This is a genomic window from Candidatus Cloacimonadota bacterium, assembly GCA_016932035.1.
Lineage (GTDB): Bacteria > Cloacimonadota > Cloacimonadia > JGIOTU-2 > JGIOTU-2 > Celaenobacter.
On record JAFGDR010000009.1, the window covers coordinates 1 to 57,671 of the forward strand.

Sequence of the window (57,671 nt, forward strand, 5' to 3'; positions counted from 1 at the left end):
AGAGATGATATGGGAAATGAAGTGAAACCAGGCATTTATTTCTATACATTAAGCATAAATGGAAAAACAGAAGCAGTGGAAAAATGTCTTTTAGTGAAATGAGAAAATTAAGAAAATCCTTGTTATTTGCTTGTTTATTTATCGTGATAGCTGGATTTCAGGGAAGTGTTTTTAGTGACAATCATATTGATTTTTTTATTGGAATGGGTTTTCCAGAATTCATTAATATTGGAATGCGATACCATGCTTCACAGATGCAGTTCGGCTTGAGTTATGGATTCTTACCACTTGATGATGAACCCTGCACTTCGATTACGGGTGATATATACTTCCACTTTGCAGGAAAACCGAAACACACTTCGAGAAAACCGTGGTATTCAAAGTTTGGTCTTAGTTATGTGAAAGACAAACAAGTAAGCGGTACTTCATCATATATCTACTCAAATTTTCGAATTGGGAGAGAGTTTTTTATTTCTAAAAAAATCGGTGTCGGAGCAGATGTCGGCTTTGGTATTGAACTTTCTAAAGAAATAACAGAAACCCAAGAAACATCTAGCTGGTTCAATTTTGATTTAGATTTCCCGATCATGCCCTGCATCAGTATAAATATATTCTATCATATAGATGTTTGATCGGATCTAAAAGGAATAGTACAATGAAGAAAAAAGATTGTTACTGGCTTAGTCCCTGCGGACTTTCGTGTGATACATGTAGCATCCATCTGCGCACACCGGAGGAGCTTGCATATTGGGAGAGTCAGAATGTCGATGCGGATAAGATCAGGTGTGATGGATGCAGATCAAATCTTGAAGGAAATCATTGGTCACCTTCCTGTAAAATATTGGCATGCTGTGTATATAAGAAACAACTCTCCTATTGTGCACAATGCGATGAATTTCCCTGCAGGATATTATTGGATTGGGCTGCACAATATTCACATCATGAAAATGCGGTTGACCGATTAAGAGAGATGAAAGCGCAAGGTGTTGTGAAGTGGCTGGAAGCACATGGATATGAGTAAATTCTAGATCATAAAAGAAGAATTAATCTACTTCAATACTTTCCTCTGCGAGAAGTATTAATTTATAATCTGTCTTTGATGTACCTGTGACAGGATCAAATCTATATAACATAACAACATCGAGTTCTGACCCGCTCCATTCACCGGGAGTGATCACCAAGAATGTCCTAACATCGTGTGTGCAATATTCGGCATCAACCCAGGAGCCGGAATTTGCATAAATGCTCGTGTAGTTACTTTGTGTGGGATACACCATGATATGTGGTTTGTGTGAATGCCCGAAAGCTATTATTTTATAAGGTTTTGTAGATGGATTGATTATATATTCATAGATAGGAGCACCCGAAAGTTCAACACCATCAAAAATTCCCATAGCAGTACTCATGGGAACCGGAACCTCGTTGACTGCCTGGGTTTCCTGCCATAGACTTTCGATGCTATCTGCATACATTTCATAGGCACCGTTAAAGGAAAACGGTTCAAAATAACTATCAATCCCATTCATCTTGATTATCTCATCGTACAGTGGGGGACACGCCATGTCGAAATCTGATAATACTGTCAGGAACGCAAGTGTCCAGCCTGTAAAGAACTCAAATGAACCTTTTTGGTTCGCGGATTCCATCAAATTGTTAGGGGGTTGTATTGTCATGCCTTGAGCATATAGACGTGAAATAAAATATCCCGGTGGGAGTTTGTGAGAAGGATTAACAAGCGATTGAGGACAATTGAAAAGATCATATCGATGACCATGTTCCATAATAATCTCATTAGCGGGGGCATATTTCCCAAGTCCGGGTACATCACCCATCCACGTAATATTTGGAATGATCCCATCAAGTATTTCTTGAGTAAGTAGCATATCATGGTTGCCTGGCACATAGATAAGCTCGATTTCACCATTATTAACGATTGTTCTGAACTTATTAAAGATCTCGACGTTAGTCGGGCAGTTTGCGATCGCCTGGAAGTAGTCTTTAGAATTGTGGATATTTATTGATGAATCAAAAGGTGCAACTTCATAAGGTACAAGCCATTCATCAAAAAGGTCACCAAGGATAACGAGTTGCTTAACATCAGGACTGTTCATTACATAATCAAGGAAATTTTCGAGTGCATCCGCATTTTCATCAAACCAGCAATAACCTCCGTCAATTGCTCTTTCATCACCCATATGCACATCACTTATACATACAATGGAAGTTCGTTGAAGACTATCTGCATTTGCAACTAAATCGATTGTTTCACCTGTTGTTCTAAATTGAATATCTTGAGTTTTTTCAAAAGATTCACCTTTGCTTGAGTGTAGCCCTGTTTTAAGGGTAAGTATATATTTCCAACCAGCCCTGAGGTAAAATTCAGGGTGAAACTGCAATGTTACAATCTTACCGAAAACATCTATATCGTAATGTGCATTTAAAGAGCCGGTTACATCTGAAAAATCTACATTCCCCTGGATTGTTGACTCATCGATTTCTTCAGAGAAAAGCATTTCGATAGATCGCACCATATGGTTCAGTTCATAATATAGGTCATGTTTATTATGTAGAGTTGGAAATGAAACAGTCAGTAATCCATCTGGTTTAGTCGTTTCAGAACATGAAAAAAATAAGATTATTAAGAGGAGTGTCGAGAAAAACGTGATAATATTAGCTTTATTGTATCTATGTTTCATGTTTACCTCTATTCACTAAATTATTCACAATAAATGAAAATAGAGAAATCAAATTGTCAATCAATATTTACTAATACTTGACATCTTCATACATGTATAAAAATTAATTTGTTAATGGATTATATAATGAAGAAGATATTATTAAGCATGATTTTTTTACTACTCGGGGTGAACGCTCTTTATGCACAAACAATAGAGGATTGGACCAAAGATTTCAAAGTCGAGTCCCATCATTTTGCGTCAACCGGAACAAATACATATTTTATTCTCGAACCCAATTATTATCTCATCCTCGAGCACCATGATGCAGATGAATATGAACGTCTTGTAATAACGGTCCTCGATGAAACGAAAATAATCGATGGGCTTGAAACCCGCATCGTTGAAGAACGAGAAAGTGTGAATAATGAACTGGTAGAGATTTCGCGGAATTATTATGCTTTTGATACAAATACGAGCAGTATTTACTATTTCGGTGAAGAAGTAGATATATATGAAGATGGAGAGATCGTCGATCATCATGGTGAGTGGATTTCAGGCAAAGACGGTGCGACTTTTGGGTTGATGATGCCGGGTATTACTTTGATAGGGTCGAAATATTACCAGGAAATTGCTCCAGACGTAGCAATGGATAGGGCTGAGATCATATCCGTTTCAGAATCCTTGACCACACCATTTTCTACTTTTGAAGGATGTCTTCGCGTTAAGGAAACCACACCGCTCGAACCTGGAATTCATGATTATAAAATCTATACCCCCGGAATCGGGTTGATCAGAGATGGGAATCTGCTTCTAGCTGATTGGAGATATCATGATAAATAATAGGGAATTTGAAATATTAAACTTTTTTGAAATTTTCCAATCTAACACAATGTTAACCAAATTATAGGTGGTTAAAATGAAAAAAAGAAAGACACGAAATTACGGCATTTTTTTTGTGACGCTCACTGCAGTTATCTTTATTGCATCACATGTAATAGCAGGACCTAACTCAAGATTACCCTCAGTACACAAAAACGCATCTGAAAAGAAAGAAGTAATCACTCAAACTGATAAGAATGAGACTGATGATACGAAATCCTCATCGCAGAAAAATGATACGAATAAGACTGCTGTTAAAGACATTGAAATTAAGAATAACAAGACAACCAGCGACGACAAGGTTAAAGACGCTGAAAAAAAGGTCATTGTTAAGCCAGTATTAAAAAACAAGACCGAAGACATTCAACCCTATACCCCGAAGGAAAAAGTAAATATCAATCCTTCGAATGAAAAAGAGATCATTACTTCTCCTAACAAGGATTACCAATCTCAACAAAAATTCATCCCAAAGGAGAAAAATTTCAGTTCAGAATCAGAATCGATACTATCTTCAAAGTCTGTCATTCCATCTCATTCATCTTCTGATAATGAGATGATACGAAATTATCTCAAAGATCATCCACATGGAGGTCAATCAAATTACATCTCACCAAGGCAGAAACTTGATCCAGAAGAGATTCAAATAGAAATAGAAAATGATAATGTTGATATCATCATCTATAATAATATTGAATACACATATTATTATGGTTACTATTACCGTCCCTGGGATGACTATTACTGGAGAGTGTGGCCTCCTTTCGGATTCAGAGTCAGTTGGCTTCCGCCTTATTATTATTCTTTCTGGTGGCGTGATATCGAGTATTACTATAGCTGCAATGTGTATTATGTATATATCCAGGAGCAGGATGAGTATGTTGTTGTTCGCCCTCCGATTGGTGCAATTGTTGAATCTATTCCAGATTACAGCGAAAAACTTATTGTTGATGGGGAGACGTATTTCATTGCGGACGGCTTGCAGTATAAAGCTGTTCTTGTAAATAAAGAGATATGGTTTAAGGTGATCAAAGTCGTTGATGATAGCCAGTATGCTGAAGTTGAATATCCGGTTGGATCTCTCGTTGAATTTCTGCCAGATGAGCGTGAAGTGATCTATATCGATGATGAAACCTATTATATTTCTGAAAATGTTCAATTTAAAGCTGTGATCGTTAATGATGAAATCTGGTTCCAGGTCCTCAAAGTAGGATAATAATTTAATGTAATTATACTTTGTGAAAGAGTATTGGAGGTTTGAGTGGGACGACTAACAGGATAATTTTGCCTGCATTTTTGAATTATTTGACAAATAATCTAAACACTAACCTATTATCCAAATTACAAAAAATAAGAAATATTGTTGATTAGATATTGATCTATTGGTTATATTTTGCCAATGCAACCCTTAGAGAGGAGTTCATGTGAGTAGATTAGTAGATTATTTCATTTCTTTGGTCACAATAGATAGTGAGTCAAAGGATGAAAAGAAGGTCTCTGAGAAGATTGCTGATGATCTTGTTGAGATGGGAGCAGAGGTTATTTTTGATAAGGCGCATCATGCAACACAGGGAAATGTGGGAAATCTGATTGGTAATTTTAAAGGTAAAGTAAATAAACTTCCGCTTCTTTTATGTGCCCACACCGATACTGTAAAACCAGGTGTTGGTGTTAAACCGGTAATCAAAGAAGGTCTTATTCGATCTGACGGCTCAACCATTCTTGGTAGCGATGATAAAGCCGGAGTAGCACAAATTATCGAAGCTATCAGACGTCTTGATGATGAGGGATTTGAATACGCACCGATACAGGTTCTATTCACAATTTCGGAGGAGATCGGATTACTCGGTGCAAAGAATCTTGACTATTCGCTGATCGACGCTAACGTCGGTTTTGCGCTTGACTGGCATGGAGTTGGAGCAATTGTCACTCATGCTCCATCATTGAATGTTTTTGAGATTGTAATAACAGGCAAGGAAGCTCATGCTGGTGGTTCTCCCGAAAAGGGAATCAATGCAATCCAGGTTGCCGGAGAAGCAATTGGGAAACTCAAGCTTGGAAGGATCGATTTTGAAACCACAGCGAATATTGGTAACATAAAGGGTGGACTGGCTCATAACATTGTTCCAAAACAGTGTTTTGTCAGCGGAGAAGTCCGCAGTCATGACGAAGCTAAATTAGAAAAAATCACACAAGAAATTATTGATACATTCAAAGAAGTTGCATCCAAGTATGAATTAACACTTGATAGTGAAGTGATTAAAGCACAGTCACATGCTCACGTTCTCAAAGATTTTGCAGCGCTGAAAATTTCTGAAGAAGAAGAAATTGTGAAAATCGCAGAAAGAGCTGCACGAAATATCGGCATCGAACCTTCTATCGTAACTGGCGGTGGCGGTAGTGATGCGAATGTATTTTTCGAACATGGTTTGGTCGTTCCTATCATTGGTACAGGTATGAATGATGTCCATTCTACGCATGAGAATATTAAAATTCAGGATCTCGAAGATGTTACCCGCTGGGTCATGGAGATCATCAAAGAATATAGCAGACAATAAAAAACAGACATATAAGAGGTACTTATGAAAAAATATTTGTTGGCACCCGGACCTACACCGGTCCCTGAAGCCATTCTTCAGACAATGGCTGAACCAATGGTTCACCACAGGACTCCTGCATTCAAGGAAAAAGTAGGAAAAGCAATCGAAGGATTGAAATACGTTTTTCAAACAAAAAATGATGTATTGATCTTCACTGCAAGTGGAACTGGCGCAATGGAAGGGGCAGTCTCAAACGTGCTCAATCCCGGAGATAAAGCGATAATAATTCGTGGTGGGAAATTCGGTGAGCGCTGGGGACAGATCGCAGAGAAATTCCATGCAATTCCCTTATACATCGATATCGAGTGGGGAACTGCTGTGGATCCTGCAATTGTGGAAAAACTCCTAAAAGAAAATCCTGATGTAAAAGCCGTTTACACACAACTGACCGAAACATCAACATGCAGTCTCCAGCCCGTTCAAAAACTCGGTGAGATCGTAAGTAAAACAAATGCACTCCTTGTTATCGATGCAATTTCAGGACTCGGTGGACAGGAATTCTATATGGATGACTGGAAGGTCGACATCTGCGTTGCTGGTTCTCAAAAAGGCCTGATGCTTCCTCCGGGACATGCCTATGCAGCCGTCAGTGAAAAAGCATGGAAAATGATCGATGATTGTAAGCAATCAAATTACTATTTCGATTGGAAGAAATATCGAAAAAAATTAGCAACCAATACAGATCCCTATACCGGTTCTGTTCTGCATATTAATGGACTCATCGTTGCACTCGATATGATTAAAGAACGCGGTCTTGAAAACATGTTCTATCAGTATCAGGTTCTTGCAAAAGCTGTTCGTGCAGCAATCAAAGCACTTGGTCTTGAACTGTATGCGCATCCTTCATGTGATGTTGCAACAGCGATCAAAGTGCCAGAATCCCTCGATGGACAAGCTCTTGTAAAAAATCTCAGGGACAAATATGGATTTACTATAGCTGGCGGACAGGAACCGATCAAAGGTAAGATTTTCCGTATAGCACACATGGGCTATATCGAGATCTTTGATATAATAGCTGTTATCTCTGCCCTTGAAATCGCTCTGAACGAACTCGGATGGAAATTTACCTGGGGAGCAGGGCTTACTGCTGCGCAGGAAGTTCTTGCAACAGAATATAAATTCTAACGAAAAAATAACCATACAAGGCGGGTGTATTCCCGCCTTTCTTATTATATCATGCCGGTAAAAATACAAGCAATCCAACCTGATTCAATAGCTGAAGAGTTGGGAATCTTACCAGAAGATACACTCGTTTCTATTAATGGTCATGAAATCCAGGATGAACTGGACTACTTATTTTATCAGGCAGATGAGAAAATATCTCTGGTTGTTACAGATCAGGAGAAGACAGTTACGCATATTTTCGGGAAAGATATCGACAAAGATATTGGGTTGATCCTGTATCCAATAAAGGTAAGAAAGTGTTCATGCAACTGCATTTTTTGTTTTGTTGATCAGATTCATCCTGATGCTCGAACTTCTCTCAAAATAAAAGATGACGATTACCGACTTTCTTTTTTTCACGGGAATTTTATAACACTCTCAAACCTCACTAATAAAGATTATAAACGTATCATTGAACAGCATCTTTCACCTCTCTATATATCGGTTCATTCAACAAACGATGAACTGCGGCAAAAGATCATGAGGTATAAGAACAAGATTTCTATCCTGAAAAAACTCAAGTTATTTGCAGAGAATGGGATCACGATGCATACACAGATCGTACTGATCCCTGGTTGGAATGACGGAGAAAAACTCAAGAGATCCGTGCATGACTTAGCGCTACTGTATCCTGAAGTTCAATCGATTGGGATCGTGCCTGTGGGTTTAACAAAATTCAGGCAAAATCTTACCTCTCTATTAAAGGTTACTCCTTTGCAAGCAAAAGAAATTATAGAGAATACGAATCTTTGGAGGGAGGATTTTTTAGAAAGCTGTGGTTCAGGAATTGTAACCCTTGCAGATGAATTTTATCTTCTTGCAGGGGAATCCATACCTGAAACAGACTATTATGAAGGTTTTCCGCAAATCGAGAACGGCATTGGCATGGTGAGGGATTTCCTGAATACATGGGAATCTTATTCAGCTGAGTTACTGGAAAAATATGAGAGTAAGAAGGTTCTCTTTGTTACAGGTATTGCATTTTATCCGATATTGAATGAATTGATCGATCGACTGAACTCAAATAACAACCAGCAATGGAAAGTGCTTCGAGTAGAAAATCAATTTCTTGGAAATGAAATAACAGTTGCGGGACTCCTTGCAGGATGTGATGTGAGATCAGCCCTCAAAAAAGAGCATTATGATGTAGTACTCCTTCCGGATGAGATGTTCAATGTGGACGGGATTACCTTAGATGGTCTTACAAAACAACACATATTGTCAGTCTGAGGTTCTCGAAGACTGACATCAATTCCATTACCTACAGAGTTTCTATCAATCTAGCATTATTGTTAATTGGTGAATTCACCTCTTGCGAAACTTCATGAAATTCAATCTGTTCAGACGAATAGGGAACAAGCATTTGCTTCAATTGCTTCATATCACTGTTCTTAAACCACATTGAAAATTCCTTTTCAGACAGAATCACCGGCATTCGGGGATGTATCGATTTGATCTCTTTTGCTGCATCGGTTGTGATAATACTACAAGTGGTAATCCTATTTCCATCCGGTGAGTTCCATTTGTCATAGATACCGGCAAAGCAGATTGGTTTATTATCCTTCAAGTGAATGAAGTATGGATATTTCTTTGCACCTCTCTGCTGCCATTCATAAAATCCATTGGCAACGACCAGGCATCGCCTTTTCTGAAATGAGTATTTAAAACTCGGTTTTTCATCCACTGTTTCACTTCGTGCATTGATGAGTTTAAAGCCAATCTTTTCATCTTTTGCCCAATAGGGAATCAAACCCCAGCGCATAGCAGTGAGTTTTGACTGCCCATTCTCGATGATAACTGCTACATCCTGAGTTGGAGCAATATTGTAACTTGGTTGCAGTTCGATCTCGATCTGATCAAGATTGAATGCTTGCTTTATCTCTTTCGCTGTATTTATTCGGGCAAATCGTCCACACATCGTTACTCCTTGTTGTCATCTGCTTTAACCACCCGAATTTGATCCCATTGCGTGGTAAAATGCGGTGATTTATGAGCGCGCTTCATCATCCATGGTTTCTGTATGCCAGTTGCTGCATAGTGTAGTGTATCGCTGCCCCATTTCTTGTTTACATTATCGATGATTTCGGTAAGCAGTTTATTTCTGCTATGGAAGTATGATTCGGTAAAGAGATTCAACTGATATTTATCCTGCTCGACAATACCGCTGAGCATCACGCCTGCCTTCTTATAACGGTATCCATCCCGAAAAATTTTTTTGAGATTTTCGTGTGCATGTTTGATAAAATCAACTGTACAATCCGTCGCTTCCGGCAACTCATACATATAACTGTTTGAATACTGTGGTTCTTCCGGTTTGAATCGATTCGTCGCCACAAAGACCTGGATGAATGATGCAAGACATTTCTGCCTTCTTAATTTTTCAGTAGCGGTTGTTACATATGTCGCCACAGCTTCTTCCATCTCTTCAAGCGTTTCAACCGGTCGCCCAAAGGAACGAGAACTGACGATCTCTTTTTTGTGAGGAATCACTTCTTCAAGATCGATCGACGGGATACCCCGAAGTTCGAAAACAGTAGCAAGCCCCATAACGGTCATATTTTTCTTCACCCATTTATCCGGAGCATATTTTAGATCGTAAGCGGTGTTGAAATTATTACGTTTCAGGAGTTTTTCGTATTGCCAGCCCACTCCCCAGATGTCTGACACATCCATCTTTTTCAGGAATTTATCGATCTCGTGCTCTGAAAGGTCAGTTATATCTAGTACGCCTTTGTAGTCTTTGCTTTTCTTGGCGAATCTGTTTGCAACTTTAGCCAAGGTTTTGGTTTCAGCAATACCGATTGAGATTGGTATGCCGGTCCAGTTTTCAACAGTTGTCTTGATCTTTTTTCCATATTCAGTAAGATCTCGATCAGCAAATCCATTGAGTCCAAGGAACGCTTCATCAATCGAGTAGATTTCAAGGTCTGGGCTGAATTGCTCGAGGGTTTGCATTACTCTGTGGGACATGTCGCCATACAAAGCATAGTTGGAGGAGAATACATAAATGTTGTGTTTTTTAATAAGGTACTCAGCTTTAAAAACTGGTTTTCCAAAAGGCATACCAATTGCTTTTGCTTCGTTAGAACGAGCTACAACACAGCCATCATTATTTGAGAGAACAATAATTGGTTTACCCTCAAGGTCAGGTCGAAAAACCCGCTCACATGATGCGTAGAAATTATTACAATCAACAAGTGCAACGATGTTTTTCATGATTTAATAGAACGCAGATTAATACTGATTATGCAGTTCATCGCAGATGAAGATTTTATATTAGTAATATTTTTCACAATACTTGTTACTAATCAGAGTCTATCGGTTGCATCAGCGACCACCTGTGTTAATATTCTTTACATCCATAGTACACAGATTCACCTTACTGCGTTTGCAGATTGTGCGGATGCTCACGGATAGGGCTTCAAGGTAAAAAATCTTTTCCAAAATATTATTCTTTATCAGTTTTTATCAGTAAGATCAGCGTCATCTGTGTTCTATTCTTAAATTGGTTTATGGATAACATACGTGACAACACCCCAAACATGGAAATCCATATCAGCAGTGATCTCGATCGGTTCGAAATGCACATTGCTGGACTGCAAATAGAGTTTATCATTCTGATGCCAGATTCTCTTCACGGTGAGTTCACCATTCACCGCAGCAATTACTATTTTCTGTTTTTCCGGTTGAATAGCTCTATCCACAATAAGAATATCACCGGAGTGAATTGCAGCATCGATCATAGAATCTCCTTCTACTCGGACGAAAAATGTCGCTGCAGGATGTTTGACTAAATGCTTGTTCAAATCAAGGGTTGATTCGATATAATCACTGGCAGGGGAGGGGAAACCTGCCTTGATCTCAGATTTATACATTGGAAGTTCAAGTTCGATACCTTCTTCATAGCTCAATATCTGCGCGATGTTCTTACCCTTTTTTAAAGGTCGTATATTATTTTCTTTTTTATTCATACTTACACGCTCGTGGTCCAAATAATTTTGTGCCGATCCTAATAATATTAGCCCCTTCTTCGATGGCAATTTCATAGGAATTACTCATACCCATCGAAAGGTATTTCATTTCAATATGTGGGATATTAAGTGCTTTGATATGTTCAAAAATACGCTTTGTTTCCACGAAATAGGGACGTGCATCTTCAGGATCACCGGTAAAAGGTCCCATGGTCATAAGTCCCATGACTTTTATGTTTGGTAATTGTTCGATTTCTCGAATGAGCTGCTCAACATCTTCCGGCATAACACCGTTCTTCTGAGATTCCCGTCCACTGTTCACCTCGATAAGTATCGGCATGATCTTGCTGATCAATCTTGCATACTTATCGATTTTTCGTGCGAGTTTCACAGAATCGACGGTTTCTATCATATCACATATCGGGATAACCTGTACAACTTTGTTACTTTGCAGATGTCCAATAAAATGCCATTGTGCTTTATTCCCGACTTTTTCATGAACCGCAGCAGCTTCCTGCACATAATTTTCCCCGATCTTTGTTATCCCTGCTTCAACTGCTTCGAGGATTTCTTCAGCATTCCGCGTTTTTGCGGCAGCAACCACCTCGACACCTTCTGGGATTTCTCCGAGTATTTTTTTTACATTTTCACTAATAAAACTCATTATGTCCTTTCATGTGTGTTCACACATTATGAACAACATTCATTGTAATATACCTTCCTTTGTCAACTCCTATTTCGTTGCCGCATTGGCAGAGTACTTTATCGCTTGTATAAACTGCATTATCATCAAGAATTCGAGATTTGTAACATTTCAAAATGTGTCCCCGTCCTACCTTTTTGTATTTGAAAATTTTGCTTTTGCATTTATCACATCTGATAGTAATAATGCGCGATCGGTCCGCCATATCAAAAAAGCTCTTGTTGAGATTTCGAAGGTTCTGATTTCTTCTTTTTCTTATACGTTACTCTTTTCTCATCAAGGAGTTTCTGCTCGATCGCTGATATGAAAGGGGATCGGGGAAGTGTGTACGATTTTCCAAAGAGAAATCGACTTTGTGCACATGTCAGGTACAGCAATTCCCGTGCGCGGGTCATGCCCACATAAAAGAGCCTTCTTTCTTCATCGAGATCGCATTTCTTATCTTCAAATAATGAATAGGGAAGTATGCTATCTTCGCATCCTGCAATAAAAACACAATCGAATTCCAATCCTTTTGCAGCATGAAGCGTGAGAATGTTCACCCGTTCGAGTGTGAAATCGCTTGTATCCACGCCTGCGCCGAGGATCGTGAATTTAAGAAAGGTATCGAAATCATCATCGAAATTTTCTACATAGTTCATCATTTTCCGTACCGATTCTTCCAGCCGCACCTTCTCTTTAAAGAATTTCTTGATGATCATATCGAGTGCCTGCTGCACATTATGTTCGATTAGGCATGTTTTGAGTTCATTCAGATCGGGCATGGTGAGTACATTCCGTTTAAGAAGTTCATCGATAAGGAACAGATTGCTGGGATTGAGTGCAAGCCGAAGCACATCGAGGATGGATTTGACCGGTTCCTCAAAAAATAAGGAAATCTCCGTTACTTTCTGATAGGGAATGGAGTGGTCGTTCAGCGCTTTTTCCAATGCAGATATCTGTGCTTTCAGTCTGCAGAGAATTGCAACATCAGCAAGACTTTTTACTTGCGAACCTTCGCTCCCATCGGTAATGGAACTGTCCATCGAGAAAAATCGAACGCCGCCAATTAATTGTTCGATCTCACGAGCAATGAACTCGGCTTCGCTTTTATCTGTTCCATGGGAGGAGATGTTCACCTTCACACCTTCATGCAATCCCGAAAGCATGTCCTGATTCTGTATAACCTGGTTCGATGCTCGTAAAATAGTATCAGAACAGCGATAGCTTGTGAGTAGGGAAATGGTCACTGTCTGGCTGTAATCTTTTTTGAATTTATCAATGTATCCAACATCCGCACCACGAAATCCATATATTGCCTGGTTTGGATCGCCGATCGCTGTGAGATTTGCATTCCTGTCCGGTTTTATAAGCCGTATGAGTTGATATTGTGCAGCATCGATGTCCTGGAATTCATCGATGAGAATGAATTGCAATTTCCTCTGGTAAAAATCCCTAAGGGATTCTTCATTTTGCAGAAGTATGACCGGTTTATAGATCATATCTTCGATATCAAACAAGTTAAATTGACGCAGCGCTTTTTCATATTTTTCAAAACAGCTTTTTGTGACTTGTTTTCTAATTTTGGATGGAGGTGTTGCTGTCAGTTTTATTTTTGAAATTTCTTCTGAGAGTTTCTTAACATCTTTCTTATTGCATTCGGTTTTTTCTAAGAGAAAACGTTGTTTGTCATGTTCATCGAGGATACCAAAATGAGAATTTCTCTTAAAATATCCGGCATGTTCTCTGAGAATTGAATAACCAAAGGAGTGGAAAGTCGAAACGTGTAATTCCTCTTTTGATGTGGTATCGAGGAGCAGATCGAGACGTTCTTTCATCTCTTCTGCTGCCTTATTGGTAAAGGTTACAGCGAGAATATTTTGCGGTTTGATGCCCCGTTCTTTGATACAATAGGCAATGCGCGCAGTGAGTGTTCTCGTTTTACCAGTTCCTGGTCCTGCAAGGATCAACAGCGGTCCCGGGTAATATTGAACTGCTCGTTTCTGTTCGTCGTTCAACTGGCTGAGAAAATCAGATGGCGAAGGTATGTCAGGTTTCTTTTTCTCGATGAAAAGAGCAGGTTCTTCGACTCGTTCATGAAGTTTTTGAAACGCTGCAATGTCAAAATTGATGAGTGGTTTTTTTGAGGGTGGTTTTACTTCTTCTGCGAGGTCAGAAAAGAGTGCTTCCTGGTTTTGCAGGTCTTTTAACTCCTCTTTTGTAAATGCCTGAATAATGCCATATTCACCGTCATATCCTTCCTGAATATGCACCTGTCCGTTTCGCATTCTTCGTATTGCTTCTGCGAGAATTTCATTGGTTTTATGTTCGATTTCTTCTAAAGGAGCATGCAAAAGTATATCGAATTCAGAACCGAATTTTTGAATCAGAGTATCATATGCCTGCGCAACTTTTTTTGAGGTTTTACCCACTTCGAGAATCTCAGCAAGCAATTCATCGAGAGTTATCAATGAATGGAAATCATGCCTGTGATATCGTTTTTCAGGATCGGACCTGTCTGCAAGCTGGGCAACACGATTGAGCACGCCAACGGTCACTTTCCTTCCACATTGCGGGCAAATCCCATTATGCTTCAGTGTTTCAACAGGATCCCAGCACACGCCGCATTTCCTGTGACCATCAAAGTGATATTTGCCTTCCTGGGGAAAGAATTCGACTGTTCCTAAAAATTGTTCATTATCACCGGATTTCATGGCATGATGAATAGAATCATAGCTGAGTTCCGTTTCAAAAAGATTTGCTTCCCTGCCGAGTTTTGAGGGTGAATGAGCATCGGAATTTGATATGAGTGTATATTTATCGAGGAAAGAGCAAATCCAATTCATAGGAGGATCGGAGGACAAACCAGTTTCAACCGCAAATATATGATCGGCAAGGTCGTCATAACATTCGTCGATAGTATCGAAACCGGATTTTGAACCGAGAGCAGAGAACCAGGGTGTCCAGATATGTGCAGGAATGAGAAAAGCATCATCCGATGTTTCGAGTACGATTTCAAGAAGATCACGGGAATCTAAACCGAGAATAGGTCTACCATCCGACGTTATGTTTCCAATCTGAGATAGCTTATTCTGAATTTTCTCAACTGTAACAAAATTTGGGGCAAAGAGGACATTATGTACTTTTCTTACTTTCCCATGTTTTTTATAGATATTACTTATCTCAGCTGTAAGAATAAAACGAGTTGGGTTTTCATAGATTACTTTTTGAAAATCTTTTCTGAGTGTAAAAAGTCCTTGTTCTGCAGGTTCAAGTTTTTGTTCGAGTTCTTTAAGCCAACCCGGATGGGAAAAATCACCGGTACCAACGACAGCGATGCCTTTCTTCTGTGCCCAACTATCTAGTTCTTCCGGTATCAGGTCTTTGCTTGTTGCAATGGAAAAATGAGAATGAATGTGAAAATCGGCTATGAATTTCATTGTATACTTATTTTCTTTCCTTCATCATTGGATATTCAGTGTTGGATACCTGTCACGGCGGAGCGCAGCAAAGACGGATTGGATATTGATTCCATTCTTACGTCGATGTTTTAAAAAGTCCGATCAAACCAATTGTACCGAAAATGATATTTGCAAACCACGCAGCCATTACTGGTGAGAGCAATTCATTGTAACCGAGGCTTTGTCCGAATCGTACAACCGAAATGTAAATAAAACAGATCGCAATTGCCACCACAAAACCGATTCCCCGTGACTTTCCTCTCTTTGATAGCGATGCTAAGGGAATACAGAATAATATCATAATTACATTAACAAATGGGTAGGCAAGCTTCAGGTTCAATTCAACAAGTTCTTTCTGATGTTTTTCCCCAATCCGTTTCAGGCGCTCGACATAGTCACTCAGTTCAAAAACAGTCATCTCATCTGGTTTTTTCGTGCTTTTTACCAGGTCCATCGGCTGAATGGTGATATCTTCAAAATACTGATCTTCGAAAGGAATATAGGATACTAACCGGTTGTCATCAAACTCACGAATATACCCTCGATAAAAGGTAAGGATCATTGCGTTTGATTGTGTGGAATCGACACTCCACAAACCATGTTCAGCATGTATCTTTTTCACGATCTCGTTCTCATCATTGAAAACAGATATATCGATGTCTTTGATCTTATTCTTATAACCATCGAGGAATCCGATATAATACAACCGGTTTTTATCATCTTTATACTGAATATTAGATCGGACGCGAATATCGGTCTTTTGTTGTTTTTTGATCTTTACCTTTTCGATATAGATCCTCGTATCTTCAGCCCACGGCATGACCGTATCGCCAAAGACAAATAATAGAATGGTTACAATAAATCCGAATGCAAAGAGAGGAACAGACATCCTTTTTATGCTGATGCCGGCACTGCGGATCGCTACAGTTTCATTGTGTTTTCCCATATATTGCATTAGAAAAAGCCCGGCTAGCAGGATCGCTACCGGTGATGAAAGTACAACAATATAGGGAATTCGTAAAGCAAAATAGGATACCACATCCCAGAAAGCAGGTTCTTCACTCAGGAATCTGCTCCACTTCTCGAAAAATTCGATCACAAGAAAGATCGCCGCAAAAGAACTGAGAATGATCAGGTATAAACGCGAAAAACTTTTAAAGAGATATTTATCAATAATTTTCATGGACTGGTTCTTTTTTCTTCTTGCGTTTTAAGATGTCTTTAATGCGTTCGAGGTGTATTACTTTTCGTTCACGCATCGAGTAGATCACCAGATAAACGCCAACAATTGTAAAAAGGATATTTGAGATCCACATGCCGATAAATGGTGAGATGATCATCTTATCTGCCAGTTCCTCTCCTGCGAAAAGAGATACGTAATACACCACAAAAACAAGTGAGCTGACGACAAATCCCATGCCGACCGAATTCGTTCTGGTCATCATACCGATGGGAGCGCCAATAAGAATGAAAACAAGGCATGCGAAAGCGATCGAGTATTTCTTATCGACCTCGACCTGGTATTTGCTCATCTCCCTGCTGAGACTGTAAATCCGCTGATCTCGGATATTGATAAGGTGTTTGAGCTTGTCTATTTCCTGTTTATTACCCTCTTCAGGATCTTCTTCTAATGCAAGAAGCTGTTTCTCATACTTCTCTTTATCTTTGATCTTCTCCTGTCGCTGTACATCGAGGTCCTCAATGTGCTTTTTCATATCAGAAGAACTCATTTCCCTGTCACCACGCTGTGCCAGATGTGCTTCGCTGACGCCGATCCCTAGATCGGGTATCATGATTTTATATTGTTTAAAGACCATGGTGGTGTAATCCTGGGGGTCGTCTTTGGAGATTTCATGAATAAGTCCATTATACAATGTTGCATCGAGTGAGTTCCCGCCGTTGTACAGCTCGATATAGCCATATTCTGCTGTGATCGTTCGCGGATATTTTCCATTACTCTTATCATAAATGACAATGTCGTTGTAGGTTCCAGTTTCTTCAGATTTATCATGGTAGTAAAAATTATAATCTTTGAGTTCTGTAAAAAGTCCGGGCTTGAGTTCTGAGGTTGGTCTTCGTGCGCTTATCTTTATCAGAAGATTTTTCAATGTATAATTACTTTCCGGCAGGATGTGGTCATTGAAATATATCATGAAAAGAGATACAAGGATCGCTGCGATGACAACCGGTTTCATCATACTGTAAATATTGATCCCACTCGCTTTGAACGCAGTGATTTCATTATCCGATGCAAGCCGACCAAATGCCATGATCGTTGCCACCAGAACTGACATTGGAATAGCGAGCGCAAGCATGAAGGGTAGGCTGAGAACAAAGACCTGTGTGGTCGTCCAGAGGTCGAGATGTTTGGTTATGATGAGATTCAAAAGGTCGAGTACTCTGTCCAGCAGCATGATGAAGGTGATCACCATAACAGAGAGGACAAAGGGACCTGCATGTTCACGGAGAATGTATCTTGATAATATTTTCATCACACGACCTTTCGCAGTGCAGTTTTTGAGATGAGGGAAATTTGTCAATTTTTGGGAAAAAATAACATAGAGTATTAACCACGAAAAACACGAAAATGTACGAAAGAAAGAAAAGAAAAAAGTATAAACCACAGAGTACACAGAGATATTTATGGTAAAGGAGAAATAGAAAGAATTATTCATTCAAAATAAAGGCATTCAGGATTAATTCTTCTCCCCTCTAATAAGAGGGATGATCCCGATGCAGCGGGATCGGGGTGTGTTACGTTTGAAAATTTGTCTTGACAGTTTTCAGCGATATACATCAATTCATCATGAAGTTTAAGAGGCTTCGTAATGAGAGGAAAAATGGAAAAAAAAGTATTTTTGCTGGTTTTTTCTTTGTTCTGTGCGGGAATAGTCAATGCAGCTATCCTCAATGTACCATCGGAATACCCTACGATCCAAACTAGTATCGATTCTTCATCAACAGGAGACACCGTTTTAGTACAGCCGGGAACGTATGTGGAGAATATTAACTATAACGGGAAAAATATTACAGTTGCTTCATTGTTCTTAACTACACAGGATACTTCATTTATTTCACAAACGATTATAGATGGAAATAATGTAGATACAGTTGTGAAGTTTCAAAATGGGGAAGATTCAACAGCGATGTTATGTGGATTTAAAATAACACATGGCTGGACAAATCTTTGGGGAGGAGGAATTTATACGGGGGATTCAAGCCCTAAAATAGCATATAATTATATCTGTGATAATCGCGTAGATTATTGGTTGGGTATTAGTGAGGGCGGGGGAGGTATTTATTGTACTGGTGGTAGTCCTTTGATATATAATAACAAAATATTTAATAATATCGTAGAAAATGGGTACGGCGGCGGTATTCAATGTTGGTCATCATCGCCCGAGATAAAAAATACAGAAATATATAATAACTACAGTGATGAAGAAGAGTTGTTCGGAGGTGGAATATCTTATCTTGATAGTTCGGAGGTGAACATTGTAAACTGTAATATTCATGATAATATTGCCATAGATGGAGGAGGTGTATATTGTAATAACACTGGGGGTAAGATAAAAAATTCGGTAATTGATAATAATGATATGGTTAGCCAATATACAGGTTGCGGTGGAGGAGTGTACTGCAAGTCAAATTCTGAACTAATATTTTCAGGGGTTAAAATCTCTAATCATAGCTATAATGATCAGGGTGAGTATGGAGGGGGTGTTTATTGTAGTAATTCAAATATGACATTTAATAATTGTGAATTTATTAATAATTTATCAAATTTCGGAGGGGGAATATATTGTGTGAGCAATTCTCATATAGAATGTGATAACACTAATTTTTATACTAATGAAGGAGGAAATAGCGGAGGATGTTTTTTTTGCGATAATTCTACTATGATTCTTTCAAATTCTATCATCGATGGTTCGGATGCATTTAGTTATGGTGGTGCAATGTATGTACTGAATAATTCCTATGTGTGTATGGATAGTGTTTCTCTGATCAGTAATGTATCAAGCGTTGGGGGTGGTATAAGAATTGATAATTCAGATATTGATATATACAGTAGCTGTTTCTATAACAATTCTGCTTGCGATGGGGGAGCAATAATCAGTTTTAATTCTGATTTGAATATCTTCAATAGTCTTTTTGTTGAAAATGGAACGTATGAAGGAGGAAGTGCTATTGATGCAAGAAGTGGTTCAGATGTGTATTGCTGTAATGTAACGATAACGGATAATTATGCGCAGACAAGTTGTGGTGGAATCAAATGTAGTTCAAACTCAAATTTGGAAATGTATAATTCTATTTTATGGAATGACACACAACCGGAAATTATTGGCAATAATGTATCAATAATGTACTCTGATATTCAAGGAGATTGGATAGGTGTGGGAAATATTGATATTGATCCCATGTTTGCAGACACCTTGAATGAAGATTATCGTTTGACTGAGAATTCTCTATGTATAGACGCAGGCATATCGGACACAACTGGATTGAATATCCCACCGTCGGATATGGATGGTAACAAACGTGTGTGGGATGGAAATGGAGATGGAATAGCGGTCATCGATATGGGAGCATATGAATATGCTGCTCCTCCTTTTTCAATTGATCCACAAATTATTCCAAATAAGTTACTAATGTATAACTTTCCAAATCCTGTTCAAAATTCATCCACAATTCAATACTCTCTCAAACAAAATTCCCATGTAAAAATCACTATATACAACATAAAGGGACAACTGATCTCAACGCTTATGAATGAATATAAGCCAAAGGGAGAACATTCAGTAAACTTCAATACCCGAAAATTGAAATCAGGAGTGTATTTTTATAAAATCGAAACAGATTACATAACAGAAATTAAGAAGATAGTTGTGATAAAATGATGGAAAATATAAAAAGGAGAAATACAATGAGAAAGATAGTTTTCTTGCTGACGATTGCATTCCTTTTTATGGGAATGCTTAATGCAGCTATCATTAATATACCTGATGATTATGCAACGATACAGGAGGGTATTAATAGTGCTGAAGATGGGGACACTGTTTTGGTAGCAGATGGAGTTTATACAGGAATGAATAACAAGAATTTGACCTGGGATGGGGATGAAAAGCACATAATTGTCAAATCCCAAAATGGTCCAGAAAATTGCATCATTGATTGTGAAGATGATGGAAGGGCATTTTATTTTGATTCCACAAATCAAGATACGACTGATGTTATTGATGGATTTACAATGAAGAATGGATTCTCAAACTGTGGTTCGGGTTTTTATTGTCGATATTCTTCACCCAAAATAATGAACAATATTATTAAAGAAAATTTAATAAGTCCTTTGATGGGTGGTGGGTCTGGCGCTGGAATATATTGTTATCACTCTTCATCAATAATAAGAGATAATCTTATAACTTCTAATAATATATTTTGCAGTGGAATGCCAGGATTTGGTGAGGGAGCTGGTTTATGTATTCTTTATGGAGCACCTATTATTGAAAATAACGATATTATTAACAATGAAATAACTGCTTCTGATCTTGAGTGTTTTGCATCAGGTGCAGGACTGAATGTCTTAAATTCATCTTCACAAATTAAAAATAATTTAATTAAGGGAAACAGTACTATACATCAATTTGAGATGAGTAATTCAGGGGGAGGAATGTACTGTATTAATTATCAGGATAGCTCAATGATAATACTAAATAATACTATTGTAAGTAATCATTCGGCAAAAGGTGGGGGAGTTTTAATCAATGGATATATAATATTCGATAATAATATTTGTTGTAATAATTCAGATGACGGTATTTATTGGTCAGGAATAGGGAACGTGCCCAAAATAGAATATAATGAAGTGTATGATAATACTCAGAATTTCATTGATTGTCCCCCAGGGATAGGTGATACAACCTGGGGAAATAACATAAATGGAACTTCCTGCGATAGTTGTCATAATATTATTGAAGATCCCCTGTTTGTTAACCCATATGATGGAAATTTTCATCTTACTGAAGGTTCTCCCTGTATTGATGCTGGTGATCCAAACTCACCCTTAGACCCAGACGGGACAATTGCTGATATGGGAGCTTATCACTATCATCAACCAGCTTCGATAGATGAACCGGAATATAACTCGAATATTATTTGGAATTCCCCCAATCCAACAAAAAATGCAACTACAATACAATATTTCCTCAAACAGAATTCCCATGTGAAAATCAGCATTTACAATATCAAAGGACAGCTGATCTCAACATTTATTAATGAATATCAAATCAAAGGTAAACATTCGGTCATTTATCATACTGACACCTTAAAATCAGGTGTGTATTTTTATAAAGTTGAAGCCGGAGAATTAATCAAAGTAAAAAAGTTGGTCGTAATACAGTAAGAAAGTTTAACATATTTATCAGCGTTAATCTGCATAATCCGTGTTAATCCGTGTGCGATTCTCTAAGAAAAAATCATAAACTTGACAACCGGACTGAGATAATATCTACAAACAGGTAATGAAAAAAGAACAGGTCGATCGAAAAGAAGTTGTCATTTACTGCGACGGTTCATGCAAAGGAAATCCCGGTCCGGGCGGATGGGCTGCAATACTTCTGTATAAAGGCAAAAGAAAAGTATTGACCGGTTTTTCTCTAGAAACCACAAACAATATCATGGAGCTTACCTGTGCGATCAGGGCGCTTGAACAATTAAAAGAGCCCTGTATCGTTGCATTGTATTCGGATTCCAGTTATCTTGTAAAAGGCATGTCCGAGTGGCTTCCTAGCTGGAAAGAGAAGAACTGGAAAAATTCGCAGAAAAAAGCAGTCAAGAACCAGGAACTGTGGCGGAAACTGGATATGATCAACCAGAAGCACACCATTTACTGGCAATGGGTAAAAGGTCATGATGGTCATCCTGAAAATGAGGAATGCGACCGTTTGGCAAAATTAGAAATAAAAAAACGTATACAATAAATGTATTAACAAGGAGTATGTATGAAGAAAGTATATATTCTTAACCTTCTTATGATCGTTCTGGTATCTTGCAGCATGTTTAAAACCTCGTCCCCAGAGCGCTTCCAGACAAATCTTCTTCCTGAATACGTGCAGAATGTTTATCTTGGCATGCCGCTTGAGGATTTCGAAGAGGTAAGAGATATCGATAAGATGATCGTTGAGCAAGGCATATCTTTTCGAATTCAGTATGAAGAGATCGTTGATAATGAACTTTTCCAATCTATCATCTATTATTTTGATGCAAACATTTCTTCGCAGCCTTTATATGAGATGATCTTTATATTCCAGGATGATGTCGATGTTGAATCTTATACTGAATCTTTGTATGGCGAACCCTCGATCACCTACCATCTACCATTTGATGAATGGTGCTGGCAAAGTGGAGAAGGATTCCAGATTTTAGCATGGACATTTGAGAATAAACTCGTCATTGTTGGAGCGATCAAAAATACCGAATGGGGTGATCTGGACATTTGTGGTAAAAAATGATCTTTGAAACAGAACGTCTTAATATCCGAAAGCCTACGACTAAGGATGAGGATGTAAATTTTTACTTCCAGCTTTGGAATGATCCTCGCGTAATGACCAATGTAGGTTTTCCAAAGGGATTGATGATCCGCAGAGAGGATATCATTGCACAAATTGCTCGAGCTGATGACAATGAGTATGATAAAACGCTTTTGATTATCGACAAAGAATCTGATAAGCCGATTGGTGAATGCAAACTTGGTCTGGCTGATGAAGAAGGAGAAGCTCATACTGATGTGAAATTACGGCCGGAATTTTGGGATAAAGGATTTGGTGTAGAAGTCAAGCAGGCGCTTGTTGATTATCTCTTTACACATACAGATTGTATCGCGTTGCAAGCATCACCGAACAAGGAAAATATTGCTTCACAGAAAATGCAGGAAAAGGTGGGGGCAAAAAGAATCAGGGAAGAGACCTATCATTTTCCTGAGCATATGAAGCACTATACAAAAGATGTCCATCTATACATTTACAGATTGACACGATCTGATTGGGAAAAGAAAAGAAAGAAAAAAATATAGGAGTTTTTCATGATTGAAAATATCATTGCATACCTTAATGCGAATCCGATCTTATGGTTGATCCTTGGTATTCTTGGGATAATAATCATCTTTGCTATCATCAAGAAGATGTTCAAATTGCTCATTGTTCTGGTCGTGATTGCGCTTATTTATGTCGGTTATCTTTTCTTCACCGGCAAAGATATCCCCACCAATAAAGAGGGTTGGATCGAGCACGGAAAGGAACTACTCGAAAAAGGTAAGGAAGCAGGTAAAGATCTTCTTGAAAAAGGAAAAGAAGCAGGCGAAGATATTATAGAAAAAGGCAAGGAGGAGTTAAAGAAAAAGGGGAATTGATTATATTTCTTTTGTATATTATAATTCCTTTCTCTGTTAACTCTGCGGTAAAGCTATAAATCACTGATGATATATACTATGCCCTTATCACCCCGAAACTAACCGCAGAATTTATCATTGCCTGCAGCTCATTAATTGCTTTGGAAACTGATTGCCCGATCAAATCCATCTTTGATATCTGATATATTCTTTCTGAAGCTTGCTTGATTTCTTTTGAAGAAAATATCTGATCGGTCAATCCGCATGACTTTATCAACGAGATAATAACAATATCCTTTGGTTCGGGAATTTCATCAGATAGAACGATCTGGCGAATGCGCTGCCTGATCGAAATCTCTTCTGAATCATTTAAAACAGGATAACGTTTTTGAGGGAAGAGTCCGAGAATTTTCCTCTTTTTTTCTTCGAGAAATCCTTTATCAACAAGACGCTGCGTGAGAACTTCTCGCAAATTGCTGTATCTATTTCGGATTTCTTTTACCCAATACAATGCATTTTTATCATCAGGATGTTCCTTGATCATATGAAGGATATCATCATAGATCGGGTCGCCAGTTGGGGTATCATCGATGAGGATAAGGTGTTCAAGGTCTGTATCAATCTTATTAGAAAGAGCAAGTTCCATCAAAATGGATCCTGCAAGCGCACTCTCAAAAGACATGAGTGACATAGGAAGAAACGTACCCTTCCTGTCATCAAGGGAAAGTAAAATCAATTCTTCTGCAAAACTTAACATCCTCAAATCTCCATATTTTATTTACTTACGATTCATATAATCTAAAAAATTCTCGTCAATTAAATTTTTTCTCTATGAATTTTTGAGTATTTTGTACAATCAAAAAAACAAATACTTTGACATAAATTGGTACTGTCCATCATATATTGCCGATATGGAAATAGAAATGTCTTTGTGTTGGAGGAACGATGATTAATCCGCAAATATTCAGAGAGTATGACATACGTGGTATTGTAGATAAAGATCTGACAGATACTGCAGTAGAAAATATCGGATTAAGTTTTGGAAGCTATTTGCATGAAATGAACCTGAAAACCGTAGCACTCGGTGGTGACTGCAGATTGAGTTCGAACAGATTCAGAGCGATACTGAGTAATGCTTTGATGGAGACCGGTTGCAAAGTGATCGATGTTGGCACTGTGCCAACACCTGTTCTGTATTATGCAATCGAAAAATTACAGACTGATGCAGGGATCATGGTAACCGGAAGTCATAATCCTCCTGATTTCAACGGATTCAAACTTTGTGTCGGCACCTTCTCTATTTATGGGAAGGAAATTCAAAAGATCAGAGAGATAATTGATGAGAGTGTCTATATTTCAGGAGAAGGATCTGTCGAACATTACGATAGGATCATCCAGGATTACCAAGATTATGTTGTGGAACACCTTATCGTTGATAAACCTATCAAAGTCATTGTGGATTCAGGTAATGGAACTGCTGGTCCTGTTGCACCGGATATTTATCGACGTTTAGGATGCAAGGTCATTTCACTTTTTGAAGAAATGGACGGTACGTTTCCGAATCATCACCCAGATCCAACCGTGAAAGCAAATATTGAAGAGCTTATCCATAAGGTTATTGAGGAAAAAGCCGATCTTGGTATTGGGTTCGATGGTGATTCTGACCGCATCGGTGCTGTCGATGAAAATGGAGAAATTGTTTTTGGAGATCAACTTCTGATGATATTCTCCAGATCACTTCTTAAAGAACATCCAGGTGCAACGATCATTTCCGAGGTTAAGTCGTCTAAAAACTTATATGATGACATTAAGAACAACGGCGGCAATCCAATCATGTGGAAAACCGGGCACTCGCTGATAAAAGAAAAAATGCGCGAAGAACAAGCACTTCTCGGTGGCGAGATGAGCGGACATATGTTCTTTGCTGATAAATATTTTGGTTTTGATGACGCGATTTATGCTGGTGGACGATTGCTCGAGATCCTGTCTCAAACAGATAAGCATCTCAGCCAGCTTTTGTCTGATGTTCCGCCCGTATTCAATACTCCTGAGATAAGGATCGACTGCCCTGATGAGAAGAAATTTAAGATCGTTGAAGATGTAAAGCATTACTTTGAAAAGAAGCGATGCGATATAAACGATATCGATGGTATGCGTATTACTTTTGAGGATGGATGGGCACTCGTTCGGGCATCGAATACGCAACCGGTTCTCGTCCTCAGATTTGAGAGCACATCGGAAGAGCGCCTTGCTGAGATCAAGGATATGATCATGAGAAAAGTCAAGGAGTTCATCAAAGCTGCTTCCTGATACCATGACCGCGTTACATGAAATCTTGGTTTCAGACCTGCTTGATCCCCGAGCAATAATTCTGAATATTGATATTACAGATAAAAAAATACTTCTTAAATTCCTTTGCAATCGTATGGCGGAAGTGTATGATGATGTTAATAGAGAAGAATTTTATCATCATATATTAAAAAGGGAACAGGACCTTTCAACCGGTATCGGCAAACACATCGCAATCCCACATGCAATTGCTCAGAATGCTTGTTCTCTTCACCTGATCTTTGCAACGCATCAAGGAATAGATTATGACTCACTCGATGGTAAGCTTGTGAATATTATTTTTATGCTTGCGATACCTGCTGATCAGAAACAAATCTACTCAACATTTCTTATGAAAATATCACAAATGATGAGCGCTGGAAATTTCAGCAATGAACTCATGAATGCAGTAAAACCAAAAGACATAATTACACTTTTTAAACAACATGAGGAGGTCTCATGAAAAAAATAATGTTATTTGTTACGATCGTTTTATTCTCAACGTACCTGTTTGCGGAAAAGATTACTCTCACATTCTCAATCGATGATTTTTCCTTTGAAAAACAAGGTGCGTATGACATTGTAAATCCACCTCTTAACAATGATTATATCTTTACAAACATTCCGGGTCATCCTCAACTTCCTTTGAAGATAATTACACTCTCACTGCCCCAAAACCAACAGATTGGTGATGTAAAGATCATGAATGCCGAGTCTCAAAAAGTTAACGGGAAATTCACTATTTATCCAGTGCAAAAACCAAAAGTACTTTCAGATGATTCACCTGTGGAATTTGTTCAAACCGATCCTTTAATTTATGGAAAAAGCAGTTCATATCCTGCTGAAATAGTTCGGCAGACAAAATCAGGATTTCTATCCGGATTTCATCTGGGCTCATTACTCGTTAGTCCTTTCCAATATAATCCAATAACGAAGGAGCTTGTATTCATACAAGAAATAGAGATAGAATATGAATTGACAGAAATGAAAAATAAAGGTATCGAGATCAATAAGAGAAGTGATGCAAGCCAGCAATATCTAAACAACGAGATCAGCAAACTTGTGTTCAATCCAAAAGATGTATGTGAACCAGAGATTGTGCACAAAGGATTAAGAGATGAAGTGTATGAATATGTGATCATAACCAATGATGATTTCGTCGATCAATTCCAACCATTAGCTGACTGGAAAACCCAAAAGGGAATGCGAACCTTGCTTGTGAACACCACGTACATTTTTAGCAACTATGATGGAGTTGATACTGCTGAAAAGGTGAGAAATTTTATAAAAGATTATTATCAAAATCATGGCACGATATGGGTGTTGCTTGGTGGAGATACGAATTACGTGCCGTATCGGGTTGCCTTTGCCTTTGACTGCGAGTACAGCTCTTACTCGGATAACTTTCTTCCCTGTGATCTCTATTTTTCCGACCTTGATGGCACATGGAATGATAATGGAAACGATATATGGGGAGAGCTTGAGGATAATGTCGATATGTATCCTGATGTGTTCGTAGGTCGGGCATCGGTTGAAACAACGATAGAAGCAACAGCATTTGTAGATAAAATATTGACCTATGAAAAAAATCCTCCTGTTGGATATCAGACCGACATGATGTTCCTTGCCCAAGTATTATGGAACGATCCATATACCGATTCCGGAGTCAGCAAAAATTTTATTGATAATGCCTATGTACCGGATCAGTTCGATTCTATAACAAAATTATATCAATCACTTGGGAATACATCACATGATATTGTCGTAGATAGTCTTAATGCAGGTCAGCATATTGTAAATCATTGTGGTCATGCATGGTATGGATCGATGTCTCTCGGAAATGGTTCACTAAGTAATAGTACTATGGACAATCTTATAAATTCACCTGCCTTCTCGATCTGGTACACGATAGGGTGCTGGCCTGCTGCGTTTGATTATAATTGTATAGCAGAACATTGGATAAATAATCCAAATGGTGGTGGAGTTGCTTTTATTGGTAATTCGAGGTATGGATGGGGAAGCCCGGGAAATCCCCTTTATGGTTATTCTGATACCTTCGATCAGGAGTTCTTTAAACAACTTTTCCAGGAAGGGATCCAGAATATTGGTATGACCATGGGACTTGCAAAGTCTGTTTATGTACCATTTTCGAGGAATGAGAATGTGTTCCGCTGGTGTGAGTATGAGATTAATCTCCTCGGTGAACCGGAGATGAATATCTGGACTGATGTGCCTGAGATACTGACAGTAACCTATCCTGATAGTGTTACGATTGGCACCTGCGATGTACAGGTTAGTGTGTATGACGGAGTTCAACCTATGCACAATGCGCTTGTGTGTTTCATGCAGGGCGATGATGTCTATCAGACCGGTTACACAAATCTGCAAGGAAGTGTAAATCTTACAATTACAACCGGTACTATTCTTGATGACCTTCTATTGACAGTAACTGCACAGAATTTCTTGCCCTATCAGGATACAATAAAAATTATTTCAGACCAGCCGTATGTTCTGATAGATTCCTATACTACCAACAATTCTATTGACGGTTATGTTGTACCTGGTGCAACAATCTCGGTGGATGCAGGTTTTCATAACTTCGGGCAGATGCCTGCTGATAACCTTGAATGTATTTTGCAATCGAATAGTGATCTTATTACTTTTATAGATAATACCCATTCGATCGCGCATATCGATCCTAAAACAGCACTATTCCAGGAAAATATTTTTTCCTTTACTGTATCATCAGATATTGAGAATGAAGAGGTTGTAGAACTTTCATATACTATCTCTGACAACTCTAAAGCACTATGGGTTGGTACGTTACCAATAACAGGTGCAATGCCGATATTTGAATATATTTATCATCAGGTTGATGATTCAGTTAATGGAAATGGAAACAATATTCCAGAACCGAGTGAGCAGATTGATATCGAGCTTATCGTAAAAAACACAGGACTTTCTCAATCATTCGATACACAACTTTCTCTTTCCTCGAATAGCCCGTGTGTGAATATACCCTATTGCATCTGGGATGTTGGCGATGTGCCTGCAGGACAGTGTACAGAAAGCACAGTTACATTAATGATAAACAGTTCTTGCATTCCACCTGAATTTGCAGATATAGAACTCGCGTTTATAGATAGTCTGGGATTTACATGTGTCGATTCATTTACCCTCACAATTGGGGAAACAGGATTCTCCGATGATGTGGAATCCGGAGATGATAAATGGACACATTGGGGGATCGAAGACCTCTGGCATCTTACAGAACGGAAATCAGTTTCAGGCACCTATAGCTGGTATTGCGGGATCGAAGATTCTGTCTATTATCCCGATGATGTCGACGAAACACTCGAATCCATACCTTTTACGATCGGAACCAGTCCTGCACTATCATTCTGGAGCTGGAATGAATTTACAAATTACGGTGTGGATGGATTTTACGTTGAGATATTTAACGGCACAGATTGGATTATTCTTGATTTCATTGGAAGCGGGGGAGCGCTGCCTGTGCTCACGACAAAAAATGGATGGCTCGAATATATCTATGATCTTTCAAATATTCCTCCAGGAACCGAATCTAAAATCCGTTTTAAGTTCATAAGCGATGATGAAGATGTTGCTGAGGGTGTGTATGTCGATGATGTTATTGTATATACGGATGACTGTCCTATACATGTTGATTTCATTGCAGATAAATTCTATGGTAAAGAGCCGGTAACAGTTAATTTCTACGATCATACTTATACAGAAACCGGTCCAATAACTTCGTGGAATTGGGATTTCGGTGATGGTGAGTTTTCGAATGAAATGAACCCTCAACATGTCTTCAACGAAGATGGACTTTTTGCGATAACATTACAGGTTTCCGATCAGTTTGGAATATATTCCTCGACAATGAAAGCAGATTTTATTCACGTTCGACCGGATACGACAAAGACAGTATATGTTAATCAAGATGGGACCGGTGATTTCACAAACCTTTCAGAAGCATTTGATGCACTTAATGCTGGTGATAGTATTATTGTAGCAGATGGAATATATGGCGGTGTACTGAATACAGATCTGGTCATTCCAAACAATAATATCACAATTTGTTCAGAAAACGGATATGAAAACTGTATCATCGATGGGGGAGATGCTCAGACGGCATTCATGTGCGGTTTTAAAGAAGGTATCACGATTGCAGGTTTGACCTTCTCTTCATGCTCACACAGCAGCTACGGTGGAGCGCTCAGCACGAACGGTTCAGTAACAATTTTGGATTGTTATTTTGATGAATGCTCTTCAGATTTGGATGGAGGTGCGATGTGGTCTGTGGGCGGGACATCACTGCAGATTGAAAATTGTATATTTGAAAATTGCAATGCTGACAATGGGGGCGCAGTATATATTGAACTTCTCGAACAAGTTGCATTGCATAATAATGAGTTCTCATCGTGTCAGAGTAATGACGATTCAGGAGGAGCACTCTATATGAATGTCATCAATACCCTTGATATCAATTCTTGTGATTTTAATCAATGCAGTGCTCTAACTCCGGGTGAAGGTGGTGCAATCCTCACAAAAGACGTATATGCAATGCAGATAAAAAAATCCCATTTCAGCGAATGCGAATCTGTTATTAGCGGAGGAGCTTTGCAAACCGAAGATTGCCAAGACGTTTTGATCGATTCATGCTCTTTCATGTATAATGAATCGGCAAGCGGTGGTGCGATCAAATTCGAGGATTCTTCTGTAGATATTACGCATTGTGAATTTGGTTTTAATGATGCGACCATCGGTGCAGGATGTTACATTGTAGGCGGTTGCTTGGTCATGATAGATAACAGTCTCTTTTATGAAAATTCGAGTACAAACATTCAGTCAAAAGGTGGCGCATTGTATGTAAATGATTGTATTGTTGCAGTAATAAATTCTACGATTGCGAATAATAGCGTGAATACTCAGGCTGGTGGGATCAGTCATCTCGGTACTCGCGGGATGTCGATATACAATACGATATTATGGGACAATCATCCACTCAATATATGGGCTGTTGACTCAACAAAGATAAATATAGCATTTTCAGATATGACGACTCCATGGACCGGGACAGGCAATATATCACAAGATCCATTATTTCAAAACATTTCATCACAGAATTATCATCTTAATGAACTCTCTCCTTGTATCGATACGGGTAATAATAGTTTTGTGCAAGCAGAAACCGATCTTGATGCACATATGAGGATTTGGGATGGCTCTGGCATTGGTGAAGCAATCGTCGATATGGGATGCTATGAATATGGGTCACCAATTTATGATATCGATCCTCAAATCCCTGACCAGACAACAGCATTCCTGTTAAAAAGTTTCCCAAATCCGTTTAAGGCTCAAACTCAGATAAGCTTTTACGTACCTCAGTTGGAGCAATGTTCAATTGAAATCTATAATATCAAAGGACAGAAGGTTGCCACTGTACTCGATGAAGAAAAAGCAGCTGGACTTCACACGACAAGCTGGGATGGTAAAAATTATCAAAACAGAGAAGTAGCAAACGGAATATATTTCTATGTATTAAATGCAGGGAACAAAAGAGAAGTAAAAAAACTCATTTTGATGAGATAAAGAATAGCAACAATTATATTTATAGGGGCTGAATATATTCAGCCCCTATTATATCAAAAGAATATGTTTAATCCAAATACACACCCACACCAACGATAAGAGTTTCACCATCAACTTCTACCTGTTTTATATATGATGATTTTTCTGATACCTTGTCTTCACCGGGTTTATTCCAAAAATAATCTACCCATCCGCATCCCTTTTCATTTCCAACTTCAATCATTTCTCGTATGAAATATTTACCTTCTTCATCCTGAGTATCATAAAGATTTGTTCCATCAAGTTCAGGATGCACGAGCAATGTTCCTTCATTATCGAGGACAAAAACATAATTATCGTTGAAAATAAATTCGGAAGTTGGATCTCTTAATTCATCAAAAGCTGCTATACCTTCTCCTTCAATCATATCAGCTGCTTCGTTCACTTGATCCACAACAAATGCTCGTTCCATTTTCATGTTGTAAAGACCGCATCCGACAATGTATTTTATTCCAGAAGGTGCGACTGCTGAACAAACATAGGTTGTTTTCCAGGTTGGATCGTATTGATCTTCATCCTGACCGGGAACCTTCCATAAATAATACGACCATCCTGCGCTGTCACCGTTTGCTACTTCGCGAATAAACCATTTGATAAAAGGTTTTCCATTTACGTCAGTTAGTTCCATTACATTGGTGCCGACTAACGCAGCATTCGCATGAGCATATACCATTCCTTCAGGATCGATAGTGAAGATGTACTTATCATCGTGACGCCATTTGGAATCCTGTACTGCAAAATCGGTAAATGCATCTTCGCCTTTTTCTTCGATCAATGCAGCGGCATCATTCACGAGCTGTACTAACTGTTGTGTTTCTTCATACTGATATTCTGCATCTTGAGCATACAACGCAACACTAAAAATGAGAATACTTATTAAAATACAAAATGATCGTATAAACTGTATGAAGTTCTTTTGTTTTTTCATTTTTGCTCCTAGCTTTATATTTTGATAATTCTCAGAAATTAGGGAATTCAAGATATTATCCGTCAATATTTATATATCTTACTATTTTCGATTGGCTAAAATGATATTTATGTTATGACAGATTCAATGGAAAACTTGTGACTCAAAAAATAATATTTTGTGATGGCTGAACATGTTCAGCCACTTCTTCATTGGTCATTGGATATTGAGTATTGGATATTGTTTTTCCTTGACGCAAAATTGAAGCATTTGCTCCTTTACAATAAATGAATATTATCCAACAGGAGGTCTGATGATCATTATTCATGACCTGAAAAAGGTCTTTGAAAACAAAAAGAAGGGATCAGTCTCGTACAAGGAAGCTCTTAAGGGTATCAGCTTTGTATGCAAACCGGGTGAGATCTATGGTTTACTCGGTCCAAACGGTGCCGGTAAGACAACCACACTACGGTGTATATCGACACTCATTAAGCCAACGTCAGGTACAATTACAGTGAATGATTATGACGTACAGAAGGACGATAAGAGAGTCCGATCGATCATTGGTTTTTTGACGAGTGATATGAAACTCGACGGCTTCTTTACACCGGATTATATGATGGATTATTTTGGTCGCTTGAACAAGATGACTCCCGAAGCAATAGCAGAACGGAAAGAAGTTCTTGTAAAAGAGCTGCACATGGAGGAGTTCAGGTATAAGAAGATCGATAAGCTCTCTACCGGCATGAAACAGAAAACATCGATTGCAATCAGTCTTATTCATAATCCTGATGTCATTATTTTTGATGAGCCGACTAATGGTTTGGATGTCATCACAGCAAAAAATGTTACTGATTTCCTCATCAAATATGCTAAAGAAGGAAAGACTGTGCTGATATCCACTCATATTATGAGTGTAGCTGAACAGATCTGCGATAAGATCGGGATCCTCATCGATGGCTTGATAAAAGAAGATGGAACGCTTCAGGAGATCATAACTGAGAACAAAGCACGTAATCTCGAAGATGTGTTCTTTAAGTATCTGGAGGTGCAGGATGTTTAGTGATGCCTATATCATTATGAAGAAAGAGCTTAAACGGCTTTTTACAGATAAGAGAACAGTATTCTTTATGGTTGTTCTTCCACTGCTCATGCTTCCGCTTTTATACACAGTTATGGGCAAAATCAGCCAGTCTCGTTCAAAGGATATACGAACGTATCATGGCTCGATTTTTATTGTTCCATTAGAGCAGAAAGAGTCACCGATTTACCAGGAGTTTGTAAGTATAATCGATGAACAGATCAATGCAAAGATCAATGAGATTTCCGAATCGGATATTCAGTTCGCTAAAGACCTTATTACAGAGAAAGAGGCACAACTGCTTATTACTTTTCCTGATGACATGGACTTTGCTTTTGATGCGATTCAGCCTTTTGATATCCACATATATTACAATGGAGCGTCTGATTATTCCAGCTATTTCTATCGCAGGACACAGGATGCAATAGCTTCTCTGGCAGATTCTCTTATTATTGTGAGACTGGAAACACTTAATATTCCTACTGAGATACTTACACCAGTTACTGCAAATCGAACCATTGAACCCACAGAAGTAAATCTTGCAAAAAAGGGAAGTGAGGTTGGAAAAGCATTTGGAGTTCTGCTTCCTTTCATCATCATTCTATACCTTTTTGTAAGTTCAATGCAGGTAGGTATCGATACGGTCTCTGGTGAAAAGGAACGCGGTACACTTGCAATTTTACTCGTAAACCAGGTTGGCCGGGCATCGATCATTCTCGGGAAACTGCTGGCAGTTGTATGTGCATCATTTGCAAGTGCTCTGAGTTCTGTTGTTGGTTTGATGATTGCTGGAAGATATTTCTTGAAAGATCTGTTCCGTTCATCTGCAGAAATGTCTGATTTCGTTCTTGGTGCCGGACAGATATTACAACTGGCTGTACTGCTCATACCAGTCGCAATTTTACTTGTCTCTTTGGTTTTGATCTGTGCAACCTATGCCCGTAATTCAAAAGAAGCTGCCGGATTAGTTATGCCGTTATATATGCTTGTACTGATACTGAGTATCGGTTCGAGTTCGATGGGAGAGACAGTACCCGTTTGGATGCATTATGCTCCAATTATCAACACAGTCGTAGCAATGAAATCCATATTCATCAAAGCATCTACATGGGGTGATGTTTTTATCGCTGCAATTTCGAGCTTGATATTTGCTGGAATACTTATTTATTTCATGCTCAAAATGTTCAAAAATGAAAAGATATTATTTAGGATTTGAGGAGTTTTCATGATCGAGAAAAATATATCAAAATATAACAAATTATTTTCTGAATATACCGAACTACGTGTTCAGGAAAACAGGAATTGTTCAATATCGGTTGTCAATGGTGACATCATGGGCAACAATAAGAGTTCTGAAAGTGGTGTTTCTGCTCGTGTCTACAAAAAAGGCGTTTGGGGATTTTCATCAAACCCGACAATTTCTGATGAAACCGTAAAAGATGTTATACAAGCAGCTACAGAAAATGCGTTGTACCTTAACGATAGGGAACGCAAAAATAAAGAACCCCTTCCCAAAACGATCGGTACTGCTGAGAAAGATTTCATGACCGATAAGCAGAGAAAAACGCAGAAAGAGATGATCGATTTTCTGAAAGAAGTGGATGATCATATCGGAAAAACGTATAGCGATCTGACTGCAAGAACGACAATGTATAGATGTCTTGAAATGGAAAAAGCATTACTAACGTCTGAAGGTTCCCATTCGTATTCTATGATACCGAGGTCGATCATTTATATTGTAATGAGTTTGGTCAAAGATGGTCAACCTTTCGAGTTGTATGAAGTTCATGGTGGATTCGGGCAGTTTGAAGATATTTTTGATAAACCAGATGATATCTTCGAGAAATTACAGATCCAGTATGATCATTTGAAGAAAAAATCTGAAGGAGTGTATGCAAAAGCAGGTGTTGCAGATTGTATCTTTGCCCCTGATCTTGCAGGAATTCTCTCACATGAAGCAATCGGGCATACCGTGGAAGCTGATATTGTTCTCGGTGGTTCTGTTGCAGCAGATTATCTGAATAAACAGGTAGCGAATCCAAACCTGACAATGGTCGATTTTGCTAATACTGCTCTGGGGCAGATGTGTCCAATTCCTGTTTTTGTTGATGATGAAGGAACGAAGGCAGAGGATGCAGTCCTTATTGAGAACGGTATCTTAAAAACATTTATGCATAATAAAGAAAGTGCTCAGCACTTTGGCGTGAAACCGAATGGCAATGCTCGTGCATATACCTATTCTGATGAACCGATCATACGTATGAGAAATACTGCAATAGTCCCAGGTAAAGATAAACTCCAAGATATGATCGCATCGATCGATGATGGATATTATCTTATGCAGGCTTCGAACGGACAAGCAGATTCAACCAGTGAATTCATGTTCGGTATTGTTAAAGGGTATGAGATCAAAAATGGTAAACTCGGTCGTGCTTTAAAGGATACAACCATCTCTGGTGTAGCATTTGATATGCTCAAAACTATCTCTATGATCTCTGATGATATGGTCTGGTCATGTGGCGGCATGTGCGGAAAAAAACAGCTCATTCCTGTTGGTATGGGTGGTCCAGCAGTAAAATGCAAAGTGAACATTGGAGGTAAATAATGAAAACTGATAGAGAACTCGTTAAATATTGTATCGACCGCATGATGGCAAAAGGTGCTCAGAAAGCTCAGTGCTATCTCAAATTCAATAAAAAACACGAACTCAATGTCGATGCCGGAGAGATGACCCTCTTGAGAACGACCTTCGATACCAGTCTTATGCTTAAGGCAATTATCAATGATCAAAAAGGCGTTCTCAAACTCAATAAAAAAGATACCGAATCAATAGATAAAGCAGTTGACCAGGTGATCGAACTTGCTCAGTCCTCCCTGCCAGATACTGCAAATGATATTGCAGAAAAACAGCCTCCGAAAGAATTCACTGCAGGAAGAGAAAATCCGGACCTCGATCTTATGTATGACCGTTTGCATGATTTTGTTCTGTATGAAAAAGACCACTATCCGAAAACAGTAATAGAACAGGCGATCATCGATTTTACGCAATCGAATATACTTATCCAAAACTCAAATGGTGTTGATTTTGCAGGAAACAGAGGTGTCTATTCATTTTCGGTTATGTTCACATCAAAAGAAGGCGAGAAGGCATCATCGTTCAATTATTCGGGATGCTCAATGAAAGAGATCGACAAATCTCTGCATGAGTTTGCTTCTGTCGATGCGCTTCTCAAACAGTCCGGTGAGCAGATACATACTTCGGCTTTTCCGGGCAAAATGGTTTGTGATGTGATTATTACTCCGGACTGTCTTTCATCATTTATCCATTATATTACCGCGTATTTATCAGATTATTCTCTTATATCCGGAAGCTCCATCTATAAGGATAAACTGAATGAGAAGATTGCACATGAGATGTTCACCCTTCATTCATCACCCCGATCGCCGGAAATGGCAAAGAATTATTTCTTCACGACTGATGGTTATGAAGCACAAAACATGACGATTATTGATAAAGGGATACTTCGATCATTTCTTCTGTCACAATATGGTGCCAAAAAAACGGGAAAACCCAAAGCAGTAAACAGCGGTGGGTGCTACATTCTCGAACCTGGCACTGCATCATTTAATGAGATGGTTTCATCAATTGATAAAGGATTATTGTTATGCAGATTTTCCGGGGGCAATCCGAGTGATAATGGAGATTTTTCCGGAGTTGCCAAGAACAGTTATGTGATCGAAAATGGAAAAATAGAAAAACCGGTTGCTGAAACCATGGTTTCTGGAAACATTGCAGAGATAATCCAAAATATTGTAAATATATCGAAAGAAAGAATCGATTATGGGAGTGCCATGTACCCCTGGATGCAGGTGAAGGGGATCACTGTTTCAGGAAAATAAAAGGAGTAAGCTATGATTTCATATCAGCATACCCAACGGAGTAAAATATTGATGTATATCATCATCTTTGTACTGCTGTTCATGCTCTTTCTTATGTATATGTATGGATTCAACTGGATTGGAGCTGTGGTTATGGTCCTCATGATCTGTGCGCTGTATCTCTTCAATTCATTAACTGTGAATATCGATCAGGAAAAGGTAAAAGTTGCTTTTGGGTATGGTCTTATTAGGAAAATTATCTACCTAAGAATGATTCAATCTGCCGAAAAAGTAAGAAATAAATGGTTCTACGGATTTGGCATCAGACTCATTCCGGGTGGTCAAATGTGGAATGTTGCGGGATTTGATGCCATAGAACTTAAACTAAACAACGGAAGAGTTTTCCGCATCGGTACCGATGAGCCAGACAGACTTCTTGAAGCTATCCGATCTCAAATTGGAGTAAGTTATTTATCTCGAATTTCGTAGCAACTTTACACATCTAGGAGTATAATGAATGTACTGATTATTTATGCGCATCCTTATGAAGGAAGCTTTAATAAAGCGATACTTACCAATACGATCGAAGGGCTAAACCATGCTGGTCATCAGTATGAGCTTATTGATCTGAATGGAGAGGGATTCAATCCCGTTCTAACCCGTGAAGAGTTGGAAAAATATCCTGAGGGTGAGTATCTCGATCCCATGGTGGGGGAGTATCTCACAAAAATTAAAGCAGCTGACCATCTTGTGTTTATCTTTCCGATCTGGTGGGGAGGTGTGCCTGCAATCCTGAAAGGTTTCTTTGATAAAGTATTGTTAAAAAAACAAACATATGACTTCAAGGGAAAATGGCCCCAAGGGAAGCTGAAAGGAAAATCCGCGACTGTTATTTCAACAATGAATAGCCCGAAAATTTTCTATAATCTCATAGGAAAAGCACCTATAAAGCACACTGTGATAAATGGCAGCTTGAAGCTGTGTGGTATTAAACCAGTTAAGTGGATTGAGTTCTCAGAAGTATTATCAATCTCACAAATAAAACGGGAAGGAATGCTCGATAGGATTTTAGATTATTTTACGAATTTATAATTAATCAAAATTAACCTTGTGTGTCCCAAATAAATATGCCATTGAAAGTATTGAATTACATACACCAATTTGGCTTCTTCTCAGATGCCAATGGTCACTTATATCTCCAGTTGATGCATATAACCAAACACCGCTAGAATTCGATTCCATCGATTTTTTTATTTTTTGAGTAAATTCATGATCTTTTGCAGCGTCGTTACTCCCTTCTGTATGAAATACATACAGTGATGAATTATGAGTATGAGAATCATCCATAGCAGCGAAGGCAAAACCACCAAAATTCTGATGAAAACCATCCATCAGTTGTAATAATTCATCGATACTCTCAAATCCAAGTCCTTTTGCAAAACCATCTATTGAATTATCGAGATCCTGAACCTTTATTCTAAGGTCATCATAACTTATGAACTCATCTTTCATTTCAATGGTGAAATGGTATCTTCTCACCTTACACCAGGAATATTCCCATGGAAAATATGCAGAGACTGTAGCGAGTGAATAGTATTCACCAGGTCCTTCATTTCCAAATACATAATAGCCACCTCCATTTTTATGAAGATCACAACTATGCATGCGACGGAACTTGTTGTGTAACCAATGCTTGATGAGGAAAGAATCTATGTCCTTAATAATATCACAAAATGAAAATTTAGTGCAACCTGATTCATCTTCTATTTGTTTCAGGTCATTGATCTTATTTGCTACAACACTGAAGGTTTCATTAACGATCTCTGGATAGTATTCGTATGCATGATAATATCCTTCACCTTCGAGATTTCCAAAATCATTTACGGTAAGATTCATTGTTGAAAAAAGATGCATACTGTCGATAGGGGGATCGTTATAAATTGTTCCTTGAGGATTAATATACAGATTGAGCACAATCTCATTATCATTTCTTTCACCACTCAGTTTCCAGATCTTGCAGTTACCGGTTAGATTTCCATCATCATCCTCGTAGAGATAAAAATCTTCATAAGATGTACTATATTCAGGAAAGTCTGTTCCGCGCATACCTTTGATCAAAGTTTTGTCTTGGTAACTTTCCAGCCCAGTTAACGTAAAAGTGTACTTACCATTGAGTTTATCATCAGTAAGATATTTAGTAACTTTTTCGCAGGAGAGGATAGTTAATATTAGAGAAGTTACTATAATAAAAAGTACTATTTTCAAGGAAGAGGAATGTAAAAACTTATCTGTTAGTTTTGTGTTCATGTTATCTTACGAAATGGATTTATTATTAATCGTAATTTACTTTATTAGTTCCAATAAGATACATTATAAGAAGCTGAGAATTACACACACCGAAATCGCTTCGTCTCAAATGCCACGAGTCATGAATATGATGACCAGAATATATATAAACATTACCAACATGTGGATTGAAAGCATCGGCAATAGTTTGAATGAATATATGATGTTTTGCTTCTTCATTTCGTTTAGAATCTTGATTTACGTAAATTGAAAGATTATGAGTATGAGTGTCATAAGCGGTACTAATTGCAAATCCTCCAAATTCGTTGTAAAAATCATCCATTGCATCGAAAAGAGCTTGTAAATTATCAAATCCCAATTCAGATGTGAAATTTTCTAGTTTTTTATCCAATGCTTCCATAGTAGTTTTCAAAACTTCATAAGTAAGAGTTTCTCCCTCAAGACTTATCTCGAAATGATATGCTCTCACTTTGCACCAGGACCACTCAAATGGAAAATAAACGGTTTGAGTATAAGCTGGCAAGATACTGCCAGGTCCTTCGTGTCCGAAAATATAATATCCTCCTCCATCTTTATGGAGATAGCAATTACCGATAGGTCTGAAAATTCCATCAGTAAGACATGATATCAGAAAAGAGGATATGCTTGAGATAACATCACAAAAACAAAAACGAGTATTAATTTCTTCAAAGGAAGAGAGTTCTTCGATTTTATTCGCAGAAACAGAATAGGTCTCATTCTCGATTTCCGGATAATATTCATAAGGATAGTACATCCCATCACCTTCCAGGTTTCCGAAATCATCTATAGTTAAGTTCATTGTCGTAAATTTCTGCATATTATCAATAGATTCATCCAAATTTAAAGTTCCCTGCGGATGAATATAAAGATCCAATTCCACATCCTGACCGTCTCTAGTGCCTTGTATTTTCCAGATTTTACAATTACCGACAATATTACCTTCACCATCTTCATATAGATAAACATCATCGTAGGTTGTACTATATTCCGGATACTCGGTACCGCGTTTTCCTTTGATCATTGTGGTATCCTGATAACTATTTATTCCGGTTAATGTGAAAGCGTATTTCCCACTGATTTTGTCATCAGTAAGATATTTCGTTACTTTTTCACAGGAAAGAACGTATAGAAACGATAGAATAATCAGTATTGCTATAATTATTTTTAAGGGAATTGAATGGAAAACAAGGTTTACAAATTTAGTTTTCATGTTGTCCTCCTAGGGAATTTTAATATATAAAAAAATTTAAATAATTGTTATGATTTTGTGTCAAGAATAAAAATATTTGACAAATAAAATTCATGTTCTAAAAAAGTGACCGACGGTCGGTCGAATATAAATCAAGGAGTATAATGGCTCGAATCGTTAAGAAACATGAAGCTCGAAAGAACGAGATCCTCGACGTAGCTCAGAACCTGTTCTACACACAGGGTTTTGATAAAACTTCTATCAACCAGATCATCGATGAAATCGGTATTGCTAAGGGAACAATATATCATTATTTTAAATCAAAATATGAGCTCCTCGATGCTGTGGTCGAGCGATTAATCTTCCAGATGAAGGATGCTGTTCAGCCAATTCTTCTGAATTCAGATTTAACACCTATACAAAAATTCAATATGGTTTTCAAGGCTATTGGGCAGATCAAATTTGAAAGAAGAGAATTCATGATAGACTTGCTCAAGGTGATGACACGAGACGAGAATGTCATTCTCCATCAGAAGATGGTGGCACGATCCATTGATTTTCTTTCTCCTGTACTATCAACAATAATCAAAGAAGGTGTTCTGCAGAATTGCTTTAACTGTGAGTATCCCGACGAAGTTGCGATATACATTATAGGTCTTTCAGGTTACTTGAATAGATATTTAACCAAAACGATCATCGATATCGAAGAAGGACGTGTAGAAGTTGATGTTTTCATTAATCATCTCAAAGGTTTCGAAAGCGTGATAGAACGAATGATCGGTGCTGAAAAAGGCACACTTTCACTTGCGAACGAACAGCAGGTTCGAGATTTTTTTACCACATAGGAGGTTTAAATGCCATTACTCGAATTACAAGGCGTAACTAAAAATTACACAAAAGGGGAGCAGATCATTCCTGCACTCCGTGGAGTCGATCTGATTATTGAAAAAGGAGATTTCCTTTCGATAGTCGGTCCATCCGGAAGCGGGAAATCAACGTTGCTTAATATCATAGGGTGTATCGATACACCAACAGATGGAAGAGTGCTGTACAATGGAAATGATCTGACAACACTTTCTGATAAAGAAAAGACCTATTACCGAAAAGAAAATATCTCATTCATCTTTCAATCCTATAACCTGATACCTGTATTGACGACTCGGGAGAACGTGGAACTTCCGCTCATCATCGAAAAGAAGTTCAGCAAAAAAGAGATCCAGGACAAAGCGATGAAGATCATCGAGATCGTTGGACTCGAAGATATGGCTGATCGATTCCCACGCGAACTTTCGGGCGGTCAAGAGCAACGCGTTGCAATTGCACGTGCATTGGTGAAAAATCCGCTTGTAGTACTAGCAGATGAACCCACAGCAAATCTCGATTCTGAAATGTCCGAAGATATCATATCCGTTATGCAGAAAATGAATGAGGAGATACATACCACTTTCATTTTCTCAACTCATGACCGGTTGGTGGAGAAACATGCAAAGCGAGTCATAATCCTTAGAGACGGCATGATAGCAAAAGACGAAAGGAAGAATCATGGCAACGCTTAATAAGATCGCATGGCGCAATGTTCGCAGGAACAAGAGACGCACCTTTCTTTCTGCCCTTGTGATCGCTGTCGGACTTGCTATCTATATTTTGATGAATTCAGTTATGACCGGTATGAATCGGGCAAATATCGATAATCTCATTGATCTCAGTACTGCTTCAATAAAGATTTCAACAGAAAAGTATCATGAAGAAAAGGAAGCACTTCCCCTAAAATATGGAATTACAAATGCAGATATGCTGATTTCATTTATAAAAGATCAATCGGATGTCATTGGAGTGACACCGCGAACGCAATTTCTCGGACAACTCTCGAATTGGGAAGACATCATGCCGGTAATGGGGCAGGTCATCAATGTTGATACAGATATGACAGTTTTTGGTTTTGACAAATACATTATTGGGGAATTTCTTTCGAACGAGCAGGATAATGAGATCGTACTCGGAAAAGACCTGGCAGAGGAAATGGGCGTTGAAGCCGGTGACTACATAACACTCTATGCTCTTACCAAATTCGACAGCCGTAATGCTGATGAGTTCTATATTACCGGTTTGCTTGGTACAACTGACCCCAATATCAATCTCAATACTGCTTTGATCAGCTACCAAACCGCAAATGACTTTCTTGATCTTGAAAATCTTGTTACTGAAGTGGATGTTGCAGTTGAGAGACGAGTTAACTTTGATCGGTTTACAAATGATGTGAACGATCTTGCAACGACGCTTCAGCAATCGTATCCTGAACTTCACATCGAAACCTTTGAGGAAATGGCACAGGCGTTTCTCGGAATCACAGAGCAGAAACAAGTTTTTGGATCTATCATTATGCTGATCATCCTGGCAATCGCTGCGGTCGGCATTTTCAATTCAGTTCTCATGAGTGTTTACGAGCGCATCCGGGAGATCGGTGTGCTTCGGGCGCAGGGATTTGAAAGAAAAGAGATCGTTAAACTCTTCCTGTGGGAAGGATTGATCATTGGATTTTTTGGAAGCATCATGGGTGTTACTCTTGGATGTGGTGTGAATCTGTATCTTGTAATTGTAGGTTTTCCATTGGATAAATTTGCTGGTTTCCAGAGCAGCGGCATACCTTATTGGGGAGTTCTTTACGGTGAATGGAATATTGGTGCCATCGTCTTTGCATTCTGTTTTGGTCTTGTCGTTGCACTTGCTGCAAGTTACCTTCCTTCAAGAATGGCTTCGCGAATGGAAGTGACTAAAGCGCTGCGTTTCGTGTAAGGAGTTCACTATGTCATTTATACAGAAATTTGCATTAAGAAATGTGGGAAGAAATAAACGCCGCTCCCTGCTTGCAGTCATTTCAGTCATGCTGTCTATTATGTTGATCATATTTCTCCAGGGATTGATCGGTGGTTTTCTTGATAACCTTGTTCATAATTATACGAAAAATGAGACCGGACATATCAGAATTGCAACTAAAGGATTTGAGGAACGAGCAAAATTCTTTCCAGTTACAGAGAATATACAAAATCCAGAACAGATCATAAAAGCAATTACTGATGATGAATCACTGAACAAAAAGATAAAGTCGATCAGCCAGAGGATCACTTTTGGGGTGTTGCTGACAAACGATGGTAATAACAAACAGGCAGTTGCCTATGCAGGTGATCCTGAAATTGAGAAAAATTTACTCATGCTTCAGAAATCACTTCTGCCTGGAGGTAGGTACCTGCAAAATGATGATGAAGCAATTGTAGGTAAGATTTTGGCTGATGACCTTGGTTATACACTTGGTGATAAGATAAGCGTTATGACACAGGGAAGCGACTATGCTCTTCATCTGAAGAAATTCACGATCGTCGGTATCTTTGAAACTGGACTTACATTGTATGATGAGAAGCTGTTCCAGATACCGCTTGAAGGTGCGCAGGATTTACTTCGTATGCCGGGTGAAGCACAGCAGATCGTGATCATGCTGGATAACTATCACGAATCAGAGAAGTTAGCTGAAGATATTTCATCGAAAGTGGCAAAGTATGATGTCATCGCTTCGGCATGGTCTGAGATTGGCGGATATGCAATGTGGGTTGATATGGCAAAAAGTATCTACAACTGGATCTATATTATCATAGCTTTTCTCGGTGCATTCATTATTGCAAACATACTGATGATGGTTGTTCTCGAGCGACGAAAAGAGATCGGTATCATCAAATCGATGGGATTTACCAATGGTCAGGTACTTTCCATGTTCGTGAATGAAGGCATGCTGCTCGGATTTATGGGAAGTGTTGTTGGTGCGATCATCGGAATTGGTATTGTGACCTTCCTGCACTATCATGGCATTGATTTCTCAAAGATGATGGGTGCTATTGAGTTCCCCATGAGTAATATTATCTATCTCAAAATAAATATTCTCAATTTTATTATTGCAGTCTTACTGGGCACGATCGTTTCGACGATCGTATCATTCTTCCCATCCAGAAGAGCTGAAAAGATGAAGATCGTCGATTCATTGAAAAGCGTATAAAAAGGAGTTATCATGAAAAAAATAACTGCGATGTTGATCTTTATATTGATTTCAGGTTATCTGTTTGGACAAAATTTGTTCCTTACAGGCCTTGAAATTCTACAAAGAATCGATGAAAATGAGTTTTACAGAACGATTGAATACACAGGCACGATGACCATTCACATTAATGATGAGGTGAGAACGAAAAAGATGACGACTCAGGCAAAAACTGATGGTCACAAAGCGTTGGTCGAATTTAACAATCCAGAGGATTTCGGCACCAAATATTTGATGATGGATGATGAATTGTGGATTTATTTTCCAGGTGAAGAAGAGGTGGTTAAAATATCGGGACACATGCTTAAGGAAGGTATGATGGGCAGTGATTTTTCCTATGAAGATGCTCTTGAAGCAAGCAAGATCGCTGAGAAATACAATGTACAAATTGCGAGACAGGATACACTGAATGGTCATGTATGCTGGGTGCTGAAGCTCGATGCAAAGATAAAAGATGTGCCGTATTATTCTCGAGAAATGTGGGTCGATCAGGAACTCTACGTCCCATGGAAAGAAGAGATGTTTGCAAAATCAGGTCGGCTTCTGAAAGAGATGAATGTGTTGGAGATCAAACAGTTTGGGAATCGATATTTTCCTGTGAAGTCTGAGATGGTGAATAAACTGAGAAAGAACAGCAAAACGGTTTTCGAACTCGAGGATATTGCCTTTGATGTTGATCTACCTGATGATATGTTTAGCTTAAGATATTTAAAGCATTAGGGTCAGTTATGAAAAAATATGGATTCAAAATTTTATTACTTGTTATGCTAACATCAAGTCTCTTTGCTGATACTCAATCGGGTTTACAAATATGGGGTTCGAATTTTATCGATCTCAGTGGATATCACTACCTGAATAATGAAAAAGACTCTCTCAAGATCGGTGCAATGAATACGTTTCGGTTGAATTTCCAGAACAGGAACAAGCGTTATGCAAAGATCGTTGGTAATCTCGACCTGATCATACCTTTTGGTTATACAGCAGACCAATTTCAGGATTTGAACGATACGTCGAATACACTCTCAACACCATATTATCCGCTCTTTGTTTATGGGAATACGCCCGTTCTACTCGACATCAGGAAATTATACGTTTCTGTGTATTTGCCATTTGCTGATATCTCTCTTGGAAGGCAGATTATCAATTATGGAAAGGGAGTCGTTTTCTCTCCAATCGATATGTTCTCGACAGTCGATGTGACAAATATCAATTTTGAACGACACGGCAGCGATATAGCTGCGATAAAGATACCGTTTTCATTCCTTTCCGGGCTTGATCTGATAACTGAACTTCCAAGAAAAAATCATGAGTATTCGACAGCAGTTCGTGGCTATTTGAATACCATGGGATTTGATTTCGCACTCAATACGATTTATAAGCATAGAGCAGAAGAGTTGATTGCCGGACTGTCATTTAAGGGTGATGCTTTCTTTGGCGTGTATGGAGAACTCGTTGAACATTTCGCAAACGATTATTCGGATAAATATTTTGAAGGAATGCTCGGACTTGATTATTCGATCGACAATACGTATATTTTTACAACTGAATATTATTACAAAAACAGCAATATACAAAATGAATGGGGGAAACATAATCTATTCTTGTCCTTCCAATATGTTATAAACGATCTTATGAATGTTTCTACACATGTGATAGGGAGTGATATCGGACAAGACAATCAAATGGTCATATATATGGGGCAGTTCTTCTACAATATCTTGCAGAATATAGATCTCATTACGTATGCTCGATATTTTTCATACAAAAACGATTTAGACATAGTACCCGATCTGGAATATGCGGTAAGGGTAGAGGTAAAGTTTTAAGATTTCATAAAGAAAAATTTAACCACGAAATGCACCCGGCTTCATTCAATGACAAGTGCCAGGCAAAAAAAAATGAAGCTAAATATTACATAATTTTTGGAATGCTGACAATTCTTAAACAAAAAAAACGACCGAAAGCATGACTTACGGTCGATGTATTTTATAACGAATATTGTTTATTCGAGCACAAAGATGTTTTTCTTTGCACAAATTTCTTTCAGTTTGTCGGGCCATACGGTTACGGTAACTTCACCGAGGTGGGCTTTTCTGAGGAAGTACATATAGGTACGTGCCTGTCCGATACCGCCGCCAATGCTCAAAGGAATCTGGTCATTAAGAATTGCTTGATGATAGGGAAGATCCAAGAAATCAAGCTGACCTGAGATCTTAAGCTGTTCTTTGAGAGTGTCTTTTGTAACACGGATACCCATTGAAGAAAGCTCATGACGACGTTTGGTTACAGGATTCCATACAAGGATGTCACCATTCAGTCCATGAGTTTGCATTCCGTCGGGACCTGTTGTCTCAGTTACCCAATCATCATAGTCTGCTGCTCTCATCTCATGAGGATAGCCATCCTTCAGCACCCAGCCGATTCCGATAATGAACACACCGGGATATTTTTTGATAATCTCTGTTTCACGTTGCTTACGAGGAAGATCAGGATACATTTCAAGGATTTCTTCAGCATGGATGAATTTAAGTTCTTCGGGGAAGTCTGGATATCTGCTGTCTTTAAGTTTCGGGAACATCTCCTGTGCATGCTTTCCAGCACCGCGGAGAACCTTCCAAATCTTTTTAACGACGGTTTTCAGGAATTCAAGATTCCTATCATCAGCAGTAATAACTTTTTCCCAGTCCCACTGATCGACATAGGATGAGTGGTCATGATCGAGGAAGTAGTCTTTTCTTACTGCACGCATGTCTGTGTTAATACCTTCTCCCGGCTTACAATCGAATTCTTTAAGAGCAAGCCTTTTCCATTTTGTGGCTGCCTGAACTACTTGTGCCTGGATCGGTTTATCAAGACCAAGTCCGCATGGGAACTGAACCGGGGATCGTGAACCGTCTCTATCTAGATAGTCATTCACACCACTTCGAACATCGACAATAAGAGGAACCTGAACCATGATCAAGTTCAGTTCTTTGCAAAGATTTTCTTCGATATACCTTTTCATTTCGTATAAGGCAATCATTGTTTCTCTTGGAGTCAGCAAGGATTTGTAATCATCAGGAAGTATTTGTTCTACTTTTTCATATGTGCTGATTCCTGGTCCTGCTAAATCTGCTTTTTTGTCTAACATGTTTCTTTTCTCCAATATTTAGTAATATTGGGGACAGCAGAAAAAATTATTTTGAGGATGTCAAATTTCTCAGAAACCAATAAATGTTATATGTGTATACGCTGTAAAAATGACCACAAAAAGCAATAAATATATTCCTCTTAAAATCTAAATCATCAACCTAGATCTGCGTACTTATAAAGATACAAAACTCGACATAAACATCAAGCCCAAAAGGTATTGGGAAAAAATAATTTCAGGATTATTAATGATCAAACGTTTTATTCCATATTACAAACCGCATAAATGGCTTTTCATCCTGGACATGTCCGTAGCATTTGTGGCTGCCATCCTCTCTGTTTTTTATCCGATCATAACACGAGATTTGCTCAAAACCTACATTCCGAATAAAGATTTGCAGGGCATTATCATGTTACTGGCTGTCATGGCTGGGATAATGATCTTCAAAACGATCTTTACCTACATTCGTATCCGCTGGGGACATATCATGGGTGTACGCATGGAAACCGATATGCGAACCGATATCTTTACACATTTGCAGAAACTCTCATTCAACTATTTTGATACGGTCAAGACCGGGCACATCATGTCACGTATCTCGAATGACCTGAACATGATTGCCGAAGTTGCTCATCACGCGCCGGAAGATCTGATAATCTCAGTATTCATCATTATTGGTTCTTTCATTGCGATGTTCTATTACAGCGTAGCACTTGCAATTATTGCACTTGTTCCTCTTCCCATTCTGCTTGTTTGGGGTCTTACGTATGGCAGAAGGATGAAAGGTGGATTCCGTCTTGTTCGTAAACGAATAGCTGATATAAACAGCAGCGTCGAGAATTCGGTACAGGGCATTCGTGAAGTGAAATCGTTTACCAATGAGCTGCTGGAAATGGAGAAATTCGAGCATATCAATTTCACTTTCAAGATGGCAAAAGAGAAGATGTATAAGATCATGAGTACATATTTTGCCGGTATGACATTCCTGACGGATTTTTATTATCTTGCTGTGATTGGCGGTGGTGTATATCTTATCTTCCTTGGTAAGATCGATGTTATTGATCTGCTTGCATTTACACTTTATATCAATTTTATTCTTAAACCGATCGAACGTTTGATCCATTTTACCGAACAGTTCCAGCAGGGAAGTGCAGCTTTCGAGCGATTCATAGAGATCATGGACATAGAACCGGATATCAATGACAAAAAGGATGCCAAAGACCTGCATAATGTCAAAGGTCAGATAGATGTGCGGAATATGTCTTTCAAATACAATAATTGTGAGGATTGGATTCTCAGAAATATTGATATTGAGATTCCTGCAGGTAGGACAGTCGCATTGGTTGGAGAATCCGGTGCAGGCAAAACAACGCTAGCTTCACTCATTCCAAGATTTTATGAAATCCAGGAAGGGTGCATATGTATCGACGAACATAATATTGTTGATATAAAACAGAAATCTCTGAGAGAAAATATCGGACTTGTGCAGCAAAGTGTATTTTTATTTGATTCTACGATTCGGGAAAATATTCTCTATGGCGATCCTGGTGCAACTGAAGAAGAACTGATCGATGCAGCACGAAAAGCAAATATACTTGATTTCGTCGAGTCACTTCCGGATGGATTTGATACGTTAACCGGTGAAAGAGGAGTGATGCTCTCGGGTGGACAGAAACAGCGAATCTCTATTGCGCGCGTATTCCTGAAAAATCCGCCCATTCTTATTTTTGATGAAGCAACATCATCATTAGATACAGAATCCGAAGCATATATTCAGCAAGCGATGGAAGAACTGGCACATAACCGCACAACGATCATCATTGCTCACCGACTCTCAACGGTGCGAAAAGCAGATCTGCTGTATGTGATGAATAAAGGTGAGATCGTTGAACAGGGCAGCCATGATGAACTCATGAAAAATGAGGGATATTATTATAATCTTTACACTAAGAACATGATTTTGTAATAAACGATCAATTACATAAAAGCAAAAATTTACAGAGGTCTTACATAGGGGTAACAATGAAAAAAATGATCTGTCTGTTATGGTTCATCATAGCAGTTTCCTGTCACGCGCAAGAATTATCTGTCCAAAAACCAACTAATCTTAATCAGCTTATTGATGACTATTTCCGAACCATCATTGAGCTTAATCCCAATACAGCCAGTCATCTTGGATTAGATCCTCAAGGTTCTTATCGCTATGATAAATCAAAACTAACTGATAATACCGAAGCTGCTTACCAGCATGAGCTGAACGTAGTAAAAGACTATCTCGAGCTATCAAAGGAATGTAACGATCTGTCATCTGATGATGAACTGGAACTCGCTGTTTTTCAGCATTATTTGCAGGATGTCTGTGATTCTGACAGGTATCGTTACAATTATTATAAGCTCAATCATCTTTTCGGATTTCACTATCAACTCATTAATCTATTCACCGAAAATCACTCGCTTCAGACGAGGCAGGATGCAGAAGACTACCTCTCTCGAATGGATCAGCTCTCGACATATTTCGAAAATCTCTTTATCGAACTGGAAGAGCGTGAAAAATGGGGTATCATCCCTCCAATTGTAATCCTGAATCAACTGCAGAATATTATCGATGACCAAAACGGACAAAATCCTGAAGATATCATTTATTATACTCATTTTGTTGATTGTTTACAAGATATGGATTTAGATGATAATGCAAAAAGCTTGTATGCTGAAAGAGCTCTCAAAGCAGTACAAGATCACATAGTGCCGAATTACAGAAAAGTATCAGAACATATTGAACAGATTAAGAAAAAAGGCGGATTAGCTCCCGGTGTGTGGAAGCTTCCTGATGGTGATGAGTTCTATCAATTTTGCCTGCAGAAACATACAACAACAGATCTTACACCTGAAGAGGTTCATCAGATCGGATTGCAAGAAGTTGCTCGAATCCAAGAAGAAATGCTGCAGCGATTTGAAGAATTGGGTTTTACGGAAGGTGAGAATTTTGTCGAGATTGAAAAACAGTACTGGAATTCTTTGCATGGAAGTGAATTCAATTATGTACAGAATGATTATGGCAGAAAACAGGCATTGGATGATTATCTGCAGATACTTGAAGAGACAAAAAAACGCCTATCAGAAATTTTTGGTAAGATACCCACGATACCTGTCACTGTGCGTGCAGTTCCCAAGCATAAAGAGCAATTTGCCGGTCAATATTATGACAGGGCACCGATCGACGGAAGCAGACCGGCTATTTTCTATACCAACCTGAGATGGCTGCCCCAAAAACCCAGCATGCAGACACTCCTGCATCATGAAACCATTCCAGGTCATCACCTGCAGATCGCTTATGCACAGGAACTCGCAAATATTCCGATGTATCGCAATTTTACTTTTTTCACTGCCTATATCGAAGGCTGGGCGCTATATGCGGAAAAACTGGCTTTTGAATTGGGATGGTATAACGATATTTACAGCGAACTTGGTTACTTGAATTCAGAACTGTTCCGAGCGGTGCGGCTGGTTGTGGATACCGGAATTCATTATAAAAAATGGAGTCGCGAAAAGGCAGCGGAATATATGACTCAAAATCTTTGTTGGGCAAGTTACGGTGAGATCGACCGCTACACGGTTTGGCCCGGACAAGCATGTGCATATAAGATAGGGGAGTTGAAAATACTCGAACTGCGTGAGAAAGCCAAAGATGCCTTAGGAGATACTTTTGATATTAAGGAATTCCATGATGTGATCCTGCAGAATGGTGCAATTCCGCTTGATCTGCTGGAGAAGGTTGTATATGAGTGGTTGGATGGGAAAATTAAATAATCTGTTACGATGAGCTTGTGGAAGTCTGATGTATTTAGGGGATTTTTTTCGACTCTGTTGCCCCTTGCTTCGCAATGGCAGGCAGACTCACAATTACAATTTTGAGAATCTGTAAAGGATTGTTAGATTAAAAAGTAATGTGAACGATCAAAGCGAGAATTGCCATTCCCGTTTTCGATATGTTTTACGTTTGCATGATATCATGCTTGGTTGAATTACAAACTTATTCCTGACCTATTTTATTTAACCTGTTCATTTCTCTTTTCCTGTCGATTTCCCTGAGTATCTTCTTTCGCATCCTGATATTCTTTGGTGTCACTTCCAACAGTTCATCATCATTAATGTATTCGAGTGCCTGCTCCAAACTGAACTGGCGTGGTGGAACGAGAACTATCGCATCATCGGATCCGGCTGCACGAACGTTTGATAGTTTCTTACCTTTGACGATATTCAAAACAAGATCATTCTCCCGAGAATGTTCACCAATGATCATGCCTGCATAAACTTCAACGCCCGGTCCGATAAAGAGCACTCCTCGTGCCTGGAAATTGAATAGAGAATATCCTGTGGCAGTACCTTTTTCCATTGCTATCAGTGCACCGCGGCTTTTTTTGTCTAAATCACCTTTGTAAAATTCATATTCATAAAAGCTATGATTGATAATACCAGTTCCACGCGTTGTGGTCATGAACTCATTTCTGAAACCGATTAACCCGCGAGCTGGCACTTTATATTCGAGACGTGTAAAACCATCATTTCCGGGAACCATATCAAGCATCTCACCTTTACGTAGTCCCAGCATTTCGATGACTGTTCCAACAAACTCATCTGCAACATCCACGGTCACAAGCTCGATTGGTTCTGTACGTTTGCCATCGAGTTGGCGGTAGATAACTTTGGGCGTTGAAACCTGGAATTCAAAGCCCTCTCTGCGCATATTTTCAATCAATATTGAAAGCTGAAGTTCACCACGTCCTTTCACAATGAACTCATCTCCATTTTCCGTTCCCTCAACTTTGATGCTGACATTTGTTTGAAGCTCTTTTTGGAGTCGATCCCAGATATTTCTGGATGTAACATATTTGCCTTCTTTTCCTGAAAATGGTGAGTCATTTACCTTGAAGGTCATAGAAAGAGTCGGAGCATCGATCTCGATAATGGGAAGCGGTTTGGGATTGTCTTTACATGCAGCAGTTTCTCCCACATCAACCCGTTCCATACCAGCGAGTGAAACGATATCACCGGCAAATGCTTTTTTTATTTCTTTCTTTTTCAATCCATCGTAATGGTAAATTTTTGTGATCCGATAGAGTAATCTTTCTCCATCACGCTTGAGTAAGACGACTTCTTGGCCCTGGCTTACCGTTCCATTCGTTATCTTTCCCGTACCGATCTTCCCGAGATAATTATCATACTCGATGGCTGAAACCAGCATTTGAAATGGTTTGGATTCATCACCTTCAGAATCTTTCACTCTTTTTACAATAGTCTCAAATAGGGGTATCAGATCGTCATTTTCATCTTCCATTTCATGCCGGGCATATCCATCTTTGCCTGATGCAAAAAGGACAGGGAAGTCAAGCTGTGAATCATTGGCCTGCAGGTCGCAGAAAAGATCAAACACCATTTCGAGAACCTCTGCAGGACGTGCATTTGGTCTATCTATTTTATTGATGATCACGATTGGATCGAGTCCAAGTTCAAGGGATTTCTTGAGTACATACTTTGTCTGCGGCATCGGTCCTTCAAAAGCATCAACAAGAAGCAGCACCGAATCCACCATTTTCATGATGCGCTGAACTTCTCCTCCGAAATCGGCATGACCGGGTGTATCCACAAAGTTAATTTTATAGTCTTTATAAGTGAGGGAGGCATTTTTGGAAAAGATCGTAATGCCGCGCTCTCGTTCAAGATCATTGCTGTCCATTATGCGTTCAGCGATTTTTTCATTATCCCTGAAAATACCTGATTGCTTGAGTGCTGCATCGACCAGCGTTGTCTTGCCATGATCGACGTGAGCAATGATCGCAATATTTTTAATTTTTTTCATTATAATTAGTTTCTTTTGTTTGTTTTGATAATCATTAAACTGTTTTGTTTTATTAAAAAAACGGCATGATCAAACGAGTGATCATGCCATTATGAAAGACAATTTTAACGTTTAATAAGATCGTCTAAAATCTCTGCGATTGTCTCTTTTGGGGCGAGCTTCATTAACTTTGAGGGAACGGCCTTTAAAGTCTTTCCCGTCAAGGTCGTTGATTGCTTTTTCAGCTTCGGATGAATCTGACATTTCAACAAATCCGAAACCTTTGCCGTCGATGACGATAACCTCAACGACATCACCACACTCAGAAAACAATTCTTTGAGTGAATCTTTGGTGACGGAATAATCAAGATTACCAACATAGAGTTTTTTACCTTGCATCGTTCTATTCTCCTATTTTTTATTTGTTCTTATACTTATCATGAGAATAGAGGTAAAAAATTCTACTTTCAATCGTAAATATTTTGAACGTATGCAACTTAACATGTAAGTTACTTATGGGTGACATAAAAAAATCAATACTATATGTCGTCAATGTTAGTGATAATTATTTTTATTGAGACATCCTCCCTCCTCCGATTTTTTTGACAAATAATCATCCTGAAAAAAAGTTCACATATCAAAATTCTGGAGTCTTCATGCTTAAAAAGATACATCCTACAAAAACCAAGGCTTGGCAAGAGTTAAAAAAGCATCACGACATAATGCAGCACGCATCAATGAAAGAGATGTTTGATAAAGATGCTGATAGATTTAAGAATTTCTCAATTCAGTTCGAAGAGATACTTCTTGATTACTCCAAAAATATTATTAATGAAGAAACACTAGAACTCCTCATTCAGCTTGCGAATGAATGTGAGCTTAAAGATGCAATTGATAAGATGTTAACCGGTGATTCCATCAATGAAACAGAACACAGAGCAGTACTTCACACAGCGTTAAGAAATTTCTCGGGCAAACCAGTTTTTGTGGATTGCAAGGATGTAATGCCTGAGGTCAAAGCAGTGCAACTGAAGATGAAAAAATTTTCTGAGAAAATGCTGTTCGGTGAATGGAAAGGATGTACGGGTAAAGCAATTACGGATATTGTGAACATCGGCATCGGCGGATCTGATCTCGGTCCGGTGATGGTGACTGAATCACTCAAACCGTACTGGAAGAAAATCACCCCAAATTTTGTGTCGAATGTTGATGGAACGCATATTGCAGAAACACTTAAGAATCTAAATCCCGAGACCACACTTTTTATGATCGCATCAAAAACCTTCACAACCCAGGAAACCATGACCAATGCACTTACTGCACGAACGTGGTTCCTTGAAAATGCAAAGAATGAGGACAGCATCAAGAAGCATTTTATCGCGATCTCCACGAATGAGGAAGGTGTGAAGAAGTTCGGTATTGATCCACAGAATATGTTCCGTTTCTGGGATTGGGTCGGTGGGCGTTACTCATTGTGGTCAGCCATCGGGCTTTCAATTGCCTGTACTATTGGCTACGATAATTTTGAGCAGCTTCTTAAAGGTGCCTATGCTATGGATGAGCATTTCAGGAATACATCATTTGGTGAGAATATGCCGGTCATCCTTGCATTGCTTGGGATATGGTATAATAATTTTTTCAATGCACAGACACAGGCAATTCTGCCGTACGATCAGTACATGCATCGATTTGCTGCCTACTTCCAGCAGGGAGATATGGAGAGTAACGGCAAATCAACAGACAGAAATGGAAATTCTGTGAACTATCAAACTGGACCGATCATCTGGGGAGAACCGGGCACAAATGGACAGCATGCATTCTACCAGCTCATTCATCAGGGCACAAAGCTCATTCCCTGCGATTTTCTCGCCCCGGCGATCAGCCACAATCCAATAGGTGATCATCATATGAAATTGCTCTCTAATTTCTTTGCACAGACAGAAGCATTGATGAAGGGAAAAACAGAAGCAGAAGTTCGAAATCAATTACAAAAAGCTGGAAAGAAAGATGACGAGATAGAAAAATTATTGCCATTTAAAATATTTCAAGGCAACAAACCAACAAATTCCATACTGTTCAAGAAATTAACCCCTTATACTCTTGGAAGTTTGATAGCGATGTATGAGCATAAGATATTTGTGCAGGGGGTGATATGGAATATTTTCAGTTTTGACCAATGGGGAGTAGAGCTGGGAAAGCAACTTGCAAAAAGCATTCTGCCTGAACTTGAGACTGATGAACATGTCAACGATCATGATTCTTCGACGAATGGTTTGATCAATGCATATAAGATGATGAGGGAGTTGAGAAAGTTGAATTCTATATTGATGGTATAAAGGTATCAACCGATATGACTGTACCATATGAATATGAATTGGATACTGGAACAGGAAAAAATGTTAATTATACAATTTATGCAAAAGCGTTTGATACAAGTAATAATAATACAAATTCTGAAACAATAAATATACTGGTTTGTGAAAATGGTACTGTTACGGATATAGACGATAACGTATATCAAACAAAAATGTTTGGAAATCAGGAATGGATGGTAGAAAACCTGAAAGTAAACCATTACAGGAATGGTGATCCGATTCCTAATGCTACAGATGGAAGCACATGGGCAGCTCTTACCTATGGTGCCTATTGTTATTATAATAATAATTCTAGCAATTCAGAGACTTATGGAGCTCTTTATAACTGGTATGCTGTTGAAGATAGTCGTGGATTAGCACCGGAAGGATGGCATGTTCCTACAGATGATGAGATCAAAGAATTAGAAATGTATCTTGGTCTGAGCGAGAGCCAGGCAAACAGCGAAGGCTGGCGTGGTACGAATGAGGGCAGTAAGCTTGCTGGTAGCCATGATTTATGGACTAATGGTGCAATGAGAAATGATCCTGAATTCGGCAGCAGTGGTTTCGATTTAATTCCTGGCGGATTCCGTAACTACTATAGTGGAAGTTTCTACAGTATGGGTTACTCCGGACGCTTCTGGTCATCTACAGAGAACAATAAACATCCCGCCTGGTATAGGGATGTGGACTATGATTATACGACTGTGTACCGTTATGGCTTCATTAAATGCGGTGGCTTCTCAGTACGCTGTGTAAAAGATTAGTATTTTATCAAAATAGAAATATTAAATTGTATCCACACATCCCAGCTTGTAAAGATGAGTTGGGTTGAAGTGCTTTATTATTTACCCGAGTTGTTCTCTTCACGACCGACTTGTGATATTTATTTAGTACAATTCATAATCTATATTTATCTATATAATCTGTGTGAACATGTCCGCCTAATGGTAGGATCAGCATGCTAACATCACTTTCTTTGACAAATAATCGTCCCAAATAAATTTTCACATATCAAAATATCAGGGGCAAAAAAAGAAGAAATGGAAACCAACATTATCATTCTCGGATCGTTCATTATTTTCATGGCT

At 38.7% G+C, this 57,671-nt stretch carries 47 protein-coding genes and 1 pseudogene (1 of these 48 running past the window's edge); 33 read left to right on the forward strand and 15 right to left on the reverse strand.

The features are described 5' to 3' along the window. Positions 1-83 precede the first annotated feature (83 nt). Positions 84-632 (forward strand): hypothetical protein, encoded by a 549-nt coding sequence (locus tag JW794_00990; GenBank protein MBN2016702.1) that lies wholly within the window; start codon positions 84-86, stop codon positions 630-632. A gap of 23 nt (positions 633-655) precedes the next feature. Continuing rightward, positions 656-1,021 (forward strand): DUF3795 domain-containing protein, encoded by a 366-nt coding sequence (locus JW794_00995; protein ID MBN2016703.1) that lies wholly within the window; start codon positions 656-658, stop codon positions 1,019-1,021. Between the two features lie 22 nt (positions 1,022-1,043). On the opposite strand, the gene JW794_01000 is transcribed toward JW794_00995, so the two are convergent. Then, positions 1,044-2,696, reverse strand: coding sequence for a metallophosphoesterase (locus JW794_01000; GenBank protein ID MBN2016704.1), 1,653 nt, complete (start codon positions 2,694-2,696; stop codon positions 1,044-1,046). A 201-nt stretch (positions 2,697-2,897) separates the two neighbouring features. Between JW794_01000 and JW794_01005 the strand changes: the two are divergent. The 5 genes and pseudogenes from JW794_01005 (at position 2,898) to JW794_01025 (ending at position 8,548) form a co-directional block, all read left to right on the forward strand. Next, positions 2,898-3,518 (forward strand): annotated as a pseudogene (locus tag JW794_01005) (hypothetical protein). A 76-nt stretch (positions 3,519-3,594) separates the two neighbouring features. Then, the gene (locus tag JW794_01010; protein ID MBN2016705.1) at positions 3,595-4,770 is read left to right on the forward strand and encodes a hypothetical protein; all 1,176 of its coding nucleotides are present in this window, start codon (positions 3,595-3,597) and stop codon (positions 4,768-4,770) included. A 208-nt stretch (positions 4,771-4,978) separates the two neighbouring features. Further along, positions 4,979-6,112 carry a M20/M25/M40 family metallo-hydrolase gene (locus JW794_01015; GenBank protein ID MBN2016706.1) on the forward strand — a complete coding sequence of 378 codons (1,134 nt, stop codon included), beginning with the start codon at positions 4,979-4,981 and terminating at the stop codon, positions 6,110-6,112. Positions 6,113-6,136: 24 nt separating this feature from the next. Next, complete coding sequence (locus JW794_01020) at positions 6,137-7,279, forward strand: alanine--glyoxylate aminotransferase family protein (GenBank protein ID MBN2016707.1); 1,143 nt, start codon at positions 6,137-6,139, stop codon at positions 7,277-7,279. 51 nt (positions 7,280-7,330) lie between these two features. Next, on the forward strand, positions 7,331-8,548 hold the full coding sequence (locus JW794_01025) for a DUF512 domain-containing protein (GenBank protein MBN2016708.1): 1,218 nt from the start codon (positions 7,331-7,333) through the stop codon (positions 8,546-8,548). A 31-nt stretch (positions 8,549-8,579) separates the two neighbouring features. Here JW794_01025 and JW794_01030 read toward each other — a convergent pair whose 3' ends face one another. The 7 genes from JW794_01030 to JW794_01060 form a co-directional block, all read right to left on the reverse strand. Next, positions 8,580-9,236, reverse strand: a complete 657-nt coding sequence (locus tag JW794_01030) for an SOS response-associated peptidase (protein ID MBN2016709.1) — start codon at positions 9,234-9,236, stop codon at positions 8,580-8,582. A gap of 2 nt (positions 9,237-9,238) precedes the next feature. Further along, positions 9,239-10,534: a Y-family DNA polymerase gene (locus JW794_01035; protein MBN2016710.1), complete on the reverse strand. Its 1,296-nt coding sequence runs from the start codon at positions 10,532-10,534 to the stop codon at positions 9,239-9,241. Between the two features lie 284 nt (positions 10,535-10,818). Then, positions 10,819-11,289, reverse strand: a complete 471-nt coding sequence (umuD, locus tag JW794_01040) for a translesion error-prone DNA polymerase V autoproteolytic subunit (protein MBN2016711.1) — start codon at positions 11,287-11,289, stop codon at positions 10,819-10,821. Next, positions 11,282-11,953 carry a YggS family pyridoxal phosphate-dependent enzyme gene (locus tag JW794_01045; GenBank protein ID MBN2016712.1) on the reverse strand — a complete coding sequence of 224 codons (672 nt, stop codon included), beginning with the start codon at positions 11,951-11,953 and terminating at the stop codon, positions 11,282-11,284. Before JW794_01045 ends, umuD begins: the two co-directional genes overlap by 8 nt. Positions 11,954-12,198: 245 nt before the next feature. Beyond that, entirely contained in the window at positions 12,199-15,411 is a 3,213-nt protein-coding gene (locus tag JW794_01050; GenBank protein MBN2016713.1) for a UvrD-helicase domain-containing protein, read from the reverse strand. Positions 15,412-15,508: 97 nt separating this feature from the next. After that, positions 15,509-16,615, reverse strand: coding sequence for an LptF/LptG family permease (locus tag JW794_01055; protein ID MBN2016714.1), 1,107 nt, complete (start codon positions 16,613-16,615; stop codon positions 15,509-15,511). After that, entirely contained in the window at positions 16,602-17,924 is a 1,323-nt protein-coding gene (locus JW794_01060; GenBank protein MBN2016715.1) for an LptF/LptG family permease, read from the reverse strand. Before JW794_01060 ends, JW794_01055 begins: the two co-directional genes overlap by 14 nt. 348 nt (positions 17,925-18,272) lie before the next feature. Here JW794_01060 and JW794_01065 point away from each other — a divergent pair, with 348 nt between their 5' ends. From JW794_01065 to JW794_01090, 6 genes are all read left to right on the forward strand, one after another. Beyond that, entirely contained in the window at positions 18,273-20,330 is a 2,058-nt protein-coding gene (locus JW794_01065) for a T9SS type A sorting domain-containing protein (protein ID MBN2016716.1), read from the forward strand. Between the two features lie 26 nt (positions 20,331-20,356). Beyond that, a complete protein-coding gene (locus tag JW794_01070) occupies positions 20,357-21,832 on the forward strand; it encodes a T9SS type A sorting domain-containing protein (protein ID MBN2016717.1) in 1,476 nt (491 codons plus the stop codon). A 118-nt stretch (positions 21,833-21,950) separates the two neighbouring features. Beyond that, the gene (gene rnhA, locus JW794_01075; protein MBN2016718.1) at positions 21,951-22,409 is read left to right on the forward strand and encodes a ribonuclease HI; all 459 of its coding nucleotides are present in this window, start codon (positions 21,951-21,953) and stop codon (positions 22,407-22,409) included. Positions 22,410-22,430: 21 nt separating this feature from the next. Beyond that, a complete protein-coding gene (locus JW794_01080; protein MBN2016719.1) occupies positions 22,431-22,940 on the forward strand; it encodes a hypothetical protein in 510 nt (169 codons plus the stop codon). After that, positions 22,937-23,500: a GNAT family N-acetyltransferase gene (locus JW794_01085; protein MBN2016720.1), complete on the forward strand. Its 564-nt coding sequence runs from the start codon at positions 22,937-22,939 to the stop codon at positions 23,498-23,500. The genes JW794_01080 and JW794_01085 overlap by 4 nt, the downstream gene beginning before the upstream one ends. 12 nt (positions 23,501-23,512) lie before the next feature. Next, entirely contained in the window at positions 23,513-23,836 is a 324-nt protein-coding gene (locus JW794_01090; GenBank protein ID MBN2016721.1) for a hypothetical protein, read from the forward strand. 76 nt (positions 23,837-23,912) lie between these two features. Here JW794_01090 and JW794_01095 read toward each other — a convergent pair whose 3' ends face one another. After that, positions 23,913-24,572: a GPP34 family phosphoprotein gene (locus JW794_01095; protein ID MBN2016722.1), complete on the reverse strand. Its 660-nt coding sequence runs from the start codon at positions 24,570-24,572 to the stop codon at positions 23,913-23,915. A gap of 188 nt (positions 24,573-24,760) precedes the next feature. Here JW794_01095 and JW794_01100 point away from each other — a divergent pair, with 188 nt between their 5' ends. The 3 genes from JW794_01100 to JW794_01110 are packed head-to-tail and all read left to right on the forward strand — an operon-like array spanning position 24,761 to position 31,756. Next, positions 24,761-26,125, forward strand: coding sequence for a phosphomannomutase/phosphoglucomutase (locus JW794_01100; GenBank protein MBN2016723.1), 1,365 nt, complete (start codon positions 24,761-24,763; stop codon positions 26,123-26,125). 4 nt (positions 26,126-26,129) lie between these two features. After that, positions 26,130-26,606, forward strand: coding sequence for a PTS sugar transporter subunit IIA (locus JW794_01105; protein MBN2016724.1), 477 nt, complete (start codon positions 26,130-26,132; stop codon positions 26,604-26,606). Next, positions 26,603-31,756, forward strand: a complete 5,154-nt coding sequence (locus tag JW794_01110; protein ID MBN2016725.1) for a T9SS type A sorting domain-containing protein — start codon at positions 26,603-26,605, stop codon at positions 31,754-31,756. Before JW794_01105 ends, JW794_01110 begins: the two co-directional genes overlap by 4 nt. A 67-nt stretch (positions 31,757-31,823) precedes the next feature. Here the strand turns inward: JW794_01110 and JW794_01115 are convergent, their stop codons facing one another. Next, positions 31,824-32,723 carry a cache domain-containing protein gene (locus JW794_01115; GenBank protein ID MBN2016726.1) on the reverse strand — a complete coding sequence of 300 codons (900 nt, stop codon included), beginning with the start codon at positions 32,721-32,723 and terminating at the stop codon, positions 31,824-31,826. Positions 32,724-33,015: 292 nt separating this feature from the next. On the opposite strand from JW794_01115, the gene JW794_01120 reads away from it, so the two are divergent. From JW794_01120 to JW794_01145, 6 genes are all read left to right on the forward strand, one after another. After that, positions 33,016-33,765: an ABC transporter ATP-binding protein gene (locus JW794_01120; protein MBN2016727.1), complete on the forward strand. Its 750-nt coding sequence runs from the start codon at positions 33,016-33,018 to the stop codon at positions 33,763-33,765. Beyond that, entirely contained in the window at positions 33,758-34,999 is a 1,242-nt protein-coding gene (locus JW794_01125) for an ABC transporter permease (GenBank protein ID MBN2016728.1), read from the forward strand. The genes JW794_01120 and JW794_01125 overlap by 8 nt, the downstream gene beginning before the upstream one ends. A gap of 9 nt (positions 35,000-35,008) precedes the next feature. Further along, positions 35,009-36,388, forward strand: coding sequence for a TldD/PmbA family protein (locus tag JW794_01130; protein MBN2016729.1), 1,380 nt, complete (start codon positions 35,009-35,011; stop codon positions 36,386-36,388). Then, positions 36,388-37,683 (forward strand): TldD/PmbA family protein, encoded by a 1,296-nt coding sequence (locus JW794_01135; GenBank protein MBN2016730.1) that lies wholly within the window; start codon positions 36,388-36,390, stop codon positions 37,681-37,683. Before JW794_01130 ends, JW794_01135 begins: the two co-directional genes overlap by 1 nt. A 93-nt stretch (positions 37,684-37,776) precedes the next feature. Then, positions 37,777-38,151 carry a hypothetical protein gene (locus JW794_01140; protein MBN2016731.1) on the forward strand — a complete coding sequence of 125 codons (375 nt, stop codon included), beginning with the start codon at positions 37,777-37,779 and terminating at the stop codon, positions 38,149-38,151. A gap of 24 nt (positions 38,152-38,175) precedes the next feature. Next, a complete protein-coding gene (locus JW794_01145) occupies positions 38,176-38,754 on the forward strand; it encodes an NAD(P)H-dependent oxidoreductase (protein ID MBN2016732.1) in 579 nt (192 codons plus the stop codon). On the opposite strand, the gene JW794_01150 is transcribed toward JW794_01145, so the two are convergent. Then, complete coding sequence (locus tag JW794_01150; protein MBN2016733.1) at positions 38,755-39,927, reverse strand: hypothetical protein; 1,173 nt, start codon at positions 39,925-39,927, stop codon at positions 38,755-38,757. 67 nt (positions 39,928-39,994) lie between these two features. Beyond that, positions 39,995-41,200 carry a hypothetical protein gene (locus JW794_01155; GenBank protein MBN2016734.1) on the reverse strand — a complete coding sequence of 402 codons (1,206 nt, stop codon included), beginning with the start codon at positions 41,198-41,200 and terminating at the stop codon, positions 39,995-39,997. Between the two features lie 143 nt (positions 41,201-41,343). On the opposite strand from JW794_01155, the gene JW794_01160 reads away from it, so the two are divergent. Genes JW794_01160 through JW794_01185 form a run of 6 tightly spaced genes read left to right on the forward strand, consistent with a single transcriptional unit; the run spans position 41,344 to position 47,086 of the window. Then, on the forward strand, positions 41,344-42,024 hold the full coding sequence (locus JW794_01160) for a TetR/AcrR family transcriptional regulator (protein MBN2016735.1): 681 nt from the start codon (positions 41,344-41,346) through the stop codon (positions 42,022-42,024). Between the two features lie 9 nt (positions 42,025-42,033). Next, positions 42,034-42,735 carry an ABC transporter ATP-binding protein gene (locus JW794_01165; protein ID MBN2016736.1) on the forward strand — a complete coding sequence of 234 codons (702 nt, stop codon included), beginning with the start codon at positions 42,034-42,036 and terminating at the stop codon, positions 42,733-42,735. Continuing rightward, positions 42,722-43,972, forward strand: a complete 1,251-nt coding sequence (locus JW794_01170) for an ABC transporter permease (GenBank protein MBN2016737.1) — start codon at positions 42,722-42,724, stop codon at positions 43,970-43,972. The genes JW794_01165 and JW794_01170 overlap by 14 nt, the downstream gene beginning before the upstream one ends. Positions 43,973-43,982: 10 nt before the next feature. Next, positions 43,983-45,221, forward strand: a complete 1,239-nt coding sequence (locus tag JW794_01175; GenBank protein ID MBN2016738.1) for an ABC transporter permease — start codon at positions 43,983-43,985, stop codon at positions 45,219-45,221. A gap of 12 nt (positions 45,222-45,233) precedes the next feature. Next, a complete protein-coding gene (locus JW794_01180) occupies positions 45,234-45,980 on the forward strand; it encodes an outer membrane lipoprotein-sorting protein (GenBank protein ID MBN2016739.1) in 747 nt (248 codons plus the stop codon). 8 nt (positions 45,981-45,988) lie between these two features. Beyond that, positions 45,989-47,086: a hypothetical protein gene (locus JW794_01185; GenBank protein ID MBN2016740.1), complete on the forward strand. Its 1,098-nt coding sequence runs from the start codon at positions 45,989-45,991 to the stop codon at positions 47,084-47,086. Between the two features lie 176 nt (positions 47,087-47,262). On the opposite strand, the gene JW794_01190 is transcribed toward JW794_01185, so the two are convergent. Beyond that, complete coding sequence (locus JW794_01190) at positions 47,263-48,390, reverse strand: aspartate--ammonia ligase (GenBank protein ID MBN2016741.1); 1,128 nt, start codon at positions 48,388-48,390, stop codon at positions 47,263-47,265. Between the two features lie 247 nt (positions 48,391-48,637). On the opposite strand from JW794_01190, the gene JW794_01195 reads away from it, so the two are divergent. After that, entirely contained in the window at positions 48,638-50,356 is a 1,719-nt protein-coding gene (locus JW794_01195; GenBank protein MBN2016742.1) for an ABC transporter ATP-binding protein, read from the forward strand. 56 nt (positions 50,357-50,412) lie between these two features. Further along, a complete protein-coding gene (locus tag JW794_01200; GenBank protein ID MBN2016743.1) occupies positions 50,413-52,197 on the forward strand; it encodes a DUF885 domain-containing protein in 1,785 nt (594 codons plus the stop codon). Positions 52,198-52,420: 223 nt separating this feature from the next. Here JW794_01200 and typA read toward each other — a convergent pair whose 3' ends face one another. Then, a complete protein-coding gene (typA, locus tag JW794_01205; protein MBN2016744.1) occupies positions 52,421-54,247 on the reverse strand; it encodes a translational GTPase TypA in 1,827 nt (608 codons plus the stop codon). 111 nt (positions 54,248-54,358) lie between these two features. Then, positions 54,359-54,625 (reverse strand): RNA-binding protein, encoded by a 267-nt coding sequence (locus JW794_01210; GenBank protein MBN2016745.1) that lies wholly within the window; start codon positions 54,623-54,625, stop codon positions 54,359-54,361. A 257-nt stretch (positions 54,626-54,882) separates the two neighbouring features. Here JW794_01210 and pgi point away from each other — a divergent pair, with 257 nt between their 5' ends. The 3 genes from pgi to JW794_01225 all read left to right on the forward strand — a co-directional run. Continuing rightward, positions 54,883-56,562 carry a glucose-6-phosphate isomerase gene (gene pgi, locus JW794_01215; protein ID MBN2016746.1) on the forward strand — a complete coding sequence of 560 codons (1,680 nt, stop codon included), beginning with the start codon at positions 54,883-54,885 and terminating at the stop codon, positions 56,560-56,562. Between the two features lie 14 nt (positions 56,563-56,576). Then, the gene (locus JW794_01220) at positions 56,577-57,347 is read left to right on the forward strand and encodes a fibrobacter succinogenes major paralogous domain-containing protein (protein ID MBN2016747.1); all 771 of its coding nucleotides are present in this window, start codon (positions 56,577-56,579) and stop codon (positions 57,345-57,347) included. 318 nt (positions 57,348-57,665) lie between these two features. Further along, on the forward strand, positions 57,666-57,671 hold the beginning of the coding sequence (locus JW794_01225; protein ID MBN2016748.1) for a sulfite exporter TauE/SafE family protein. 696 nt of this gene lie beyond the right edge of the window; only the first 6 of its 702 coding nucleotides appear in the window; the start codon lies at positions 57,666-57,668; its stop codon lies off the right edge, out of view.

Excerpts from the sequence above, each read along its gene's own strand:
- JW794_00990 (MBN2016702.1), top strand. The coding sequence starts at position 84 with ATGTCTTTTAGTGAAATGAGAAAATTAAGAAAATCCTTGTTATTTGCT.
- JW794_00995 (MBN2016703.1), top strand. The coding sequence starts at position 656 with ATGAAGAAAAAAGATTGTTACTGGCTTAGTCCCTGCGGACTTTCGTGT.
- JW794_01000 (MBN2016704.1), bottom strand. The coding sequence starts at position 2,696 with ATGAAACATAGATACAATAAAGCTAATATTATCACGTTTTTCTCGACA.
- JW794_01010 (MBN2016705.1), top strand. The coding sequence starts at position 3,595 with ATGAAAAAAAGAAAGACACGAAATTACGGCATTTTTTTTGTGACGCTC.
- JW794_01020 (MBN2016707.1), top strand. The coding sequence starts at position 6,137 with ATGAAAAAATATTTGTTGGCACCCGGACCTACACCGGTCCCTGAAGCC.
- JW794_01025 (MBN2016708.1), top strand. The coding sequence starts at position 7,331 with ATGCCGGTAAAAATACAAGCAATCCAACCTGATTCAATAGCTGAAGAG.
- JW794_01030 (MBN2016709.1), bottom strand. The coding sequence starts at position 9,236 with ATGTGTGGACGATTTGCCCGAATAAATACAGCGAAAGAGATAAAGCAA.
- JW794_01035 (MBN2016710.1), bottom strand. The coding sequence starts at position 10,534 with ATGAAAAACATCGTTGCACTTGTTGATTGTAATAATTTCTACGCATCA.
- umuD (MBN2016711.1), bottom strand. The coding sequence starts at position 11,289 with ATGAATAAAAAAGAAAATAATATACGACCTTTAAAAAAGGGTAAGAAC.
- JW794_01045 (MBN2016712.1), bottom strand. The coding sequence starts at position 11,953 with ATGAGTTTTATTAGTGAAAATGTAAAAAAAATACTCGGAGAAATCCCA.
- JW794_01050 (MBN2016713.1), bottom strand. The coding sequence starts at position 15,411 with ATGAAATTCATAGCCGATTTTCACATTCATTCTCATTTTTCCATTGCA.
- JW794_01055 (MBN2016714.1), bottom strand. The coding sequence starts at position 16,615 with ATGAAAATTATTGATAAATATCTCTTTAAAAGTTTTTCGCGTTTATAC.
- JW794_01060 (MBN2016715.1), bottom strand. The coding sequence starts at position 17,924 with ATGAAAATATTATCAAGATACATTCTCCGTGAACATGCAGGTCCCTTT.
- JW794_01065 (MBN2016716.1), top strand. The coding sequence starts at position 18,273 with ATGGAAAAAAAAGTATTTTTGCTGGTTTTTTCTTTGTTCTGTGCGGGA.
- JW794_01070 (MBN2016717.1), top strand. The coding sequence starts at position 20,357 with ATGAGAAAGATAGTTTTCTTGCTGACGATTGCATTCCTTTTTATGGGA.
- rnhA (MBN2016718.1), top strand. The coding sequence starts at position 21,951 with ATGAAAAAAGAACAGGTCGATCGAAAAGAAGTTGTCATTTACTGCGAC.
- JW794_01080 (MBN2016719.1), top strand. The coding sequence starts at position 22,431 with ATGAAGAAAGTATATATTCTTAACCTTCTTATGATCGTTCTGGTATCT.
- JW794_01085 (MBN2016720.1), top strand. The coding sequence starts at position 22,937 with ATGATCTTTGAAACAGAACGTCTTAATATCCGAAAGCCTACGACTAAG.
- JW794_01095 (MBN2016722.1), bottom strand. The coding sequence starts at position 24,572 with ATGTTAAGTTTTGCAGAAGAATTGATTTTACTTTCCCTTGATGACAGG.
- JW794_01100 (MBN2016723.1), top strand. The coding sequence starts at position 24,761 with ATGATTAATCCGCAAATATTCAGAGAGTATGACATACGTGGTATTGTA.
- JW794_01105 (MBN2016724.1), top strand. The coding sequence starts at position 26,130 with ATGACCGCGTTACATGAAATCTTGGTTTCAGACCTGCTTGATCCCCGA.
- JW794_01110 (MBN2016725.1), top strand. The coding sequence starts at position 26,603 with ATGAAAAAAATAATGTTATTTGTTACGATCGTTTTATTCTCAACGTAC.
- JW794_01115 (MBN2016726.1), bottom strand. The coding sequence starts at position 32,723 with ATGAAAAAACAAAAGAACTTCATACAGTTTATACGATCATTTTGTATT.
- JW794_01120 (MBN2016727.1), top strand. The coding sequence starts at position 33,016 with ATGATCATTATTCATGACCTGAAAAAGGTCTTTGAAAACAAAAAGAAG.
- JW794_01125 (MBN2016728.1), top strand. The coding sequence starts at position 33,758 with ATGTTTAGTGATGCCTATATCATTATGAAGAAAGAGCTTAAACGGCTT.
- JW794_01130 (MBN2016729.1), top strand. The coding sequence starts at position 35,009 with ATGATCGAGAAAAATATATCAAAATATAACAAATTATTTTCTGAATAT.
- JW794_01135 (MBN2016730.1), top strand. The coding sequence starts at position 36,388 with ATGAAAACTGATAGAGAACTCGTTAAATATTGTATCGACCGCATGATG.
- JW794_01140 (MBN2016731.1), top strand. The coding sequence starts at position 37,777 with ATGTATATGTATGGATTCAACTGGATTGGAGCTGTGGTTATGGTCCTC.
- JW794_01145 (MBN2016732.1), top strand. The coding sequence starts at position 38,176 with ATGAATGTACTGATTATTTATGCGCATCCTTATGAAGGAAGCTTTAAT.
- JW794_01155 (MBN2016734.1), bottom strand. The coding sequence starts at position 41,200 with ATGAAAACTAAATTTGTAAACCTTGTTTTCCATTCAATTCCCTTAAAA.
- JW794_01160 (MBN2016735.1), top strand. The coding sequence starts at position 41,344 with ATGGCTCGAATCGTTAAGAAACATGAAGCTCGAAAGAACGAGATCCTC.
- JW794_01165 (MBN2016736.1), top strand. The coding sequence starts at position 42,034 with ATGCCATTACTCGAATTACAAGGCGTAACTAAAAATTACACAAAAGGG.
- JW794_01170 (MBN2016737.1), top strand. The coding sequence starts at position 42,722 with ATGGCAACGCTTAATAAGATCGCATGGCGCAATGTTCGCAGGAACAAG.
- JW794_01175 (MBN2016738.1), top strand. The coding sequence starts at position 43,983 with ATGTCATTTATACAGAAATTTGCATTAAGAAATGTGGGAAGAAATAAA.
- JW794_01180 (MBN2016739.1), top strand. The coding sequence starts at position 45,234 with ATGAAAAAAATAACTGCGATGTTGATCTTTATATTGATTTCAGGTTAT.
- JW794_01185 (MBN2016740.1), top strand. The coding sequence starts at position 45,989 with ATGAAAAAATATGGATTCAAAATTTTATTACTTGTTATGCTAACATCA.
- JW794_01190 (MBN2016741.1), bottom strand. The coding sequence starts at position 48,390 with ATGTTAGACAAAAAAGCAGATTTAGCAGGACCAGGAATCAGCACATAT.
- JW794_01195 (MBN2016742.1), top strand. The coding sequence starts at position 48,638 with ATGATCAAACGTTTTATTCCATATTACAAACCGCATAAATGGCTTTTC.
- JW794_01200 (MBN2016743.1), top strand. The coding sequence starts at position 50,413 with ATGAAAAAAATGATCTGTCTGTTATGGTTCATCATAGCAGTTTCCTGT.
- typA (MBN2016744.1), bottom strand. The coding sequence starts at position 54,247 with ATGAAAAAAATTAAAAATATTGCGATCATTGCTCACGTCGATCATGGC.
- JW794_01210 (MBN2016745.1), bottom strand. The coding sequence starts at position 54,625 with ATGCAAGGTAAAAAACTCTATGTTGGTAATCTTGATTATTCCGTCACC.
- pgi (MBN2016746.1), top strand. The coding sequence starts at position 54,883 with ATGCTTAAAAAGATACATCCTACAAAAACCAAGGCTTGGCAAGAGTTA.
- JW794_01220 (MBN2016747.1), top strand. The coding sequence starts at position 56,577 with ATGACTGTACCATATGAATATGAATTGGATACTGGAACAGGAAAAAAT.